This window comes from Pseudoalteromonas sp. MTN2-4 (assembly GCF_042848605.1).
Taxonomy (GTDB): domain Bacteria; phylum Pseudomonadota; class Gammaproteobacteria; order Enterobacterales; family Alteromonadaceae; genus Pseudoalteromonas.
This window is the reverse complement of the sequence record NZ_BTGK01000013.1, coordinates 57672-101353: the sequence shown is the minus strand read 5'-3', so window position 1 is coordinate 101353 and position 43682 is coordinate 57672. Positions and strand designations below refer to the sequence as shown.

The 43682-nt window shown below is 39.3% G+C and carries 42 protein-coding genes (1 of these 42 only partly in view); 19 read left to right on the top strand and 23 right to left on the bottom strand.

Features of this window, described 5'->3' with window-relative positions:
- Positions 1 to 300 precede the first annotated feature (300 nt).
- Positions 301 to 831, bottom strand: a complete 531-nt coding sequence (locus ACGHEH_RS20695) for a TerB family tellurite resistance protein (protein WP_390449369.1) — start codon at positions 829 to 831, stop codon at positions 301 to 303.
- A 76-nt stretch (positions 832 to 907) separates the two neighbouring features.
- On the opposite strand from ACGHEH_RS20695, the gene ACGHEH_RS20690 reads away from it, so the two are divergent.
- Complete coding sequence (locus tag ACGHEH_RS20690; protein ID WP_390449367.1) at positions 908 to 1210, top strand: hypothetical protein; 303 nt, start codon at positions 908 to 910, stop codon at positions 1208 to 1210.
- A gap of 12 nt (positions 1211 to 1222) precedes the next feature.
- Here ACGHEH_RS20690 and ACGHEH_RS20685 read toward each other — a convergent pair whose 3' ends face one another.
- The 6 genes from ACGHEH_RS20685 to ACGHEH_RS20660 form a co-directional block, all read right to left on the bottom strand.
- A complete protein-coding gene (locus tag ACGHEH_RS20685; RefSeq protein WP_390449365.1) occupies positions 1223 to 2566 on the bottom strand; it encodes a sensor histidine kinase in 1344 nt (447 codons plus the stop codon).
- Positions 2567 to 2588: 22 nt separating this feature from the next.
- A complete protein-coding gene (locus ACGHEH_RS20680) occupies positions 2589 to 3920 on the bottom strand; it encodes a sigma-54-dependent transcriptional regulator (RefSeq protein WP_390449362.1) in 1332 nt (443 codons plus the stop codon).
- A 75-nt stretch (positions 3921 to 3995) separates the two neighbouring features.
- On the bottom strand, positions 3996 to 5204 hold the full coding sequence (locus tag ACGHEH_RS20675) for an FtsX-like permease family protein (RefSeq protein ID WP_349287875.1): 1209 nt from the start codon (positions 5202 to 5204) through the stop codon (positions 3996 to 3998).
- 9 nt (positions 5205 to 5213) lie between these two features.
- A complete protein-coding gene (locus ACGHEH_RS20670; RefSeq protein ID WP_138481305.1) occupies positions 5214 to 6527 on the bottom strand; it encodes an ABC transporter permease in 1314 nt (437 codons plus the stop codon).
- A 1-nt stretch (position 6528) separates the two neighbouring features.
- Positions 6529 to 7233 (bottom strand): ABC transporter ATP-binding protein, encoded by a 705-nt coding sequence (locus ACGHEH_RS20665; RefSeq protein WP_058032267.1) that lies wholly within the window; start codon positions 7231 to 7233, stop codon positions 6529 to 6531.
- Between the two features lie 74 nt (positions 7234 to 7307).
- A complete protein-coding gene (locus ACGHEH_RS20660; protein ID WP_390449357.1) occupies positions 7308 to 8564 on the bottom strand; it encodes an efflux RND transporter periplasmic adaptor subunit in 1257 nt (418 codons plus the stop codon).
- 402 nt (positions 8565 to 8966) lie between these two features.
- On the opposite strand from ACGHEH_RS20660, the gene ACGHEH_RS20655 reads away from it, so the two are divergent.
- Both ACGHEH_RS20655 and ACGHEH_RS20650 read left to right on the top strand, forming a co-directional pair.
- Entirely contained in the window at positions 8967 to 9452 is a 486-nt protein-coding gene (locus tag ACGHEH_RS20655; RefSeq protein WP_390449355.1) for a SixA phosphatase family protein, read from the top strand.
- 89 nt (positions 9453 to 9541) lie between these two features.
- Positions 9542 to 10009 (top strand): SRPBCC family protein, encoded by a 468-nt coding sequence (locus ACGHEH_RS20650; RefSeq protein WP_390449353.1) that lies wholly within the window; start codon positions 9542 to 9544, stop codon positions 10007 to 10009.
- Between the two features lies 1 nt (position 10010).
- On the opposite strand, the gene ACGHEH_RS20645 is transcribed toward ACGHEH_RS20650, so the two are convergent.
- Together ACGHEH_RS20645 and ACGHEH_RS20640 are read right to left on the bottom strand one after the other, a co-directional pair.
- Positions 10011 to 11471, bottom strand: coding sequence for a PLP-dependent aminotransferase family protein (locus ACGHEH_RS20645; RefSeq protein WP_390449351.1), 1461 nt, complete (start codon positions 11469 to 11471; stop codon positions 10011 to 10013).
- Positions 11472 to 11557: 86 nt separating this feature from the next.
- Positions 11558 to 12433, bottom strand: a complete 876-nt coding sequence (locus ACGHEH_RS20640; protein WP_390449348.1) for a hypothetical protein — start codon at positions 12431 to 12433, stop codon at positions 11558 to 11560.
- Positions 12434 to 12607: 174 nt separating this feature from the next.
- Here ACGHEH_RS20640 and ACGHEH_RS20635 point away from each other — a divergent pair, with 174 nt between their 5' ends.
- From ACGHEH_RS20635 to ACGHEH_RS20620, 4 genes are all read left to right on the top strand, one after another.
- Positions 12608 to 13207 (top strand): GNAT family N-acetyltransferase, encoded by a 600-nt coding sequence (locus tag ACGHEH_RS20635; protein ID WP_390449346.1) that lies wholly within the window; start codon positions 12608 to 12610, stop codon positions 13205 to 13207.
- A 435-nt stretch (positions 13208 to 13642) separates the two neighbouring features.
- Positions 13643 to 14434 carry a PAS domain-containing protein gene (locus ACGHEH_RS20630; RefSeq protein WP_390449343.1) on the top strand — a complete coding sequence of 264 codons (792 nt, stop codon included), beginning with the start codon at positions 13643 to 13645 and terminating at the stop codon, positions 14432 to 14434.
- Between the two features lie 39 nt (positions 14435 to 14473).
- On the top strand, positions 14474 to 15079 hold the full coding sequence (locus ACGHEH_RS20625) for a methyl-accepting chemotaxis protein (protein WP_390449340.1): 606 nt from the start codon (positions 14474 to 14476) through the stop codon (positions 15077 to 15079).
- 291 nt (positions 15080 to 15370) lie between these two features.
- Entirely contained in the window at positions 15371 to 15829 is a 459-nt protein-coding gene (locus ACGHEH_RS20620; RefSeq protein WP_390449338.1) for a hypothetical protein, read from the top strand.
- Positions 15830 to 15860: 31 nt separating this feature from the next.
- On the opposite strand, the gene ACGHEH_RS20615 is transcribed toward ACGHEH_RS20620, so the two are convergent.
- The 7 genes from ACGHEH_RS20615 to ACGHEH_RS20585 form a co-directional block, all read right to left on the bottom strand.
- On the bottom strand, positions 15861 to 16118 hold the full coding sequence (locus tag ACGHEH_RS20615) for a DUF2999 family protein (protein ID WP_390449335.1): 258 nt from the start codon (positions 16116 to 16118) through the stop codon (positions 15861 to 15863).
- A 56-nt stretch (positions 16119 to 16174) separates the two neighbouring features.
- Positions 16175 to 16894, bottom strand: a complete 720-nt coding sequence (locus ACGHEH_RS20610; protein ID WP_390449332.1) for a substrate-binding periplasmic protein — start codon at positions 16892 to 16894, stop codon at positions 16175 to 16177.
- Positions 16895 to 16921: 27 nt separating this feature from the next.
- Complete coding sequence (locus ACGHEH_RS20605; RefSeq protein WP_390449329.1) at positions 16922 to 17236, bottom strand: hypothetical protein; 315 nt, start codon at positions 17234 to 17236, stop codon at positions 16922 to 16924.
- A 5-nt stretch (positions 17237 to 17241) separates the two neighbouring features.
- Positions 17242 to 17700, bottom strand: a complete 459-nt coding sequence (locus ACGHEH_RS20600) for a nuclear transport factor 2 family protein (RefSeq protein ID WP_390449326.1) — start codon at positions 17698 to 17700, stop codon at positions 17242 to 17244.
- A 65-nt stretch (positions 17701 to 17765) separates the two neighbouring features.
- Positions 17766 to 18506: a ferredoxin--NADP reductase gene (locus ACGHEH_RS20595; protein WP_390449322.1), complete on the bottom strand. Its 741-nt coding sequence runs from the start codon at positions 18504 to 18506 to the stop codon at positions 17766 to 17768.
- Positions 18507 to 18744: 238 nt separating this feature from the next.
- The gene (deoD, locus tag ACGHEH_RS20590; protein ID WP_390449319.1) at positions 18745 to 19446 is read right to left on the bottom strand and encodes a purine-nucleoside phosphorylase; all 702 of its coding nucleotides are present in this window, start codon (positions 19444 to 19446) and stop codon (positions 18745 to 18747) included.
- 13 nt (positions 19447 to 19459) lie between these two features.
- The gene (locus ACGHEH_RS20585) at positions 19460 to 20674 is read right to left on the bottom strand and encodes a phosphopentomutase (protein WP_390449316.1); all 1215 of its coding nucleotides are present in this window, start codon (positions 20672 to 20674) and stop codon (positions 19460 to 19462) included.
- Between the two features lie 295 nt (positions 20675 to 20969).
- Here ACGHEH_RS20585 and udk point away from each other — a divergent pair, with 295 nt between their 5' ends.
- Both udk and ACGHEH_RS20575 read left to right on the top strand, forming a co-directional pair.
- On the top strand, positions 20970 to 21599 hold the full coding sequence (gene udk / locus ACGHEH_RS20580) for a uridine kinase (protein ID WP_058032252.1): 630 nt from the start codon (positions 20970 to 20972) through the stop codon (positions 21597 to 21599).
- A gap of 15 nt (positions 21600 to 21614) precedes the next feature.
- Entirely contained in the window at positions 21615 to 22841 is a 1227-nt protein-coding gene (locus ACGHEH_RS20575) for a NupC/NupG family nucleoside CNT transporter (protein ID WP_138567470.1), read from the top strand.
- Positions 22842 to 23036: 195 nt separating this feature from the next.
- On the opposite strand, the gene ACGHEH_RS20570 is transcribed toward ACGHEH_RS20575, so the two are convergent.
- Positions 23037 to 23456 (bottom strand): NUDIX hydrolase, encoded by a 420-nt coding sequence (locus ACGHEH_RS20570; protein WP_390449313.1) that lies wholly within the window; start codon positions 23454 to 23456, stop codon positions 23037 to 23039.
- A 93-nt stretch (positions 23457 to 23549) separates the two neighbouring features.
- Positions 23550 to 24830: an RsmB/NOP family class I SAM-dependent RNA methyltransferase gene (locus ACGHEH_RS20565; RefSeq protein ID WP_390449310.1), complete on the bottom strand. Its 1281-nt coding sequence runs from the start codon at positions 24828 to 24830 to the stop codon at positions 23550 to 23552.
- Between the two features lie 107 nt (positions 24831 to 24937).
- Between ACGHEH_RS20565 and ACGHEH_RS20560 the strand changes: the two genes are divergently transcribed.
- From ACGHEH_RS20560 to ACGHEH_RS20550, 3 genes are all read left to right on the top strand, one after another.
- Positions 24938 to 26323, top strand: coding sequence for an FG-GAP repeat domain-containing protein (locus tag ACGHEH_RS20560; protein ID WP_390449307.1), 1386 nt, complete (start codon positions 24938 to 24940; stop codon positions 26321 to 26323).
- Between the two features lie 356 nt (positions 26324 to 26679).
- Entirely contained in the window at positions 26680 to 28557 is a 1878-nt protein-coding gene (locus ACGHEH_RS20555) for a hypothetical protein (RefSeq protein WP_390449304.1), read from the top strand.
- A 310-nt stretch (positions 28558 to 28867) separates the two neighbouring features.
- Entirely contained in the window at positions 28868 to 29425 is a 558-nt protein-coding gene (locus ACGHEH_RS20550) for a GNAT family N-acetyltransferase (RefSeq protein WP_349287898.1), read from the top strand.
- Between the two features lie 53 nt (positions 29426 to 29478).
- Here ACGHEH_RS20550 and ACGHEH_RS20545 read toward each other — a convergent pair whose 3' ends face one another.
- Positions 29479 to 30171, bottom strand: coding sequence for an SDR family oxidoreductase (locus tag ACGHEH_RS20545; RefSeq protein ID WP_390449301.1), 693 nt, complete (start codon positions 30169 to 30171; stop codon positions 29479 to 29481).
- 237 nt (positions 30172 to 30408) lie between these two features.
- Positions 30409 to 31977 (bottom strand): DUF3612 domain-containing protein, encoded by a 1569-nt coding sequence (locus ACGHEH_RS20540; RefSeq protein WP_390449298.1) that lies wholly within the window; start codon positions 31975 to 31977, stop codon positions 30409 to 30411.
- Between the two features lie 105 nt (positions 31978 to 32082).
- Here ACGHEH_RS20540 and ACGHEH_RS20535 point away from each other — a divergent pair, with 105 nt between their 5' ends.
- The gene (locus ACGHEH_RS20535) at positions 32083 to 32619 is read left to right on the top strand and encodes a malate synthase (RefSeq protein WP_349287950.1); all 537 of its coding nucleotides are present in this window, start codon (positions 32083 to 32085) and stop codon (positions 32617 to 32619) included.
- 136 nt (positions 32620 to 32755) lie between these two features.
- Here the strand turns inward: ACGHEH_RS20535 and ACGHEH_RS20530 are convergent, their stop codons facing one another.
- From ACGHEH_RS20530 to ACGHEH_RS20520, 3 genes are all read right to left on the bottom strand, one after another.
- On the bottom strand, positions 32756 to 33112 hold the full coding sequence (locus ACGHEH_RS20530) for a hypothetical protein (RefSeq protein WP_390449296.1): 357 nt from the start codon (positions 33110 to 33112) through the stop codon (positions 32756 to 32758).
- A 608-nt stretch (positions 33113 to 33720) separates the two neighbouring features.
- Complete coding sequence (locus ACGHEH_RS20525; RefSeq protein WP_390449294.1) at positions 33721 to 34257, bottom strand: GrpB family protein; 537 nt, start codon at positions 34255 to 34257, stop codon at positions 33721 to 33723.
- A 27-nt stretch (positions 34258 to 34284) separates the two neighbouring features.
- Positions 34285 to 35559: a diguanylate cyclase gene (locus ACGHEH_RS20520; protein WP_390449291.1), complete on the bottom strand. Its 1275-nt coding sequence runs from the start codon at positions 35557 to 35559 to the stop codon at positions 34285 to 34287.
- A 616-nt stretch (positions 35560 to 36175) separates the two neighbouring features.
- On the opposite strand from ACGHEH_RS20520, the gene ACGHEH_RS20515 reads away from it, so the two are divergent.
- The 6 genes from ACGHEH_RS20515 to ACGHEH_RS20490 form a co-directional block, all read left to right on the top strand.
- Positions 36176 to 36772: a hypothetical protein gene (locus ACGHEH_RS20515; RefSeq protein WP_349287904.1), complete on the top strand. Its 597-nt coding sequence runs from the start codon at positions 36176 to 36178 to the stop codon at positions 36770 to 36772.
- A gap of 76 nt (positions 36773 to 36848) precedes the next feature.
- Positions 36849 to 37307, top strand: a complete 459-nt coding sequence (locus ACGHEH_RS20510; protein WP_390449288.1) for a hypothetical protein — start codon at positions 36849 to 36851, stop codon at positions 37305 to 37307.
- 165 nt (positions 37308 to 37472) lie between these two features.
- Complete coding sequence (locus tag ACGHEH_RS20505) at positions 37473 to 38177, top strand: hypothetical protein (RefSeq protein WP_390449286.1); 705 nt, start codon at positions 37473 to 37475, stop codon at positions 38175 to 38177.
- A gap of 9 nt (positions 38178 to 38186) precedes the next feature.
- Positions 38187 to 38930, top strand: coding sequence for a zinc-dependent metalloprotease family protein (locus ACGHEH_RS20500; protein ID WP_349287907.1), 744 nt, complete (start codon positions 38187 to 38189; stop codon positions 38928 to 38930).
- Between the two features lie 268 nt (positions 38931 to 39198).
- Complete coding sequence (locus tag ACGHEH_RS20495) at positions 39199 to 43272, top strand: TOMM system kinase/cyclase fusion protein (protein ID WP_390449283.1); 4074 nt, start codon at positions 39199 to 39201, stop codon at positions 43270 to 43272.
- A 2-nt stretch (positions 43273 to 43274) separates the two neighbouring features.
- Positions 43275 to 43682, top strand: partial view of a phytanoyl-CoA dioxygenase family protein gene (locus ACGHEH_RS20490; RefSeq protein ID WP_390449280.1) — the 5' portion only. Its footprint extends 342 nt past the window's final position; only the first 408 of its 750 coding nucleotides appear in the window; its start codon is at positions 43275 to 43277; its stop codon lies beyond the right edge, outside the window.

The following is a 43682-nucleotide window of genomic DNA, read 5'->3' as shown; positions in this document are numbered from 1 at the left end:
AGGTTTATAACAGCTTATTCTCTCCCAAATTGCCTGAATAAATACCGACAAAACGGGCTATATTACATGTCCCAATATTCACACAAGAAAAGTTCATTGTAAACATGAGTTTAGAATGTCCAATTTTATACAGTTGTGAAAATTGGACAAAACGCGCTGTAATAATGTTATGCGTCAAAAATAAAACTCTGTATATAAAAACAGTGTTTTATTTTGCTCTTTTTGTGAGGTAGTTAAATTGATATGAGTGCATCATGATTGAAGGCTGAGAGTCTAAACAAACTTGCAAAGTAAACTTGATTAGATATCTAAACTCTCTTGCACACGTATTTTAGCTGCCACAAAATCTACATGTGCAACATACATCAAACTCGATATTTTACGAATGATGTGATCTTCATAATCATCTAAATGACCATCTGCAAAAGCAACATGCCATAACAACTCGATCACTTCCATACGTTCTTCGTAGCTTGTTTTCGCATTCACTTCTTTTACAAATTGGTGCAAATCTAGCGCAGCTTCAACCATAGGTCTTACTTTATCTATCAGAACTTTAACCTGGCTTTCATCTAGCTCACACTGTGTTTTTAAAATTTCGGCAATCTTATCGAGTTCCGATTGCTCAATTTTGCTGTCAGCGCGCATGACTTCAACTAACAGAGCTGCAAGCCCTGTATTAAAGTCAATTGAATTCTCAGGCTTGTTGGTTTGCTGTAATTCATTACTGAAATCAGCTAATAATGCTTTAAGCTTTTTAAACACAATTATGTCTCTTCTTGCTCTATATAGTTTGATTATATCTTTGTTCTTCAGATTATATCGACTCATAAACATTTTCTTACAGTATTTAGGTACTCAATAAAATACACTCCTCATACTAATATTAATAAATACATGGATGCATATGAAAACGCTTATCACGACACTACTACTAACACTTTTAATGGGATGCGTTTACGTCCCAGAAAACACACATAGCTATGATGAAAAATGTAATGTCATGCGTAAAAAGAAGGTATTAGCACTAGAAGAAGCAATCCCTATGGCAAATTGCTCAAACGAGGCATGTGCGCTATTAATGGCTAGTTATGGTGTAGTGACTGCGGCGAGCTTTGTGGTATCAGGTAGTATTGTGGTTATTTCTAATACCGTGTATTGGCTCGAAAAGCCCTCTGATTGCAAACCAGAGGAAACAAACATCAACTAAACTAAAATCGAGTTAACTTGGGAAAAGCACCTGAACAACTAAGCCCGTTTTCCCATCACCTCGGTTATGCAAACTTAGTTGACCATGATGGGCTTCTGCGATTTCTCGACAAAGCGCAAGCCCCAAGCCACTTCCACTTGCTTTGGTTGAATAAAAAGGTACAAGGGCATTCGCCATAACCGCTTCACTCATACCTTTGCCTGCATCGCTCACTCTAAGTAATGTAACTTGAGATTTAGCTTCAATTTTTACTTTAATCTGTTCAGCTTCTGAGCCCGATTCGTGTGCATTTTTAAGCAAATTAATAAGAAGCTGCTCTAGCTGAACTCTGTCTGCAAGGCATTCAACGTTTGGGATATCCCCTTCAATACTAAAAGCCCACTCTTGCTTAACACTGTTCAATAAACTCGACCAATCAATTACTTCGAGTTTTGGTTGAGGCAATTTGGCAAACTTGCCGTAACCTTGAACAAACTCGTTCAGGTGATTTATGCGCTCTTGCATGGTCGAAAATACCCGCCCTAGCCTTGGTTCATCGAGGTTTTGCGTCAGTATTTTTCCACTGTGCAGCATAGATGACATAGGACCCAATGAATTATTCAGCTCATGACTGATGATGCGTATCACCTTCTTCCATACTGCCACTTCTTGACGACTCAGTTCACGAGTAAGCTGTTTAAAAATATATAAACGGTGGCTATGGTTATTTAACAAGAACTGTCCGGTTGAAAGGTGCCAAGTCTGGGCTTCGTCATCTTGCTTTAATTGACTATCATTTGAATGAGCGCGCTTTAGATGAAATAGTCCATCTCTGCCTGCTTCCATCGCATTTTGAATTTGCTCACTGCCAAAAGCATAGAGTTCATTGCGAGTTAGACCTTCAAGTTTCTGCTCACTATTAAATAACAGTTTGGCACTGTTATTACTGAAGACCACATGGTTATTGCTGTCTATCAAAACTAGAGCTTGCGGAGAAGACTGCAACACTTTATCTAGCATCAATTCACGCTGATAAATCCATTGTTTCTCTTGTCTAAGCTGCTCGGCGGTTTGGTTATAAGTAAGACACAATCGCCCTAGTTCATCGTATTCACTGTATGCAAGCAAGCTCGAAAACTCACCGTCTTTGAAGTTCAACAAGCCCGTTTCTAACGCTTTAATGCCTGAGTTAATCGGTTGAGTAATTAGACCACTCACAAACCAAGCGAGAACAACGGCCAAACCCAAACTAATCAGGCTGAGTGTACTTGATGCGCCAAGCACAAGTAGTACGGGCACTAACGCCAAGACCACACTTAAAATTGTAGCTAACTGCAATTTATGTCTAGTACTGAGATTGGCTGTGAGTGATTTCATAAAAGTTAACGTTTTAATTTTATTAGTAGTCGATATCGAATTTTTGTAAGCGTCTATATAGCGCTTGTCGTGAGAGTCCAAAATGCCTTGCTACTTTGGCAACAACCCCATGATACTCACGCATTGCCGCCTCTATTTCATCTTTATCAGGTTCTTTATTTGAGTTTGGAAGCGTTACATTTTGTGTTTGGTGTAAACCAAAGTCGGTAAATTCCAGTGCACCATTTGGCTTTAGAACAGCAGCCCGCTTACAGGCGTTTTCAAGCTCTCTGACATTTCCCGGCCAAGCATAGCTCGTCAAAGCCTGCTCAGTGGCTAATCCAAATTCTCGCTCTGGCAAGAAGTGTTTTATAAGTGGAACGATGTCGTCTTTTCGTTCACACAATGGAGGCAGCCTGAGCTCTATGACATTCAGTCGGTAATATAAATCTTCTCGAAACCTGCCAGCTTTTATGTCTTGTAATAAGTCAGCATTAGTCGCCGAAATAACCCGTACACTGACCTTTTGTGTTTGCACTGATCCTAAGCGCTCAAACTCACCCGTTTGCAAAACTCTAAGAAGCTTCATTTGCCCTGACGGAGGTAAATTGCCAATTTCATCTAAAAATAACGTGCCGCCATCAGCAGCTTCAAAACGACCAATACGCTGTTTATTAGCGCCTGTGTAGGCACCCGCTTCTGCGCCAAATAGCTCAGCCTCGATTAACTCACTGGGCAATGCGCCTGCATTAACTTTAATAAATGATTTGTCTGCCAAAGCAGAATTTAGCTGCACAATTTCGGCAATACGCTCTTTACCACTGCCGTTTGGCCCAGTGATCAATACCGACACGTCTGACTTAGCGAGTTGCAATGCCATATCTACTACTCGCTCCATGGCTGTGCTTGCATACACAAGACCAGCTAAATTTGCCTGCTCATGGGCAGAGTGTCGCTCATCTTGTTGGCGGTTAAATGTATCGTTGTCTTGCTTGGCCTTACCCAATTCAATCAGGTTTGCAATGCTGGTCAGTAATTTATTATCATCCCAAGGCTTGGCAATGTAATCAGCAGCGCCCGCTTTCACTAACTCTATGGCGGTTTCAAGCTCTGTCCATGCGGTGATCAGAATAATAGGTAAGTGTGCATTGAGTGCACGCAGTTGATAAAAGAGATTTTTGCCTTCTTCACCCGATGTGGTGTCAGCGGTAAAGTTCATATCTTGAATAGCCAAGGCAATACGTTGATAGCGAACAACTTGCTCGGCTTCGAAAGGGGTATGTGCTGTCACAACATCATAACCATGTATTTCGAGCAATAGCGATAACGCATCGAGTACAGCTTGGTTATCGTCAATGATGAGTATTTTGTCCATGTATTTTCGTTTTATTATTCGTGCTACACCAAAGGCTTGAGTGTAGCACGAACTAATAGATTGAGTATTTAGAAGTTAAATTGTTCTTGTTGCAATACTTGGATCGATATTAGCCGCACGCCGTGCTGGCCCAATCACCGCTAATAAACTGATCACAAAAACTGCAACGGCTGTGATTGCAACATACCAGTTTGATAACGCAGGGACTGAGTAATGTGCCATAAGCTGTTGACCGAGTAACACTGCACCACATACCCCTAGTACTAAACCAGCTACACAAATTAGGCTGTTTTCGACCACAAAGTAACTGATAATCGCTGATTTGCGAGCCCCCAGCGCGCGCCTTGTACCGATTTGCTTTGTGCGCTTATTAATATTAAACAAGGTAAGGCCAAAAATACCCAAGGCTGTAACTAATACTAGTACACTGATTAATATCACTAGCATACGCATCATTAATCGGTCTTCGGCAACATAATCTGCTTTTTTTACATCCAGCCCGGTTAAATCTTGAATAACGCGCTTTGCGTAATTTGAATGCATCGCACTTTCAATTTGCTTCATCACCTCGGCGCGGCGTCCTGGCTCTGTACGAACTAAAAACTGATGAAGCTTACCTGGGCTCACTGTCGGTAGTAATACTGATTTATCTTTACGGTTTTCAAGTTTCAGCCAAGGGCCTTTCATCATGCCGATAATACCGACAATTGTTAAAGGCTGGTCGCCCATATAAATCACTTTGCCTAATCCATCCTCACCGGGATACAGATCGTCCATCAATGCTTTAGTTGCCAACGCCACTTTAGGGAATTTGCTATAGTCTCGATTCAACACAACTTCATCTTCAGTAAAGTTGCGACCAGCAATTAAGTTAACACCTAAGGTGTTTAAACCGTGCTCGTCTGTTTCAAAGTAACTGGCGTTCACCGATTTTGACTTTTCTGGTACGGGTTTTAATCTAAAACCCGTTGACGAACCTCCCCCCGACAGTGGCACAGCACTGATCTGAACAGCATCAACAACACCCGGCATGGCTCTGAGCATCTGCTCATCTAAATCTATCTGTTGGATTAAATCAACGTCAGTGCCAAAGGTCATTACGTTAAACTTAAAAATATTTTCTTCTTCATACCCCGTTGGCTGGTTTAAATAATCGAGTCTATCTTTAATGATAAAAGCTGCATTGCTAACAATGGCTGTTGTAATCGCTATTTGTATTAGCAACAACACTGCCCCCACTTTGGAGCGCAACAAGGCATTGAAAATAGGTTTAATTTCTAACATGTCAGGCTCCTATTGGGTTTTGAGATAAGTAGCTGGTGTGGTGTTACATACTAACCAAGCGGGGTAAAGACCGGCGATAATACACGCTGAAATGGCGATTAACGGCGCGGTCATCAGCATTGAAATGTCCATATTCGCGAGTGCATCGTAATAACTCAGGCTTTGACGTATACCAAATAAACCAACTTGCGCCACAATAATGCCGATAACACCACCAAAAAGTCCCAACATACCAACTTCAACAATGTGCTGGAAAAACACTTGTTTCTTACTTGCGCCAAGTGCTCGTCGCACGCCCACTTCTGGCGCTCGGCGTAAGAATTTCGCCAGTAAAAGACCAAGAATGTTAGCTAAACATACCGCCAAAAACATAAAGCTCAGTGCAACCATAATCTTGTTATCTTCGTTCACCACCTCCCAGTAACTGATCCATTGATTTACATCTCTAAGCTTATATTCGGCTTTTTCACGCGTAAAACGTCCAGCTTTCTTTTCTTCAGCAATATAGTTTTCTAAATACGCTTCAAAAACACGTTTCTCAGAGGCATTGTTTAACTCTACCCAAAACTGTAACCAAAATTTTTCTGATTGCAGCTTGTCGTTAAAGACTTTTACAGGTTCATGTTTCCAACCATTGGTGTTTCCCCAAGTGTCTATTTCATTCGCTTTGATCAATGAGAACGGAATAAAAATATGCTCTGGTTTGTTGAAAGAGCCATTGTTTAGGTCGAAATATTTTATGTGTAACTTCCAGTCTTCGATCACCCCGACAACACGCACACTTAAATCATCAAGATAAAAGGTTTCCCCTACACTATTACTCGTACCGAATAATTTTTTGCTAATGCTTTGAGAGATTACAGCGACTGGAGCTGCACTACTTTCCTGCTCTTTGCTCCACACGCCGCCATTGATGAATGACAGATTAAACATATCAAATGCATCTCTTGACGCCACGCGTGTTTGCTCTAAAAATGGTTTCACTTTATCTGAGTTTAAGTGCACCGAAAAACCGGTTTTCATCAAAGCTGCGCGTTTAAATGGTAAATCCGCGTTTAATAAATTTTCAGTATCACGATAAGTTAACTGGTATGGCATGCTGTCAGGCGACCACCAGCTTTCTCCTTCATCCATACTTTGCAGTTGTACCGCAAACAGTTTGTCACTCTTTTCAGGAATAGGGTCCATCGACATCATGTGGTAAACCGACAAGCTGGTCATTGTAATGCCAATACCAACTCCTATGGCAATTACCATTAACAGGCTTACTAATGGCGTGCGTTTAAAGCTCCGCCAACTTAAATCTATATAATGACTGAACATATTAAGCTCCTACTGCCATATTTGGATTACCCTGATATAGCGTAAAATCAGCAAGTTGGCCGTCTACTACCTGAATATTGCGCGGTGCACGACGAGCTAACTCCGCGTCGTGCGTTACCATGATTATGGTGGCGCCATCTCGGTTGATTTGCTCAAGCAGCTCCATAACTTGACGTGCCATTAAGCTATCTAGATTACCTGTTGGTTCATCGGCCAATAAAAAGCGAGGTTCACCAGCCAGCGCACGTGCAATGGCAACACGCTGTTGTTGACCACCAGAGAGTTGCTGAGGTAAATGCTTAGCACGGCTAGCTAGCCCCACCTGCTCTAAACACTGCTCAATTCGGCGTTTGCGCTCAGCCGCTTTGATCCCACGATAACGTAAAGGCACTTCAACGTTTTCGTACAAGTTTAAATCTGGAATGAGGTTAAAGCCCTGGAAGATAAAACCAATTTTTTGGTTACGTAAGTCCGCACGTTGATTGTCATTCAGTTTGCCAACATCAATGCCATCCAATAAGTATTCGCCACCAGTGAAGGGTTCTAACATGCCCGCAATATTCAAAAAGGTGGTTTTACCTGAACCCGACGGGCCAGTTACAGCAATAAATTCACCTTCTTCAACATTTAAATTAAAGTCACGTAAAGCATGTGTTTGAACCATCTCTGTTTGGTACATCTTGCTGATATTATTCATTTTTAACATTGTTCTTTCCTTTTTAATTCGGTCTATATTCTGTTGATGATGCCTAAATGTGCTTGTTGTTATCTCTGTAATACTTATCTCAACAATACGGCATCGGCATTTTTAAATGTGTCGTAATTTGAAATGATGATTTCATCGCCTTGTGCAAGTCCACTTAACACTTCCACATGGTTAATACTGGTGACACCGGTGTTGATTTCGATGCGTTCTGCACGTTCGCCATTAAGCTTGTAAGCCACGTAGCCACCCGCATTCATAAATGCTCCACGCTTTACCATTAATACATCGCTGCGGTTTTCTAATAAGATACGCCCTGATAAACGCTGGTTTTGACGTATATTGCTAATATCACTTTGGTTAAAGCGCACACGCGTGGTTACTTCACGGTTATTCACCTCTGGCGAAATGGCTGACAACGTACCTTTAACTAGCTCAGTGCCCATTTTCAGCTCTACTTGCATGCCGATCCCTAAATCATTGGCATAGCTCTCTGGTACTTGCAATTCTGCTTCAAAAGCGGACAAATCGACTAAAGTGAGTAAGGCTTGGTTTTTAGTCACCATGGCTCTAGGTTGCACCAGCAAGTTACCAACGATGCCGGATACACTGGCTTTTACATTTAAGTTGCTGACTTTTCTTTGAAGTTCATCAACCACCAGTTGCTGTCTAGCAACTTGGCTTTGCGATGATTGTAACTCAAACGCCAAGGTATCTTTGGCGAGCTCAACCTCTTGCTGCGCATGTTTAAACGTCAGCTTAGCTTTGGCTAAATCATCGACGGCTTTTTCTAAATCAATTTGACTGATCAGGCTTTTCTCTATTGATAATTTTGCTCTTCGGTTTTCACGCTCAGCGGCACTGAGTTCTACTTGCGCCATGTCTAATGTTTTATTAAGTGTTAAAGTCTGGCGCCTTGCTTCTAGCTCACTTCTGGCAAGTTCGCCTTGTAGTCTGGCAAGCTCTGATTCTTGTTGCTTTAAACTGTTATTCAGCTCCGGACTTTCTACCTCTGCGATCACCTGCCCCTTCTCTACACTGTCACCTGCTTTCACTTGCAAGGTGACAAAGCCTTGCTCTGGGCTGTAAGCTTTTGGTGCATTAGCAGCAACTATTTTACCTGTTGTAGCGATATCTCTGACTAGGTCACCTTTAATGACCGTCGCAATTTGTAGCTGGGCTTTATCAACAGACTGGCTGACATTATCGGTATTCATCATGGCGTAACCTGCCCAAGTAACAAGCGACAGTACACCAGCAATCAACAGTACAGGTTTTATTCTTTTGGGCTTATATTGGACCATTTGATCTTGGCCACTGGTATCTCTGATCATACTTATTCCTTATTGATTCAAAAATTGCTCGGTGCAGCTGATAAGCAATGACATCAACAACATCAAAAGGAGTGATACAAAAAAAGCGGTCGTTAAAATCATTGTCTTGCTCCTGAGCCTATTATGTCTAAATAGATACCAAGACTGTGCCAAACTTTAAAAACCAATATTTTCATGAGCTTATAGATTTTCAGGCTCTTGTACGCTTGTCCGCGGACGATAAAAGTGTCCGCATCGGACACTTTTTAGCTAATACCAATTCTTTTAATTAAGCGTTCTATTTTGAGGGTTGGTATAAGTCACTCGTGTAATTTAAAAATGCTTAAGTCATTGAAATGAAGTAATAGACTGTTAATGTAAGAATTAACAACGGTTTCTAAACTGAGATTAAGGAGTATAAAAATGAAGTTCAGTTTATTCGCGGTTATCTCGTTGCTCTTTTCGAGTCAACTTATGGCATCACCAGAGCAAATCTTTTTATTACGCCACAGTGAAAAAGCCAGTGGTAGTGATCCGTCATTAACGGATAAAGGAAAGCTCAGAGCCAATAACATTGCCAAGCAGCTTTTGTCAGCCAAACCAACACAGCTTTTCAGCACTAACTACAATCGAACTCAACAAACCATCACGCCACTGGCAAGGGCGACTTCACTCAAAGTCCAAAGCTATAACCCAAGAGAACTGGTGCAATTTGCAGGAGAGTTAAAGTTATTAAATGGTGTAGCCGTTGTTGTAGGTCACAGCAATACAACACCTCAACTTGTGAAGCTGCTTTCAGGGCATCGAGTGAACATTGAAGAAGATGAATACGATAAACTATATGAACTGCGCCTGCATGGCGATAAGTACCAACTTATTCGTCACAAAACATCAGCTAAAGCAAGGTGATATTCTCGCTTCAAAGATAACTCTTATGTAACGTGAAAAATCGACAATCTAAATCTATGCTTTATAAAAACGATAAAGCATAGAATTTTATGAACGTTCAACAGTCCATTATTATTCCAGCAAAAAAAGAGCAAGTATGGCGCGTCATAAGCGATATACGTCATGCCCACCAGCACATTTCTGCCATAAAAAGCCTAGTGATTATTGAGCAACCTAAAGAGGGGCTTAAAGGCCTAAAATGGCAAGAAACTAGAACCATGTTTGGTAAAGATGCCACAGAGACAATGTGGATCACAGAGTCACAAACTTACTCATTCTATAAGACCAAAGCACAAAATCATGGTTGCGATTATTACTCTGAGATGAAGATTATTGAAGGCACAGATCAATGTGAACTTATTATGGGTTTTACAGGTGTCCCTCAAAGCTTGTTTGCAAAAATTATGGGAAAGCTCATGTCACGATTCATGACAGAACAACTTAAAAAAACCATGCAAGAAGACTTAAAAGACATAAAAAGTGCAGTGTTGGCGATCCATAATCTAAACACTGAGTGAGTTATAATTGTTCTGAAAAGATTTTGTATATACCGGCTTCTGCTTGCTCAACTGTTTGTGAAGCAAACCCTAAGCGAATATGACTAATCTTGCCATCATTTGGTTTTAAAGAACGGACTGAATTAGAGTGATAAAACTCTTCTTCCGATTGAAAATAAATGCCCTTTTCTCTGGCTCTTAATTTTAACGCAACCGCATTTTGATGACAGTTTAGCCAAAATGCCATACCGCCATCAGGCTTGGTAAATGAAAGGTTTAGGCCGTGCGCTTTTAAAGCATTAAGGGTGCTATTCATTGCTTGCCATCGCGCTTTATATGATTTGGTCATACGCTTTAAGTGACGTTCAAACTCTCCTGTCTCCATCCAGTGCGCGACCGCCAGTTGAGTAAAGACGTCATTCTTATGATTAATGAGCTTTTTTAACCCTTTTAAATACGCTAGAACAGGTTTGGCAGCATGTAAATAGCCGAGTCTCGCTCCAGCACACATTATTTTAGAAAAGGTCGATATATAAATCACAATACCCGCGGGATCATCTGCCGCCATTGGCTGAAGAGGCCGACACTGATAGTGAAATTCATGATCATAATCGTCTTCAATGATCAGCACACCATATTGATAGCACAACTGATAAATTTCTAGGCGCCTAGCTATGGGCAATGTCACTGTTGTCGGGTATTGATGTAATGGTGTTAGATATAGTAACTTGATTTTTCTCAGTTTTAGCTGGGTTTCTAAGTCATCAACACATATCCCATGCTCATCTTGTGCAATATCGACTAGTGCTGCACCACAACTTTCGAATGCCTGTCTTGCAGGCGGGTAGCCTAAGGTCTCAATCGCAACAAAGTCACCTTGATTGATAAACCCTTTAGCAACCAAATATAAAGCTTCTTGTGAGCCATTACAGATAAGTAAATCATCAACATTTAGTGCTCTTGCCTGACCAAGGTATCTTAAAATTTGGTGCTTAAGTGAAGGTAATCCTGCGCTATCTGAATAATGCATGTCATGGGCGTTGAATTGCCTCGCGGCCATACTCAAAGATTGTTTAAATTTCTGTTTAGGAAAAGCAGATAAATCAGGCAAGCCTCCGGCAAAAATATAGTCAAAAGCTGAAAGGTCGACTTCACTTGTCTGTTGTAAGGGCATCGAAAAATTATACTCAAATGGTTTTACACTTCTTCGTTTAGTATATTTTTTACTGGCATCAATTGGTAAATGTTCACTTACAACATAGCCACTTCTTTGTATAGAAGTCAGCCACCCTTCAGCCACTAAACCTTGTAAAGCGTTCATCACAGTGTGACGATTTACTTGGTAATAAAAAGAAAGAGCTCTGGCTGACGGAAGCACTGTACCAGGTAACAATGAACCTGACTGAATTGCATTGCGGTATACGTCAATAATTTGCACATATTTGGCTTTGCCATCACTAAAAATAATCTCTAAAGGCTGCATGGCACTGTCGTATTGAAAAATTGAGTTATCATGAAAGCGCACAAAATCAATTTGAATCTCTGCTGACTATCTAAATATCGAATCAACTATAACTTGGCAGGAGTATTAATAATTTGCCAACTACTCACCTTATCATTTACATATCCAGACTGACGATACGCTTTTTCAATTTCACCCCTTTCTTTTAAAATTGATAACCCTTTTTCAAGTGCCTTTATCAAAGGCTGACTTTGAGCGGTGAAACGCGCTACCGGAAAATGACGACTGTCAGGCATAATGACTTTTAAGTTTTTGATCGGTACATAAGTTTGGCCATTATGTTTGAAGCTCAAATCATCAGAATTGTGAAAAGGTCCTAGCATCACATCAGCACGTTTTTTATAGAGCATATCTAACATGGTCGTGTACTTACCTGTGTGATACATGCCATTAAAGTTTAATTGCTTAAGTATTTGCCAGTCATGCTGCCAATTTTGATTTGAAACTGCGATTAACTTAACTAATTCAGCGGGTTGCTTCACTGACAGCACATCAACATTTTCGCTATGCGTATATAGCCCAGCCTCTGCACGACCCGCTTCTAACACGGCGCTACTAATATGCAACTTATGCTCAAACTGTTTAATCTCGTTAAACCAAAGAGGCGTAGCACTTAAATGTATTACCCCCTGTTTCATCAATTTAATTCTGCGTGGCGGGTGATCAACTTGAATATAATTAATTGGTAATTTAAAGCCACCAAGGCGAATTGCTTTAACAAGTAGCGCATGCTCAACTACATCACGAGAAGCCTTTAAGCTGCTGTAGTCGTTTATATCTAAAATATTTCTGCTGTCTAAAAACTCAAAATACAGCTGTTTTATATCATCTTGTATGGCAATAGTGATCGTTGAGTTATCTATTTCTGCTGAGCTGACTCTGTGCCAAAGCAAACAAAAACACAATAATAGTAGGCGGGTCATATCAATCCTTAATCTTCTCAACGCAGTGTCATTAAATCGCAATTCACTTATTAACTCAATAATAAAATACTATTAACACTGGTCTAGTTGATTATTCCATTCTGGTTGTATTTATTAGACCTAAGAACAGCTAACTTGCCTTAAAGAACATAGAGACTGTCAGGAATTGCGAAGATGTTAAAACCCATATCATTAGAGACCGAGAAAGTTAAGCTCACGCCATTAACTGAAAATCATCTAGACGCCCTCTTTAAAGCAGGCAGTCACCCAGATATTTGGCAATGGGTGTTTAACAACTATTGTGAGAGCGAGGAAAAATTAGCTCTGTGGTTTAAAAACACCGCACAATTCATCCAGAATGAACAAATTGTCATGGCAATCATAGATAAAGCCTACGGTACTGTCGTTGGCACAACACGGTTATTTCGACTTGATACACACAATCATAGTGTTGAAATAGGTCATACATTCATTGCTAAGTCAGCACAAAAAACCTATGTAAATACCCATGCAAAATATCTACTACTCAGCCATGCCTTTGAGGATTTAAACTTAGTGAGAGTCACCTTTTGTACACATGAAAATAATAAGGTCTCAAGAAATGCAATTACACGTCTTGGTGCCAGGTTTGAAGGGTTAGCATACAAACAACGAAAACTACCTGACGGTAATTTTAGAAATACTGCTATTTTCAGTATCACTGACGATCAATGGCCAGATATAAAAGCTAAGTTAACGAAACGAATGCAAGCAACTGAAACTGCACAAAACTAAAACAATTTAATTGATTTAACACAATAATAAGGGAGTATTGGGTGTGTTGACCTTTGCTGTGTGTTTTTGCAGCTGTGAGTTGGATGTTTAGGCAAGGCAGAGGCTGCATAGCATAGTTATTCTATGTAAGTCAGCCGATAACGCCGAATAAATATTCAACTCGCGCTGCTCGAAGAGTTCAACCAAAGGCTTCCACTACTTTGTCATTCGTCACTCACATAAATCATTATGCTTCGTAACTCATTTCGCGTATTGAAAGCCTTTGATTTGAACAAAATTCATACCTCAAAGATAAACACACCCAAGATTAATTAACTCCTTCTGATCTTCATCAAATCAGCTCTAAATTAAGTCAGTTATCTAGGTTATTTTGTTTATAAATCAACCTTATTTGACTATATTGCCCGTCTTGCATTAACAGGATGGAATGCCAGTATGAGTTCACGGCACACTCAAGAAATAACACTAACAAAAGAAACCGTTCTACTTTCAACTACAGATCCCAATAGCAGGATCACCTATGCTAATGAGGCTTTTTGTGATGTCTCTGGTTTTAGCACCACAGAAATGTATGGTCAGCCACACAACTTGGTGCGCCACAATGATATGCCTAAAGCAGCTTTTGCAAATATGTGGGACACAATTCAAGATGGTAACTCCTGGATGGGCCCAGTTAAAAACAAAAGCAAAGATGGCCGGTTTTATTGGGTGAATGCCTTTGTGACGCCTATAAAAAATGAGCAGGGTAAAATCATTGAATACCAATCCGTCAGAACCCATTTAGATGACAAAGTTAAAAAGCGTGCTGAACGCGCATACCAAAAAATACAAGCAGGTCAGGTCGCCAACCGCTATTACGATAGCACTAAATGGATAAGTTTTGGTTTGATGACATCATGCGCTATTGCTTTTATGTCATTAGCCCTCACCTTTTCATCTGCCATTTTGACGCTCGCTATTTTGCTGATGTTAACTTCGTACATGCAATTGAGATGGCGTAAACGTTACCTTTATACCCTCAAAGAGGCCAAAGCAGCATATGACAACCCCCTTATGTCATTCTTGTATTCAGGGCATAACGATGCCGTTGGTTCATTATCTTTAGCAATAAAAATGCAGCAAGCCAAGGTCAGAGCAGTTGTTGGACGGGTCAATGATGAATCTCTTAGGGTAAATATTAACGCACAAAAAAATACGCAAAGTGGACAACAAGTCTCAGAGCTATAAAAAAAACAAAATAATGAAGTTCAACAAATGGTGCAATGCATGCAAGACTTTACCGTCACCATCGAAGAGTTGAATACGAATGTAGAACGAGCCTCACGCGCTGCAATGGCTTCAGAGCAACACACTCAAGATGGTAAATCATCGGTAGATAAAGTTATTGATGCCATACATCATTTAGATGAGCATTTAGCTGAAGTTAACCAAGCCGTATCTAGATTGGTTGCTGGAAATGAGAAAATCCATGGCATTTTGAATGTCATCAATTCAATTGCTGAGCAAACTAACTTGCTGGCATTAAATGCCGCGATTGAAGCAGCAAGAGCCGGCGATCATGGAAGAGGTTTTTCTGTTGTCGCTGATGAAGTAAGAGCCTTGGCTCAAAAGACTCAAGTATCAACAGAAGAAATAACCCAGCTAATCCAAGAGTTGAATGATGTCTCACAAAGTGCTGTCAGCTCGATGGACCAAGGAAACCTTTTGTCTAACACCAGTGTGGAGCTTGCAAGTAAGAATGGTGAAAGCCTATCGACCATTCAGTCCCATGTTACCAAACTGGCTGATCTGAACCGTTCATTTGCAGCCGCAATAGAACAGCAATCCGTGGTCATTAAACAAATCAACCTCAATGTTGAGAGTGTTAGTTAACTGGCCGACTTAGGAGGGCAACATGGTCAGCATTCTCATAATTTAAGCCAAGAGCTATTAAGCCAAATCGAGCAGCAAACCAAACTCATCCAGCAATTTTGCTAACATCAAGTTGCGTGACTTAAGTCACGCAGCGCCCACCAACTGAGTGATTTTTGTACTGCATTATTTACAAATCATAAAACGCGAGATCTAAATGTTGACCAAATACTTTATTTAAAGCCTCCTCAGAGCGATCGCTTCACTGTTTTCAGCGTAATGACTTGTACAAACTCAAGCGAGGCCAATACCATGCTGTACTATTTAATTACCAGTCAAAACTACAAAACCTTTAGAAACATTGAAGATAAAGTAAAAGGATTTGCCTACGTTGAGGACATTACTCACCTATGTAACCACGAACCACATCCTTGGCATATCTGGCTAACAAACAAGGTCGCGCAACTCATTAAAGCTGAATCATTATTTGCTCTGCTGGTCGTCATTTCTGTATTTATTGCAGCTTCTGTGACTAACTTTTCTACTGGTCTATTTGTGATTGCAGGAGTAGTTGTTGTGCTATTTAGTATCTGGGTTTGCGGTTTAATTGGCATCGAGCAAGTTTCTCATTATGTATCATGCCAAGATATGCTTAAAGATAAAGAAGATGCACTTACGATGTACATTGAAGCACAAGAAGAGAATAAGGAAAGAATTGAAAACATATTAAACTCTGAAAGAGAGCTTAACTTGTACAAAGTGAACATATGATTTAAGCGGGACGAGTCCCGCTTATGAAAGTTTATTGCTGGTTAGACAGCTTTTCTTTTGCAGCTTCTACTTTTGCAAAATCTAAACCTAATTCTTCTACAGCTTCTTTAATCAGACCTGGGTTTTGCATGACTAGGCCCATTAACTGCTGAAGCTTTTCTTGAGGAATACCTAGTTGTTGCACAACACCCATCGCCATAAGTGGATTTTCTGTTAGCGCTTCAAATAACTGGTTAATTTGCTCATCAGCAATATTGTGTTCTTTAAGTATGGCTATAATTGGATTCATAATTTATTACTCAGAATTAGTTTACAACGCTTTATGTATAGGCAAAATCACTGGTTTCAACTCTCATCGTGAATTTTATTATATTTATCAAGCGCTGCTTGTACACGCTTGACTAAGTCTTTGTCAGTCTTAAGGCTAAATGCCATGCAAGCCCGGCGGTTATCTATTTCTTTTACTTCAATGACTTTTCTGAGCATAGAGTAATCATATCCGAGCTCTTTCATCCTTTCAGAGGCGGTGTATTCAGTTTGAAGAATAAAATCGACTCGACCTGCCACTAACTTTCGAGGGCTTGAGCCGGGATCTGAGGTTAAATCTAAATTTAAACCTGGCTTAAAACCTGCGTCTGTCAGATACCCTTCACTTACGCTACCGCGCACGATTGAAATCAAATAGTCTTTAGCATCTTCGAGAGAATTAAGTTGAATATCATTTCTTTTCTTTAAAGCAAATAAATATTCTTTAACGGGGGCCATCAAAGGGCAAACCCATTGAAATTGACTTTCTCGTTCTGGAGTACGATAAATTGAATATATCATGGTGTTGGCTTGAGTCTTAGCCAAATGCATAGAACGCAACCATGGATAGCTTGTAATTTTATATTCAACACCAGCATCAGACAAAACAGCTCTCACTTTGTCTGTAGAGCGACCTACAAGCTGCCCTTCAGCATTTGTATAGTTATAGGGTAACCACTCTTCAGTCACGACTTGAAGCGTTTCAGATGCATATACCTTAATACTTAATAAAAAGGCTAGATAAAGAAAAAGTTTCATTTATTCCTCAAGGCAAGTAATGGTGACTCACCTATCAAAAAAAGCATCAACTGCGAATGCGATTAACTCATCAACTTGAGATTCAAACTCTTCAAGCGGCTTTTCAATTTTTTGAAAATAGCTATCAATTTGTCCTTGGGTGAGTTTTCGATTTAATAAAGAGTACTCTTTTTCATCGAGTAATTTGTCATACCTTGGCACAAAAGAAAAAATAGCATAACTGGGAGGCGGTATTTTCTTTACTGCAAATTGGCAAAACTCTTCGATGTAATCGATACCATCAGGACCCAAACAACCGGGTTCAACGCGGTAAAGAAGTTGGATCCTCATGTCTTTACTCATTTTATTTACCTAAAAAATACCACCTTTTTAATTTTTCCCTTTTCAATCTGGTAGCTAGTTACAAACTCAGAACGTTTATCAACTACACCTGCTTGCTGAGTACAAATTTCTGAGCTTTCATGATCAATAACAATGCTGCCATGCACAATTCGCTTAAGCGATTTTGCATTTAAGCATTTCATTTTTTTAAACATCAAACCATATCGCTTGATTAAATCTTCTTTACCCGTAAACATGAGTTTTTGTGGGTACATGTAGAACTCTACATCATCAGCATATAAAGCCAAGAATGATTTAATGTTTTGTTGATTATAGGCAACAATTAACTCATCTATTACTTTTTCAGCTGCTTTTTCTTCTGCTGTTTTAATGTTGTTTAGTTCAGCCGCCTTCTCTTCAAAGGCTGGGTTTGCGTTAATAGCAAATGAAAAAAAGAACATAGTGATAAAACTAAAAACTCTCATAAGTACCTAATAAAAATACAGCATAAACTTGTGCACCTTAGCAAATCTCAGTCTTTTTTCATAGCTTACCAGTATTGTTCGACCGATATATGACCAGGTTCAGAACGTCGGTGTCTTTTATAACCTAGCGTTTGGAGAAGTTGCGCTAAGTCTTTTACCATGTCTGGATTTCCACAAATCATAAAATGAGAATCTTCAGGTAAACGTTCATGCTTGAAAAGCTGTGCTATTTCATTGTTTCGAATTAAGTCTGTAATCCTGCCTCTTAGCCCCTTTTCTGGCATTTCTCGGGTAACTAGGGGTAAGTAAATAAATTGTTTAAACAGCTTTTGGTGTGCATGTATAAAGTCTTGGTAGGTTAAATCTGTATTAAACCTGACACTATGTATAAGTACGACTTGTTGATATTTATCCCACACCTTACCGTCAGCCAAAATAGACAAAAAAGGACCAATTCCTGTGCCTGACGCTATCATCCAGAGGATCTCTCGCTTAGGTGACTCTTCAATAGTTAAAAAGCCGTTTGCTTTTGCCTCAACATCAATGCTGCCACCCGCTTCTAGTTCAGCAAGACCTGATGTCAACTTGCCACCTTCAACCTCTGTCAGGTAAAACTCAAGTACAGGATCTTTCGGTGCATTAACATATGAGTAAGCTCTAGCAATTCTTTTATCACCAATTGTCATCGCTAACTTGGTAAACTGGCCTGCTTGAAAAGGGGCCACATCTGCAGCAACCTTGATGGTAAAAAGTGTTGGCGTCCACCAATTTACTTCCGTGATTTTTCCACTGACCCATTGAGACATATAAAAGCTCTGTTTATTTCACACTCTATAACTGTGGCAGATAGCACCGATATGTCAAAAATCTCAGCAGTTCATAAATTTTAGGCAAAAAAAAGCCACACTATTCAGTGCGGCCTTTTGGGGTGTGATTCGCTTTCATTTTGGGCGTGTCTCCAAAAATCAGCGATTACGTTACCAAGGAACTTTTTTGCTCAAAACCTAAGAGCAAATAACAACTTAAAACTCTGTATAAAGATCGTTAGATCGACTCTAAAGCAATCTTAACCATTTCATTAAATGTGCTCTGTCTTTCTTCAGCTGGTGTCGCTTCACCTGTGATCACGTGATCACTAACTGTGAATAATGCCATTGCTTTGGCACCGTATTCAGCGGCAACGCCATACATACCAGCCGTTTCCATATCAACCGCTAATACACCAAGCTTGTCTAACTCTTCATAAAAAGAGCCGTCAGCTTGGTAAAAAGTATCTGTTGTGAATACGTTACCAACTTTTGCTTCAATACCTAGTTTACGCGCTGCGTTAACACCGTTCTCTAATAGACCGAAATCAGCAATAGCCGCAAAGTCATAGCCGCGTACTCGAGCACGGTTTACATTTGAATCTGTACTTGCACCTTGTGCAAAAATAACATCACGGATTTTAGTGTCTTGACTAATGCCACCACATGTACCGATGCGAATAAGGTTCTTAACACCGTAGCTAACAACGAGCTCACGGGCATAAATAGACATTGACGGAATACCCATACCAGAACCCATGATGCTTACAGGTTTACCATTGTATGTGCCTGTAAAACCAAACATGTTACGAACACCTGTAACTTGGCGAGCGTCTTCAAGGAAGTTTTCTGCAATATATTTAGCGCGTAAAGGGTCACCGGGCATTAATACCGTTTCAGCAAAATCACCATTGTTCGCATTGATATGAGGAGTACTCATTCTCTTTTCCTTCTTACGCCTTGATCAGGTCGTCAGCAAAGCTGTCGCCGTAGTCAAGTGTTGATAAATTAAACCACTGGGCAAGGGTTTGACCTATGTCAGCAAAACTTTGTCGTTCGCCGAGTGCGATATTGTCAATCCCCGGTGTATAAGCCAGTACTGGTACATATTCACGTGTATGATCTGTACCTGGTGCTGTTGGATCGCAGCCGTGATCTGCCGTAATAATTAATAAATCATCTTTTTGTAATTTATTAAGTATCGTTGGTAGGAAATCATCGAATTGCTTTAGCGCTTCGGCATAACCTACTGCATTACGTCTGTGACCAAATTTTTCGTCAAAATCCACAAGGTTAGTGAAAATCAAACTGTGATCAGGGGCGCTGTCGATGATTTCAGAGGTTTTCTCTAGTAAATTCATCAAACCTGGCGCTTTATGCTTCTGAGTAATGCCTTGGTGGGCATAAATATCAGAAATTTTACCAATACTGATCACTTCACCACCATCTTGCGACAACTTATCTAATAATGTTGGTGCAGGAGGTAGAACAGAGTAATCTCTACGATTACCTGTGCGAATAAAGTCGGCACTCGAAGTGCCTATAAATGGCCGCGCAATCACTCGCCCTATGTTCATATCATCAAGCAGTGCCCGTGCGATTTCACATACTTGATAAAGCTTGTCAAGGCCGAATGATTGCTCGTGTGCGGCTATTTGGAACACACTATCAACTGAGGTATAACAAATTGGCATGCCCGTTTTTACATGCTCTTCACCCAGTTGTTCTAAAATAACGGTACCTGAACCGTAGCAGTTACCTAAAATTCCTGGAATTTCAGCGCGTTTGCACAGTTCAGCAACAAATTCTTCAGGGAAGCAAGGTTGTGTATTAGGGAAATAGCCCCAATCAAATAACACAGGTACACCCGCCATTTCCCAATGACCAGATGGCGTATCTTTACCACTTGAAAGCTCTTTTGCATAACCCCAAGCTGCCTTTGGCGCTGAGCGTTCTGCCACTTCACACGCTTCTTTACCCGCTGCTTCGCAAGCGTCTACTAAACCAAGTTTAGTTAAGTTAGGTAAAGGGAGAGCTTCTCCTTTACCTTCTTTATATGCAGCTAAAAGGTGCGCAAGGGTATTTGCTCCTAAGTCTCCAAATTGTTCTGCATCTGGAGCGGCACCTACGCCTAAGCTGTCTGCCATAAGGATAATTGCTCTTGCCATAATTTACCTCTTAACTTATGCCAATCTGGAGAATAAATAATTGCCTCCGAATCAGTGTTGGATACTTTAATAGTTGGTTAACAACAGCGTACAGGACATAAGTCCGCTTTTAAAACTAGACGCCAATTGTCACGAAAATGTCATAAAAGTCCTGTTTTTAGCAAGCGGACATAAGTCCTGTCGCAGAAATATCAAAATCGTTAAATTTGCTCCCTAAGCGAAGCAAAAGAGATTATTCGTGTCTTTTTTGCTATTGTGATCTTCCGAGTGAATCAACAGTTGGGTGTGAACTTTAGTGACACGAACAATTATAGCTATTGCTGGTGCATCTGCATCTGGCAAATCTCTTTTTACGCAAACTATTTATAACGAGCTTGTAAATGAGCTAGAAGATGGTTCTATTGCCATCATCGAAGAAGATGCCTATTACAAAGATCAATCGCATTTACCGTTTGAGCATAGAACACAAACAAACTATGACCATCCGGATGCATTTGAACATGAGCTTCTTAAATCGCATTTAGAGCAATTAAGATCTGGTCAGTCTGTAGAAGTACCTAGCTACGACTATGCACAGCATACTCGTAGTAAAGAAACTCGTCAGGTTAACCCTGCGAAAATATTAATTGTTGAAGGCATTTTATTACTCAGCGACCCTGAGTTATGTAAAGAGTTTGATATAAAAGTATTTATTGATACGCCTCTTGATATTTGTTTACTGCGTCGTACGCAGCGAGACATCGAGCAGCGAGGCCGAACACTACAATCTGTTGTGGAGCAGTATCAAGCAACGGTAAGACCCATGTTCTATCAATTTATAGAACCATCTAAACATTCAGCTGATTTAGTGGTTACACGCGGAGGTATGAATCGCGTGGCGATTGATATAATCAAAAGCAAGATAAAATATTTGCTACAAGAATAAAAACGGGAATTTACCATGACAACAATAATGAGCCTAGTGGGCATGATGGCCCTGCTGGGTATTGCATTTGCAGCGTCAACGAATCGCAAAGCTATCAATTTGCGTACTGTTGGGGTGGCGTTTGCACTACAGCTTTTTATAGGTGGTTTTGTACTATTTGTAGAGGCTGGCAGAAACATACTTGACCAATTATCAAGCAAAGTATCAGCAGTAATTGGTTATGCAGGAGACGGTATCGAGTTTTTATTCGGCTCTCTTGCAAAAAGTGACAGTAATATTGGTTTTATTTTTGCGATCCAAGTATTACCGGTCATCGTATTTTTCTCTGCGTTAGTCGCAGTACTTTATCACCTAGGCATAATGACTTGGGTCATTAAAATTCTAGGTGGTGGCTTACAAAAATTGCTTAAAACGTCTCGTCCGGAGTCGCTTTCAGCAACAGCTAATATCTTTGTTGGACAAACGGAAGCACCTTTAATTGTAAAACCGTTTATCCCAAGCATGACGAAATCAGAGTTATTTGCTGTGATGGTAGGTGGCCTCGCAACCGTAGCTGGTTCTGTTATGGCAGGTTACGTTGCTATTGGTGTAGAGCTTAAATATTTAATTGCTGCCAGCTTTATGGCTGCACCAGGTGGTTTCTTAATGGCAAAAATGATAGTGCCAGAGACAGAAACTCCAAAACAAGATTTGTCAGATGTTATTTCTGATGAAGAAAAACCTGTAAACGTAATTGATGCAGCAGCATCAGGTGCGTCAAGCGGTATGCATTTAGCACTTAACGTAGGTGCTATGTTACTTGCATTCGTTGCCTTGATTGCATTATTAAATGGTTTGTTAGGTGGAATTGGTGCTTGGTTTGACCATCCAACTCTAACATTACAAGAGATTTTAGGTTACGTATTCGCACCAGTTGCATGGTTACTTGGTGTACCTTGGAGCGAAGCTGTAACGGCCGGTAGTTTTATCGGACAAAAGCTAGTAGTTAACGAATTCGTTGCTTATCTAGACTTTATGAATTATCGAGAAGGGTTAAGTGCACATACACAAGCAATTGTCACATTTGCGTTATGTGGATTTGCTAACCTTTCATCGATTGCAATCTTACTAGGCGGACTTGGCGGTATGGCGCCGAGTCGAAGAAAGGATATCGCACGCTTAGGGCTCAGGGCGGTTTTAGCAGGGTCAATGGCTAACCTAATGAGCGCCGCAATTGCAGGGTTTTTCCTCTCGCTAGCTTAGAAACTTAACGAGACTTCCCTAAAATTTGCAAAACAATTGGTTGGTTGCTTTAAGGGGTTAAAGTAACCACACTAACTTGAACGATACTTCACCAAAGGGCCTTTATGGCCCTTTTATCGTTTCTGGAGCAAGCTATTCTTTAAGTGAAATTTTTTAATGAAAATATGCCCCGACTCCTCTGTTATCTTACTTAGATTATTTCTTTTCAATTAACGCCTGTAACTTACCCTGCTTTAAAAAATTTTCTAATGACAAGAACAGCGGTTTTGGCAGTTCATCTAAGGCGAACCATTGCCAACCTAGGCACTTATTTGGCTCCATGATTTCAGGCTCTCTTTCTACACCATTTGCCACCACATACAAAGTCACATAATGTTTATTTAATGGATTAAAAACATCGTTAGAAAAACCTAACTGACTTACGTCAGAAACTTTCAAACCAGTCTCTTCTAACGTCTCTCTGATTGCACAAGCCGCTATTTCTTCGCCCATTTCTAGATGACCACCTGGTGTGGCCCACGTATTCGCTCCATGAGAGCCGATACGTTCACCGAGTAGAATTTTACCATCGCGAATAATGACAACTGCGACACCCACTCGAACATGTTCTGACATAATATTTGCCTTAATTTTTATTTTATTAAACACAAAAAAAGCCGCTTAATCGCGGCTCTTTAAAGATAACCTGAGCTCAGGTTAGATAGTTTTTTAAATTTCTTTCTTTGTTAATACAGCGGCATAAAAACCATCGTACTCGGAGTTTATTCCCGGTTGTAAGTTTAATTCTTCTAGTAATTCAAAGTTTGGATTGTTTTCAAGGAATGCCTGCACTTGCTGTTGGTTTTCACTCGGAAAAATAGAGCAAGTCGCATACACAAGCTTTCCGCCGACTTTACACATCTGGCTGTAACGCTGCAGAATTTCGGCTTGCAAATTGATCAGAGTATCAATATTTTCAGGTTGTAAATGCCATTTTGCGTCTGGATTACGGCGCAGAACCCCCGTTCCAGAGCAAGGCACATCTAACAACACGCGATCAAACTTTTCTTTTAAGCGCTTAATGGTTTTACTGTTTTTGATTAAACGCGTTTCTAGCATGTGCACACCCGCACGTTTAGCACGTTTTTTAAGAGCATCTAGCTTATGTTGGTGAATGTCCATCGATAAGATGTAGCCTTTATTTTGCATCAGGTTAGCAAGGTGTAAGCTCTTACCACCCGCGCCAGCACACGCATCAACAACGCGCTGACCCGGTTTTACATCGAGTAATGGTGCGATCTGCTGGGAACCCGCATCTTGCATTTCAAACCAGCCTTTACTGAACGCATCTGATTTAAATAAGTAGCCGTATTCCTCAACTTCTAAACAGTTGTCTTGCTCGTGTACTTTGGTGATTGATTGGCTTTTTTTCAAAGACGTTTGTAACGTTTCAGCGTCAGTCTTCAAGGTATTTACACGTAAGTAAGGTTTCGCAGGTACGTTCAGTGCCTGTGCGATATTAACCCAATCATCACCAAGCTCTTGCTCAGCGCGTTGCCAAAGCCAGTCAGGGTAACTTTGTTGCTCTGCAGGCGAGGCTTCATCAAGGTTTGCTTTTAATATCTCAACATCTAAACCTGCAAACTCAGACCAATTTGGTGACTCTACGCCATTTAACAGCTGATAAGCTTCAAAGTGTAGCCACGGCCAATTCTCATCTGAGGTATCGATATCAAGTGCCGTATTAAGCTGGCGATGATAACGGATCAGTTCATAGCAATGCTGCACATAATAAGCTTTGGTTGCTTGATTCCAAAAAGCTTGGTTGGCAAGACCAGCTTCTATTGCTTTATCAGCGTACTGCTCTGTTTCAAAAACTTGTTTAATACAGCTAATAATGGCTTCAACACATTGGCTATCGTTTAACACTCGCCTAACTCCTAAATTCAATAACGACGCGGATTGTAGCTGATTTTCAGATAAGCGACGAGCACTATCCACATAAAACATGTAGGGTGCTCATTACATTTGCAACAGTTCATTACAAATTCGAACTTGTTTGCTCTGCAATTAAATCTAAGATAGGACCACACCAAGTTCGAGGAAAGGAATTTAAAATGAAACACACGCTTTTATTGATGGCAACTCTAGGCGCATCTTATTCAGCAATGGCAGCAAAAGACATTCCAATAAAAACCAATCGCAGCCTGATTGAAACTAAAAGCCCGATTATGTTTGCCTATCATGATGAAGACGCCAATTTAGCTGAGCTTAATCTTGAAAGCATGGAATTTACCAAGCTCGAACTGCCAAAAGATACTTTTGGTTTTGATTACGGCAAGCTTGCGGGATCATCTAAAATCACCGCTTTTGTGATGAATAAAGAAGGTATTTTTGCTGTCGATAAACAGGGCGCTAAAAAGGTGCTTTCAACCAATGCACTGCTTTCTAAACTAGAATTCGACGAGTTCGAGAAAATCAATTTTATTAGCGACATTAATAATGATGGTCTGAGCGACATTGTTCTGCCTGACTTAACTCACTCAGAGATTTACATTCAAAACCCTGACAGCAGCTTTACTGAGCACACATTCAGCACTGAGCCTAAATTTTCGGGTAATTTTAGCAGTGGTAAATTGCGTCTAGACATTGACTTAACCATGGTGCCTAAAGTATTCGACATAAACCAAGATGGGTTTAATGATTTAGTGTTTCATGATAGAGAAAAAATCGATGTACTTTATGCCGATAAAACAGGCTATGAAAACGCGCTTAAACCATTAAAACTCCCTGTTGAGACGGGCAAACTTGATGACGTTGAAGCGAATCGCCGCATTGCGAAATTACTCGATATCAACAATGACGGTAGACTCGACCTTGTCACGCGTTATGCACCAATTGTTGAAGGCATGGACTCGCTCGATGTTGAACTCACCTTTCAGGTATTCTACGGACAAAAAGATGGTCAATTTTCAGCAACCCCGTTAACTTTGCCTAAGGCGTCTGGCACCAGCCGTTTTGAGTTCGATAATGATTTTAACGGCGATGGTAAAAGTGAATTACAAAAGTTTCATGTCGACTTTGGCCTAGGCACCATCGCTTCTATGGCACTGGGCGGCGGTAGCACTGATGTTGATGTAGAGATCAGTTTTTATGCGCAAAAGCCTGACGGCACTTTTTCTGAAGAACCAGACTCTGAAAAAGAAGTTGAAATGGAAATTGGCATGAGCAGTGATGAAATGGCATTAACTTACTATGCCGGCGATATCAACGGCGATGGCAAGCAAGATGCCGTATTCAAAACTGGCAGTAAAACGCTCAGTGTTTACTATGGTAATGCAAAGACAGTACTAAACAAAAAGCGCGGGAAAATTAAACACAAGCTACCAGAAGATGGCAACGACATTAAGCTAGTCGACATCAATAATGATGGCAAACACGATTTTGTACTAAGATTTCAAGATGATGATGGGAATAGCAAAATAATCACACTGCTCAACTAAAGCAGCATTTAAAAGTGGCATTGTAATAATAGCTTTGCCACTTTCCCTTCCCGATGTAAACATAACTTTATTTTTTTGATAAAAACTATAAAAATATTCAAAACACCATTGATAATAAATAAATTATTAGGCAAAGTGTCTCCGATGTTTATTGTTCCGATCCACTTAATTTAGTGTTCTATTTTTGGCAAAGGGAAATTGTCAGTTACATGCGTATTACTAACTATTTAGTTTTATCTAAAAACCTATCCACGCTAGTCTCAGTTTAACTTCCCCCATCAATTGAATATTCCGGATTGGTATTAACCACATTCTAAAATTTTAGTACTAAAGAATTTTCAAAAAGGTGAATACTTATGGCTTTTGATTATGGCTCAATAGATCTTGGGCTCAAAAACCCCTTCAAATTAGAAGGCAAAGTGACAGCATTAAGAGGGGTAATTCAAACTCTCACAGGTATGACACTGCTATTTTTCGCAGCAGGCCTTGTAAAGGAAGATCAAATTTCGGGCTGGATTTTAATGCTATTTGGCATTGTTAATTTAGCTATTGGACTCAAAACTGCAGCATCAGGTATTTACTCTACTTTAAGATATTTTGTTGGAAGAAATCACCCGACTTCTCTTGCCTATAATTTTAGCAAATCAGAATCATCTACTGCTCACAGCGAAAAAAATGATGTAGCTTATCGAGCAAAAACGTTGGAAGAAATGTTGGTAGGAAGAAAGAACAGCACTTTTGTCGAACCAAAAGGTTTCATCGCAAGACTGCTCCATAGTCTCTTACCTAAACTACTATTCTTACCTTATCCCGTTAGAAATATGACGCAACGAATCTTCAATGCATGGATAAGTACGATTGTCGCTTTAGTGTCATACGCCCTGATCGCCTTCGTTTCTTTAACTGGTTTTGCTGGTGAAGTTGGTGAATTAGCCTTTCCTATTTACAGCTGTTTTTTAATGCTTTTAATTTTTCTTACTTGGCGCTCGGCTGGAAGACCTATTTCTAGAAAAGCAGAAAGTACGATTGAAACCTTAGGCACCGCAAGTTTTACCAAAATTATTGCCCTATCTATTGTTTTACCTTTAGTCATTGGGCTTGTTATGTCATTTTTAATGAACAAAACTGGGTTCTCGAAGCAAGATATTGAGCAATTTTTAAATCAACTTCCTTCTTTTAATTCAGGTCTGTACTTAATTGGTATTGTTGTATTTGCACTGATTGGCACAGCAATTATTGGCTCTATGATTAGCGCCCGTTTAAATAAGGTTGATCCTGTCACTGAAGTATCAGAATTACGAGAAAACTGGCAAGAATCTGTTCACCCGAACGAAATCTTTATCAATCTTGATAATTTAGTCATGGCTAACAGGCGCTACAGAGAGGTTCCTAATAGAGTTTATAAAGAGCTAGACCCTAAACTGCAAGAGCAAGTTGATGGTAAAGGTGCCTTTAATGGTGAAATGATACAAGAAGTACAACCCAAGTTTTCACCTATGAACTTAGGTAAAACATTCGAGCTATCTCGCTTGTTATCTTTATTATTCGGTAATATCTTTTTTATTATCACTCTAATCTTTAGTGTTTTATTAGCCTACCAAACAATTGATTTAGCTAAATTTGTTAGTAGTCAAAACATAAATAGCTTTGAAACAGCTTTCAATTCTGCAAACTTATCCACCTCGTCCCAGATGTTAATAAACATCGCTCAATTATTTTTAATAGGTGCGATATTTAAAGCCTTTGCTCGCCTTATGACTAATTCGGCCCATGTATTTTTTGCAGAAATGCAATTCGAGTCATTACTTGTATATTTCAAATGTGAAGGCACGTTTACCGAATCAAAGATTTCTACAGGTACAGGTATTCATGATTCAACTCGTTCAGAAAATACGCTAGTAAGAAGCAGCATCACACCTTGGATTATTGTTTCACGTATTGTGAGTTCAACATTCGCAGCGACAGGTTTAAAAAATTTAGAGCACCCAAGGCATATACTCGAGATGCACAAAGATGAATCGCAATTAGATGCTATAAAGCATGATATTTTGAGCTTCTTGAAAGATAGAGAGTCTATTGCTTCTATCACCAGTGAAAGAGATCTAGGAAATGCTTCACAGCTTTATCAGTTAAATCAGCAGACGAGAGCAATGAGCGGACAAAGTATTGCACATAAGCAAGATGAGGAAGCAGCCGGTTTTTTAAGAGCCGAACAGCCTGAAAGTGCAAAGTAACGTCTCTTTAATATAGGTTTGTCTGTCACTTTTACGAACAAACGTACAATTCGGGGGTGTCAAAGGCTATTAAGACGAAAATTGATTTTGATAGCCTGTTTCTTGTAATAATGGCAGGCTGTCAATAAATTTAAAACCTAACTTTCAGTAGGTGCGCGGTAAATATGCACACCAAGAAAAATTGCAATAGTTAAAAGCAGGTGTAAATTTGTGTCTGCTTTTTTCATGCAATTGATTCTAATATATACTTGTAGAACGAAAATTATTTCATTATCTTAAACAGTAGAAGAATAATAAATCGGTGATATACGTGCAGTATCTACCTCTCGAACACACGCATTTTCAAGATGTTATCTCACTGGCAAACATCGTTCATGGTGACAACTATATGGACGAGCAGAGCCTAACTAAAATGCATCAACAAGGTATCAAGCATGATATTAATGCCAGCTTTGTTGCAATAAATGAACAAAACGAGCTCGTCGGGTTTAGGCTAAGTTATGCCGCAGACCAATGGGACATTGATAAGTGGTGTAGCCCAAAACTCTGGCCTGTACTCCCTTCACAGATGGCATATTTCAAATGCATCGCAGTTTCTGAAAAAGCTCAAGGCCAAGGCATAGGCCCCAAATTACTTCATGCTTCTATTGTTGCTTTAAGACAGCAAGGTGCTTTGGCAGGTGTTGCGCATTTATGGAAACAAAGCCCAGGTAATGGCGCGGTGAAATATTTCACAAAAGCAGGCGGTGAGCTGATCAAGCTTCATGATAATCGCTGGACCGAGTTATGTGATACACAAGGTTATGTGTGTACAGTTTGTGAGAGCAGTTGTCAGTGCCAAGCGGCAGAAATGGCTTTACTTTTTTAAAGTTTAGTTAAGAAACATTGCGCGGCTTCTAACCGCGCAACTACAGGCTTTTCCTACCAAGGTATTTGATCACCTTTATAGCTATAAAAGCCACCACTTTGCTCGTCAGTTAAAGACTCAATAACTTGCTTTAACCCCAGCGCTGATTCTTCCGCACTTATCAGTGCATTTGGTCCGCCCATTTCTGTTTGAACCCAGCCAGGATGTAGCGCTACAGTTTTAACGCCTTGTGGTAACAAATCGTTTGATAGGCTTTTGACTACTGAGTTTAAAGCCGCTTTCGAACTGCGGTAAATGTATCCGCCGCCTTTGGTATTTTCAGTATGGCTACCAACTCGTGACGATAAAGCTGCGATTACTTTAAGATCACTATTTAAGACTTGAGATACAAACGCTTCTGCCAGTTTAGTTGGCGCAATCACATTGGCTTCAAATACGTCACGCCAAGCACCTACATCGCAATTGCCAAAACCATAACCTTTTGGCCCATAGAGCCCGGCATTATTCAAAAGCACATCAATGTTTGAGTCTGCTAATTTCATGCTCAAAGTTGCCATTTGCTGATAATCTGTAATATCTAGTTCATAGACCTGAAGCTTTTTAAATTCGCTCTTTAACTGATTAAGCGAAGTGGCAGTACTGCTGTTTCGACACGTTGCGATTACTTGCCAATCATCAACTAAAAAGACCTTGGTCAATGCTAGCCCTATGCCACGGTTTGCACCGGTAATAAATACTGTTTTCAATCGAGTTCACCCAATATACCCAAACTTCCTCAATATGCATGATTCAGAGCGCTGCCTTCTGTTCTAGTTCAAGGAAAAGGACGCAGCGAAATGACGCGTCCTTTCCAAGTTCTTTGACAATGAAATAGGACTGAAAGCACGCTCCTTTTGGCGAGTTTGATTGGCTTTCATACTGCGTTATCAATTTTCGATTTAGAACCACTAGACCTTCAAATCGATGCCTTGTCTGACAGCCAATCAATTCTCGCTGAACCTCGTATCTTGAGGTGGTTTGGGTATATATTCAATACTTTGTGTTATTTTGCCATTTTTACATTTGCCATAACACCCCGGCTTTCTTGGGCAGCTGTTACCTCGAATACAAATGACTCTAAGTTCAGACGCTAGCCCCCGCTCTATCCAGTTAATATTTAGAATACGTGCCACACTAAGCAATTGCTGACGGATATTATGCGGCACAACCGTTGAGCCGCCATGTTTAATACAAAGTGCTTGTAGGTTCTCAACGACAGCTTGCGCATCAGTGCCTTGCGCATCAATGGCAGGATTCAAATCAATACCCATACACAGAACATGTTTTGCACCAGCTAAATCCTCAACTAATACAGATTCGCAACAATACAAACGCGTCTTACCATCAACGCTCAAAATTGAAAGCTGGGCACTGCTTTCTCGCGACATTTCTCCAAACTTTCTAAATACCGCCCAGTGCTGACAGGGATCTTCAACCTGACGCATATTACCCCAAGGCAGAGGAATACCATTGCCTCGATAAACCGCTTTCAACTTACCCGGTTTATACGCATCAAAGTAATGCCAATGTGGGTAGGGTGACACCACAGTCATGCGTCGCATCGCCACAGACACCGAAATATCGAGTTGTTTATGTACTGAGATATCGTATCCATAGCTGTCGAGTAATTGCCTAAACGGCGCTTTAGGACACAGTAATGCGCCAGCAAAAAAACTGGCTTCAAAGTCTTGCCAAGCTTGTAGAATATCTTGCGCATTGGGTGTGGTGTGTAATTCGGTTTCTTTTTGCTCAGCCCCACCTATCGATAAAATGCACTTAACCCCGTCTTGATTGTGTAGCACTGCATGTCCAATATGCACCGCTAAATCATATTTTAATCGGCTTTCTTTCGTTTTTAATTTCTCATTTAAAAACACAATATTAGGCGCTCTTAAAAAAGAACTGACTAATCGTGACTTATTAACTTGTTTTACTTCGTTATGGTTTTCTTTTTCATTAAACCATTTAATTTCTAACCCTTTTTCTTGAGCGATACGCATTAAATCGTTGGAGGTTAGATATAAGTTTTTATTGCCTACTTCTTCTGCTGCACGCTCTAAATCAGGAAAATGATTTTGATGATGCTCTTGGTGCGCACGAATTAATAAATGTGCGAATTGACGGCCGCTTATTCCCGTTTGAGACAGCATTTCTGGAATCGCAATTTGTAAAATATCATTACTAAACAGAAAGTTGGGCTCAAGAGCCATACCTGTGATCCCGCCACTTCTGCCTTTATCTGGGGTAATGGTATCTTTTTCAGGCTCACTGTCTAAAAACCACTCAACGGGCTTTTGAAATACTTGGGCGAGATTTTCAAGCATTTCTTGACTCGGCGTGCGCTTGCCGCGCTCTATCATAGAAAGGTAAGAAACAGAGGGCGCAGAATAGGCATCTACTCTCACACATCGACTAGATAAATCTTCTAATGTCAGATGGTTACGCTTCCTTAAATTACGTATTTTGGTCCCTAAAAAGTGAGATTTCCGCATTAATGTTGATGTTTTTTTCACTGCCGTCCCCTGCTTATATTTTATTCACATAGTAAAAATAGCAGATTTTGTAAAATTTACACTGTGAAATTCTTTTTGTGAAATTATAAAAAATATTCACATACACTGAATTCAACAACCAACAAAAACGATTTAACGAATGAGGTTACGATTATGACAGCACTAACTCGCAGTGAAATGACAGATCAAACATGCCAGAAAATGACACTTGCAAAACAATATCTTGATGAGCATTGCCCACTTGATCAGGGTTCACACACGCAAGTGACACATTACTTGGTTTACTACAATCACCTAATGGCGTTTTTCGCAGACGGCAGTCACTGTGGTTTAGAGCAGCCAAAACAATTTGTTGCCCTTTGCGGACACCGTGATGATCCAACAGCTATTTTGCTTAAGAAAAAAGATGGCTTACATATTGAACTGACTTTCAACCGCCGTGGTGATGCAGGTAAAATTGATATGGCGCACATTGATGATATTCAAATGGAAACACAGCTCAGTGCTGTAGATAGTAATAATGACGCAACCCAACTAAAACGCCTTTGGATTAGCTTTTTAACAGGCATCGAGTATTCAATTGTTCGTGAAGGTCAATCTAAAGCCTATACTGCAAAAGATGGCAGCGAGTATGTGCTGTAAAATCAAGTCACAAACAGCATGAAAAACCAGTGAGCACTGTGAAAAAACAGCGGTCGGTGCTCAAATTGTCAAAAACCAATGTTCATATGTTTGAGACTACACCAAATTTTAAAAAACTGTCGTAGATAAAGCCTTTTTACCTGTGTAGAACTTCACTGCTGAAACCATACTTTATCTTTAACCCTTCAAGCGCTGCTAAAAATGCCTCTTGCTCAAATAATCTTTCAATTATGTTAAATTGACTCTCTAAAGAAGTTGGACTTAGTAAAGCTCTGTAATATTGTTCATGAGGTACTTTTGAAAAATAAACTAAATCTCGCCAGTGTGGGTGCAAAATAAAATAATAATTTAATATCGCTCGACTGATCACAGCCAGATCAAGGCGTTGCTTTATCAACATTTCTAGCAACTGTAATTCTGAGCTCGTTGGGGTCAGTTTGGCATTCCCCGCTTTTAAAACAGGTGCAACTCTAAAGTAATGATACCCTCTCACCCCTCCAATATTTTTTCATAAAGAGATTTTTTACCTGCATAATCAAAAAGCTTTTTAACATGAGAAATAAATTCATCCTGATCATGTAATAAAGGCCTGGTCCAGAGAAACTTGGTTTTTTGCTTGTCTTTAAACCATACAGGGTGAACACCTAAGATCATGCCATCTAAGGTATTGTTGGCGATTTCTCTATTGAGTCTTTTAAGAGGTACAAACTGGGTGACAAACTGGTATTTGCTTTGAAAACGATTAAAAAGCTCAACCAGCTCAAAATAAAGCCCTGTTTCTAATTCTAACTGTTAAATATATGGCGGTTTTAAATGATAGATATACACGTAAACTTTTTCAGCAGTATGTATTCTTTTTCCCTCTTCTTTTGTATTCAGTGACAAAGGCATTAATACCAAAAGAAGTAGAATAACTAAAAAGTTCGGCACGATAATTCTATATTTTATTTATCATTTAATTAGTTATAGACGATTTTTGAGTTTCTACAACTGCTAATTAATTATCAACGCTGCAAGAAAACCCACTAAAAATTAGGACCGTAGCGGTTGCGCCACCACAAAAGTTCCTGCGAAAAGTTGAATACACTCTAATAAAACTGATTAAAGTAAGGGTTCTTTTATTGTGTCTTTGTACCAGTTTTTTGCATGCTGTAATTGAGCTTTAATAAAGTCATCTTTTAACGTCATATAAACTTGTATATCGTTATTACAAGCCCGAGCTGCGTCCGTTTTAATCTCAGCATACTGTAAAGCAGCTAGCTTATGCGCTTTTAAATAATCTCTAAAAATACGATGTTCAAACGCATGATCATGGCCTTGTTCAAAAATATGCACATGGTGGGTTCTTTGCAGGCCACCCTTTTGAAAGTAACGTCTTCCAACAATGCCATTCTCCCCCTTGCCAACAAACCCAAGCGCCGTGAATTGCGCAGTGAGATTATCTAAAAAGTCTAAATTTTTCACTTCAACAATTATGTCGATTATGGGTTTAGCACATAAGCCAGGTACTGATGTACTCCCTATGTGTTCAATCAAAATCACTTGACCTTCAAGCAAAGATTTTAGTTGTTGTTTAACCTCTAAAAACATTTCAGGCCAAAGTGGGTTATATTCTACGACCTCAATAATTCTTGCCATTAACTTTAACCTTATTGCTTAAACGTATTAATTAAGAGATATGACACAGTTTCTACCACTATCTTTCGCTTGATAAAGTGCTCTATCGACTCGAGAAAACACATCATCGAAGCTAGTATCCTCGCGATTGAACTCAGTAAGTCCAATACTGACCGTGAGCTGGATTTTTTTAGCGCCGCATAGTAAGGATGACGCAACTTTATTTCTCAAACGTTCAGCAACATAGCCGCCTGCATTGATGTCCGTATAGGGTAACAATATTGCGAACTCTTCCCCGCCAATACGGGCGAAGGTATATTCTTTTCGCAACAGGTCTTGTACAGTTGAAGTAAGATTTTGTAGTACTTCATCGCCTATAGGGTGGCCAAACTGGTCATTAATATTTTTAAAAAAGTCGACATCCAAAGTTAACAAGCTAAAGCACGTATTTTGCCGTTTAAAAATACTAAATGCTTTCTCTGCCTCTTTTAAAAAATAGCGACGGTTGTAAATACCGGTTAAATCATCAGTGTTAGCTAAACGCTTAAACTCTTCTTTTAGCTTGAAAATCTCAGTTACATCAGTTGAGAAACCAATAAGAGAGCGCTTTCCTGCCATGGTCACTGGTACTTTAACGCTTAAATAATGCTGAATTTCTCCATTATCAACCATAACTTCCTCAACACGTTGCACTTGCTGCTCTGTCATGGCTTTAGAATCACTCGCATGAAAGTGCTCCGCGGTGTCTTTAGGCAAAATATCTTGCTCTTTTTGACCAATTATTTGGTCTGAATCTAGACCGAATAAGTTCGCGACTTTGGAGTTCACATATAAATAACGTCGTTCCTCGTCTTTCATGTAAACATATGCTTCTACATTATCTAGAATAACGCTCAATAGTTGTTTTTGTTCTTCAACTTGCTCTCTAAGACGCTTTTCTTCGGTGATATCATGTGCGACACCTACCAAGCCGATGATATTTTTTTGTTTGTCGAATAGTGGGGTTTTAATAATCCGGTAAACTCTTTGTTCTGAAGTATGACGAACAAAGTTTGTTTCTTCAGAGGCAATTTGCTGCTTACCAGACAATACTTTCCTATCATTTTCAATTATTTGCTGAGACATTGAAAGGTCAAAAAACACGCTATCGTCTTTACCAACTATGTCATCTTTTGAACATCCAAATAATGCCTCAACTTTATCATTTGCATATATGTATTTCCCTTGCATGTCTTTTACGAAAATATAAGCGCCTAAGTTGTCACATATATTAGACATTAAAGACATAGGCTCACTTGTGACGATATTTTGTATATTTTCCAAAAAATTATCCCTTATAGATTTAATATTTTTTGAACATTCTTTCGGTAGTGCTTCTAAAGAACAATGCAAACTTAGCACAACTAAAGCAAATAGAAACTGATTTGCGAGTAATCACTTCACTTTTAGGCTTGATTAATCAATTCTAGATATAAATTGTATACAGTATTTTATTTTTGTTTATTAATATGCACTTTCGGCTTTTAATTATCTTCACTCTATTATCTTCTTTTTTCACTCAAGCACTGGATATAAAAGTACACACGCTGCCAGTTCAAAGTGAGCTCAGAGCAAGTGCAATTAGCGGAAAGCTTATTTGGGTCGCCGGTAACAAAATTACTATTTATAAGAGTTTGGACAAAGGTAGGACCTGGATTAATAGTGGATTCAAATCTAATAAAAATTTGATTTCAGAGACATAGAAATCATTAATGACCAAACCGCCATTGTGATGACAGCAGGATATGGTGAAGATTCAGCGTTATTCATCACCAACAATCAAGGGAAGAGCTGGAGGTTACTCTATCAAAACCCTGACTAGAAAGGCTTCTTTAATAGCATCGCCTTAGTTAACAGCAAGCTTGGTTTTCTGATGGGCGACCCTGTTAACGAACACTTTATGCTAAAACACACAAAAGATGGTGGTGAAACATGCCATGCCATTAATATGACACATTTTCCAGAGATTGAAAAAGATGAAATCGCATTTGCCGCTAGTGGTAATACGCTCATTTCTGATCGCCAAAATGAAATCTATTTTGCAACAGGTGGCAACCAAGCTGCGATATATCAGTACAATTATAAAACTAAAACAAGCCATAAAACTCAACTTCCCCTTTATAGCAAAGAGAAGACATCTGGTGCTTATAGTGTCGCGTTCAATAGTAAAAGTGATCTATTTGCACTAGGAGGCGACTATAAACAAAGACAAGGTCTATATGAAAACATTGTTTTAATAAATAAGAATGGTCGACCAGTAAATCAAGCGGTTAACTTTGGAGGTCTCATTACAGCGATGCAATGCGCTCACAACTTTTGTATTGCTGTTGGTAAATCAAATAGCTATATGTCGAAAGATAATGGTTATCAATGGCAACCCTTTAAAAGCACTAGCTTTGAGGGGTTTTATACTTTAGCCCAAAGTGAAGGCACTTTTATTGCCGCAGGTACACAAGGTAAAGTAGCTGTCATAAATCAAGATAACTCATGGTTTTGAACACTGAAATCTTGGGTTTTTGAGCACAAAAGCTTATCTTTAAATTAGGTCTGTATGTTTATTTAGAGGAACTAAAATGCGTACTATCGAAAAAGAACTGTATCAACTTAGTGCTGATGACATATGTGTTTACGCTGTTGTTAAAGGCTCATGGAGCTATGACGAAGCGATCCTGTTCAGCAAAGACTTTTTAGACATTATTAAGACATTTGAAGGAAAGCCTTTCACACATCTGGTCTACTTTGATGGATTCACTTTTTCAGTGCCAGAAATTGAAGAAATCATTCAAAAATTGGTAGATAAATTAGTATCTCAAGGTTTAAGATTTACCGCTCAAGTTATCCCATTTGAGTACTACAACATCACTCAGTTTCAACTTGCAAAAATGACGCAAACTAAAGGCTTATTTGTCAAAAAATCTTTCAACTGTTTAATCGATGCACAAGATTGGTTAGAGTCTCAATCTTTCAATATGCCTCATCAAGATAACCACTTTGAATGCGAAATATTTAAAAGTTTAAAAACAGGGCGATAACAAAAGGTTAAGAAATGTAAACAACATAAAAACTTGTTTATTAATAATTTAAGTCAAACCAAGTCTCTAAAATCACACCAAAATAAAACAATAAATTTACAATTGTATTGATAAAGGTGCAAAAAAAAGTATAAATTGTTCCTCTTTTGAACAGGAGGCGGCAATATGAAACGTATCTTATTTATCTCACTCTGCGCTGTGATCATAATCGCAACATTTTTCTTTACTAAGCATAGTGAAGATGAGCAAAATATTGTCATCGCACAAATCAGCAAACCTGATGTAGTCAACGTAAGTCCCCCTTCTGTACCTGCTAAGAAAGAAACGCACATTGACGATACTAAGCCATTAACGAAAACTGATGTCAGATCAGAGTTTTATGCAATTAATAAACTATCAGAAAAAGCTAAATCAGTGCTTTCTGAAGCGGGTGTGTTGCCATCAGATCTAAATAACGAGGCTTACGTTGAATTTGACCTTCCCTCTCTTCGAGCATTAGAAGCAGGCGACAATTTTGAGCTGATGATCCCCCAGTCGGCAGAAACTTTTATCGCAGAAGTCACATTTATTGATGTCGCAGGAAATGGCGATAAGAGTATTTTTGGTAACGTAACTGGTGCAGATGGTCGCTTTCATACCACGGTTTTAACCGTAGGCAAAGATGCGGTTTATGGTCAACTTACCGCACCAAGTGGAAATTATGTATTTGAAACTAAAGACCAATATGGATGGATAGCTGCAAAACGGGACTTGTATAGAAAACACGTTGAGTTCGAGCATTCTGAGTCTGAACATCACTCAGATGCACAACACACGGAGCATGAAAAAATTGACATTTTTGCTCCTAAATTTAACAAAACTGACAAGTAAGGAAAACAGATGAAAACATCACTTAAAACACTGGTCGCTGCATCTGCAATTGCGTTTTCTGGTTTCGCTTCGGCTGTTACCATTGATATCGGTATTTTATATACAGACCAAGCAGCTGCTAAAACAGCAAACATCAATACTAAAATCAACCAACTGATTGCCTTTTCAAACCAGGTATATCAACAAAATGGTGTAGATATTCAACTTCGTTTAGCTGGTAGCCAAAACCTTGGAAATTATGCCATCACACCTGAATCTGGATGGTTAAATGCCGTAACAAATAGCACATATGTTGCAGATCTTCGCAACACTTGGCGTGCCGATATGGTTGCTGTGCTAGGTACTGGTGAGAGTGCTGGTAATGGTTTAATTTCATGTGGTTTAGCTTGGGTTGGCCAAGGCTCTAACGGTAACTTATATAGCTCAATGAGCGATCGCATGTTCAGCATTACTGCCATTGATTGTGGTGCAACGACATTTGTACATGAACTAGGGCACAATCAAGGCCTTGCTCACTCGCGTAAGCAAGGTGATACATCTGGCGGTGTTTACGTTGATGGTATGGGCCACGGTGTACAAAATAGCTTCGCAAGTATCATGGCTTACCCACACGTGTTTGGTTCAGCAACTCAGTACGATTATTTTGCAAACCCAAATTGGTCTGTAAATGGCGTACCTTATGGTGTTGTAGGTCAGGCATATGGCTGGAAAACAGTCAACGATACTAAGTACAGTATTGCTAACTTTAAGTAATATGATGTAAAAATAAAGAGAGGTGTATTGAGCACCTTTCTTTTAAATTAAGCATGTTAAAACTGTATAAATGCCCTTCATCTTTTATTTCTATTCTAAGAATAAAATCTTTTTTCTAAAGTACCCAAAAAGTTTGTCAATGACTTGGCAATGTCATATTTGCTTGATATGCTGAAAAAGAATGTATAAGCGCTTGTTTTAAGTACATTAATCAGCTTTTAGCAACAATCAGCTCTTCGCTAGAAATAAAAATAAATTGAGTTTTCACATGTCTTTATCGCAATTTTCAGATCAACTCATACATGAGCAATTTTCGTCAGCCCAATACCAACTTTTACATAAAATTGGTGAAGGTGGATTTGGTAAAGTTTTTAAAGCAATACAAGTCAATACTGGTCAGCATGTTGCCATTAAGTTTTTAGCAATAGAACCACATAGTGAAGAGCAACAAAAACAGCGCTATGTAGAGCGGTTTAAAAGAGAAACAGCATTAAGTAGTCAACTACAACACCCAAATATTGTCAGGTTACTCGACAAGGGTCAGATTAACGATAATTTGTTATATGGGGTATTTGAGTATGTTGAAGGGCAATCCCTTAGAGAGCATTTTATTCAAGAAGGTGCACTAAACGCCGTTGATGCCAAAGAAGTCATGCTTCAGGTCCTTGACGCCTTAGTTCACGCTCATCAAAGCGGTATAGTTCATAGGGATATTAAACCTGCCAATATCATGCTCACCAAAACGGGGGCAAAGGCACACGCTAAAATTCTCGATTTTGGTATTGGCACGCTCACTCAAGATAGCCGCCAAGCCGACTTTAATACACTAACTCTAACCCAAGAAACACTAGGCACACCATCTTATAGTGCACCTGAACAATTGCGCGGTAAACCTGCAACAGAAAAAACCGACCTTTACGTTTGGGGTTTAGTTTTCTTAGAGTGTTTAACTGGCCTACCTGCAATAACCGGGTCAAGCATTGCTGCTGTTTACCATAAGCAATTAAGTGATATGCAAGTATCAATACCAAGTAGCTTACTGGGTCACCCCATAGCAGATTTATTGCGACGTGTATTAATTAAAAACGCCACCGATAGAGTAATTACTGGTGACGCGCTTTATCAGGAAGTAGCCCAAGTTAACATGTCTAACCTGGTTGGCGTGTTAGCAGATCTGCGAGTACAACAGCAAGCAGATGATGACACGATGATCATGCGTGATGATGGTCCTGCTGGTGCGTCAATGCAAAATTTTACAGCCCATATTGAGCGTAAACAGATCACAGTTTTAGCAATGCGACTTAGCAGCAAAGTGCTAACAGACAAAGAGCTTGATTTAGATATTGTCGATACTCTATTTAGATCTCAACGTAATCACTGTATAGATATTGCGACGCGCTATGGTGCCACTCATGTTGGTAACTTAGCAGATTCAGTGTTGTTTTATTTTGGTTACCCAATAGCATCTGATAACGACACACGCCTTTGTGCTCGCACAATTTTAGATGCTATCAGTGACATCGCTAAGCGTAACGCACTTAATCAAGAAGCACATGGTGTGCAGGTTAATGTGCATGCAGGTATTCATGCGGGAGTGTTCACAACCTATGCTACCGCTATGCCTGAAGGCCATATTGCAAATACTGCGATGGCGCTAGCAAGAGAAGCCGGTGAAAGACAAATTTTATGTAGTGAAGAGTCAAGGGCCATTCTTGAACCCTATTCAGAGTTTGAATATTCTGGTGAAAAATTACTAAGCAGTAACCTTAGTAAAGAACGTATATTCAGCTTAAAAGGTGAACGCCGAGTAGAAGCCTTTGGCTTTATGCGTGGCACAAGAAATAGCCATGAACTCGTTGGAAGAAGCAATGAACTACAACAGTCTTTATCAATCTTTAATCGCGAAACCACAGAAAGCCGCTTTACCCATATTCATGGTGAAGCCGGTATTGGCAAATCTCGTCTATTACAAGAAATCAGAAGTAATGCGTCTAAGTACCAACACCTTGTTGCACAGTGTTTACCTGAGCATCAAAATAATGCGCTTTACCCTATTCTGAATCTGGTCCGTTATTTGTATAACACAAGTAATTTGACCACAGCACAAGCAATAGAAACCTTTACAGCCATTATAACAGAGCATGACAACACGTTAGATTGTGAACAAGCATTACCTATCTTACTAATCTGGCTAAATATTGAATTAAATGATGAATTAACAGCTTCAACATTGGCACCTGATGCGCAAAAAGGTTATTTGTTTAAAGCTCTTACTGCATTATTAATGAGTCAGAGCTTCACAATCAACGCTAACAAACTATACATCGTCGAAGATATTCACTGGGCAGACATAACAACCATTGAATTTATTCAGCACTTCGCGAAGCAACTCCATAATGGCGACGTACTTATAAGTACTTCACGTCAAAAAGTACCTACCCAATTACAAGATCTCACTTTGCTAGAAGTTGGTTTGAAGAAATTAACTCAGCAAGCAACTGAAGACTTCATCGTAAAACTGTTTGATGATCAAGCCGTATCACAAAACGTCCTTGATGTGCTTGTAAACCGAACTGATGGTATACCCCTGTTTATCGAAGAACTCATCGGTATGTTAAAGCAAAGAGAATTAGTCAGTGTCATCGATGGCGAGATTAATTTCATAAGCCCCGAAAAGTTAGATCAAGTGCCTACCAGCCTGCGTGAGTCACTTCAGCAAAAACTCGACAGCCTAGTTCATGCAAAAGAAACCGCTCAACTGGCTGCCACCATTGGTCGTGAGTTTGAATATGAACTGCTAGTTGCCGCTTCATCATTAAGTGAAAACCAAATTCAAAATGACTTAAATGAACTGGTAGCAAAAGACTTAATTGTTCATCAACGCAGTGTGGACCATGATAGCTATATCTTTAAGCACGCATTGGTCAGGGATGCGGCTTATGACAGTATGGTCAGTGAAGACAGAATTACAACGCACCTCAACATAGCAAAAACAATCCAAAGTGCTCCTAAAATTTCACAGCAAGAGAGAGCCTTAGCTTCTGGCAGGCACTTTGTGCTGGCTAATGTACCTATTAAAGCATTAGAGTCTTACAACTTAGTTTTAAAGTTTTACGTAAGCAACTCTTTAAACTATAAAACAGAAGAAATCTACTCAATAGTAAAAAGTATTTTAAAACAGTTTTCAGAAGACGTTACAAATAACCCAGCTTACCTTGAGTCACTAACATATATTCTCACTGCTTATATGTCTCTATACGGCTATGCTGGTTTAGAAACAATTGAAGTGGCTTCAAAGTTACAGCTTGCATTGGATAATGTAGAAGTCAGTTCAAAGCAAGAGCAACAAATTTCAAATGCTCTAGAACAAGTCAGATGGGCACAATTTTTAGCTTATCATTACGGTTCACAAAGAGAGCAAGCTAGGAATTTAGGAGAAACTATCCTTGCAGAGTGCAAAGAGGATTTACCTAAAAAATGCTGCACTTTAGTGCATCTTGCTCAAGCATACGTGTTTGATGGCGATTATATAAAATCCAAAAATGCTTATGACTTTGTAATTCAAAACTCGACTAATTTCCCAAACATTGAAGAGATTGTAACTAAATTCGGCTCAGAACCTTACTCACAAGGTCTTACAATGAGTTCTATTGTTGAATTAATGATGGGAAATATAAAGCAATCATTAGTCAGAGCCGAGCTAGGTTTAACTATTTCTCTGTATTCTAAACATGATATTTCAATTACTTTTGCTTACATATTTATTGCACTTCACTATTTCTGTATTAACGACAGAGAAAATGTCATTAAAACATATCAAAACTACATTAAGTCGCTTGAAAATGAAGTATGGGCAAAAGCATTCTTAGACATTCTTTATGATTGGGCAAACGAGACTTATGACACAGCTTTGAAAATTAGAGAGTCAATGTTACAAAGTGGGCAGTCTTTTGCTTTGGGTGTTTATGAAACATCAATCGCAGATACGTTAATAAAAAGAGGTGAAATAGAAAAAGCTCAAAACTTAATGAAAGAGTCAATTAATAGAGTAGAAAGCTTAGAAGAATACTATGCATTGCCACTTTTAAAGCGCTACTACGCTAAAGCGCTCGCATTGTCTGGCTCTGATAATAAACTCGCTAAAAACATTTTTAATCAGGCTATTAATGAAGCAAATCAACAAGGTGCAAAATTTAAAGAACTCACTTGTTTAGTTGAACTGTTAAGCTTTTATCCTACTGAAGAAAGTAATACACGCCTCGAAGAGTTATGCTTTGAACTGAAAGAAGAAAAAGAAAATTATTATTTTTTAAAAGCAAAGCAATTATTGGTGGAGTGTTAAAGTTGCAGATAGAAAGAAATCTGATTAAGAAATTCCAAGAGGACGGTTTTGTTGTTATTAAGGAAGCATTAAGTGCAAAAACACTAAATACGCTTCAAAGCGAGTGCTCAAAACTTACCGATTATTACATTGAAAAATATCAAAATATAGTAACTAAACATGGGCCACTAAGAGACGATCACAGTTTCAAACTGCTTGATTATTTTGAAGAAAACGCAAATTTTTGCCCAAGAGCAAACCGAAAAAATATTGACTTAAATATTATTAGAGAACTTTTCTATAACAAACAATTTTATAATTTAGCGCAATTATTATTAAACACAGACGAAGAGCTTACTCTTTTTCAAGAGTACTCAATAAGATCTGTTGTGCCACAATCATTCAATAAAAATATTACTGGGTGGCATCAA

Excerpts from the sequence above, each read along its gene's own strand:
- ACGHEH_RS20695 (WP_390449369.1), bottom strand. The coding sequence starts at position 831 with ATGAGTCGATATAATCTGAAGAACAAAGATATAATCAAACTATATAGA.
- ACGHEH_RS20690 (WP_390449367.1), top strand. The coding sequence starts at position 908 with ATGAAAACGCTTATCACGACACTACTACTAACACTTTTAATGGGATGC.
- ACGHEH_RS20685 (WP_390449365.1), bottom strand. The coding sequence starts at position 2,566 with ATGAAATCACTCACAGCCAATCTCAGTACTAGACATAAATTGCAGTTA.
- ACGHEH_RS20680 (WP_390449362.1), bottom strand. The coding sequence starts at position 3,920 with ATGGACAAAATACTCATCATTGACGATAACCAAGCTGTACTCGATGCG.
- ACGHEH_RS20675 (WP_349287875.1), bottom strand. The coding sequence starts at position 5,204 with ATGTTAGAAATTAAACCTATTTTCAATGCCTTGTTGCGCTCCAAAGTG.
- ACGHEH_RS20670 (WP_138481305.1), bottom strand. The coding sequence starts at position 6,527 with ATGTTCAGTCATTATATAGATTTAAGTTGGCGGAGCTTTAAACGCACG.
- ACGHEH_RS20665 (WP_058032267.1), bottom strand. The coding sequence starts at position 7,233 with ATGTTAAAAATGAATAATATCAGCAAGATGTACCAAACAGAGATGGTT.
- ACGHEH_RS20660 (WP_390449357.1), bottom strand. The coding sequence starts at position 8,564 with ATGATCAGAGATACCAGTGGCCAAGATCAAATGGTCCAATATAAGCCC.
- ACGHEH_RS20655 (WP_390449355.1), top strand. The coding sequence starts at position 8,967 with ATGAAGTTCAGTTTATTCGCGGTTATCTCGTTGCTCTTTTCGAGTCAA.
- ACGHEH_RS20650 (WP_390449353.1), top strand. The coding sequence starts at position 9,542 with ATGAACGTTCAACAGTCCATTATTATTCCAGCAAAAAAAGAGCAAGTA.
- ACGHEH_RS20645 (WP_390449351.1), bottom strand. The coding sequence starts at position 11,471 with ATGCAGCCTTTAGAGATTATTTTTAGTGATGGCAAAGCCAAATATGTG.
- ACGHEH_RS20640 (WP_390449348.1), bottom strand. The coding sequence starts at position 12,433 with ATGACCCGCCTACTATTATTGTGTTTTTGTTTGCTTTGGCACAGAGTC.
- ACGHEH_RS20635 (WP_390449346.1), top strand. The coding sequence starts at position 12,608 with ATGTTAAAACCCATATCATTAGAGACCGAGAAAGTTAAGCTCACGCCA.
- ACGHEH_RS20630 (WP_390449343.1), top strand. The coding sequence starts at position 13,643 with ATGAGTTCACGGCACACTCAAGAAATAACACTAACAAAAGAAACCGTT.
- ACGHEH_RS20625 (WP_390449340.1), top strand. The coding sequence starts at position 14,474 with ATGCAAGACTTTACCGTCACCATCGAAGAGTTGAATACGAATGTAGAA.
- ACGHEH_RS20620 (WP_390449338.1), top strand. The coding sequence starts at position 15,371 with ATGCTGTACTATTTAATTACCAGTCAAAACTACAAAACCTTTAGAAAC.
- ACGHEH_RS20615 (WP_390449335.1), bottom strand. The coding sequence starts at position 16,118 with ATGAATCCAATTATAGCCATACTTAAAGAACACAATATTGCTGATGAG.
- ACGHEH_RS20610 (WP_390449332.1), bottom strand. The coding sequence starts at position 16,894 with ATGAAACTTTTTCTTTATCTAGCCTTTTTATTAAGTATTAAGGTATAT.
- ACGHEH_RS20605 (WP_390449329.1), bottom strand. The coding sequence starts at position 17,236 with ATGAGTAAAGACATGAGGATCCAACTTCTTTACCGCGTTGAACCCGGT.
- ACGHEH_RS20600 (WP_390449326.1), bottom strand. The coding sequence starts at position 17,700 with ATGAGAGTTTTTAGTTTTATCACTATGTTCTTTTTTTCATTTGCTATT.
- ACGHEH_RS20595 (WP_390449322.1), bottom strand. The coding sequence starts at position 18,506 with ATGTCTCAATGGGTCAGTGGAAAAATCACGGAAGTAAATTGGTGGACG.
- deoD (WP_390449319.1), bottom strand. The coding sequence starts at position 19,446 with ATGAGTACTCCTCATATCAATGCGAACAATGGTGATTTTGCTGAAACG.
- ACGHEH_RS20585 (WP_390449316.1), bottom strand. The coding sequence starts at position 20,674 with ATGGCAAGAGCAATTATCCTTATGGCAGACAGCTTAGGCGTAGGTGCC.
- ACGHEH_RS20575 (WP_138567470.1), top strand. The coding sequence starts at position 21,615 with ATGACAACAATAATGAGCCTAGTGGGCATGATGGCCCTGCTGGGTATT.
- ACGHEH_RS20570 (WP_390449313.1), bottom strand. The coding sequence starts at position 23,456 with ATGTCAGAACATGTTCGAGTGGGTGTCGCAGTTGTCATTATTCGCGAT.
- ACGHEH_RS20565 (WP_390449310.1), bottom strand. The coding sequence starts at position 24,830 with ATGTTTTATGTGGATAGTGCTCGTCGCTTATCTGAAAATCAGCTACAA.
- ACGHEH_RS20560 (WP_390449307.1), top strand. The coding sequence starts at position 24,938 with ATGAAACACACGCTTTTATTGATGGCAACTCTAGGCGCATCTTATTCA.
- ACGHEH_RS20555 (WP_390449304.1), top strand. The coding sequence starts at position 26,680 with ATGGCTTTTGATTATGGCTCAATAGATCTTGGGCTCAAAAACCCCTTC.
- ACGHEH_RS20525 (WP_390449294.1), bottom strand. The coding sequence starts at position 34,257 with ATGGCAAGAATTATTGAGGTCGTAGAATATAACCCACTTTGGCCTGAA.
- ACGHEH_RS20515 (WP_349287904.1), top strand. The coding sequence starts at position 36,176 with ATGCTAAAACACACAAAAGATGGTGGTGAAACATGCCATGCCATTAAT.
- ACGHEH_RS20510 (WP_390449288.1), top strand. The coding sequence starts at position 36,849 with ATGCGTACTATCGAAAAAGAACTGTATCAACTTAGTGCTGATGACATA.
- ACGHEH_RS20505 (WP_390449286.1), top strand. The coding sequence starts at position 37,473 with ATGAAACGTATCTTATTTATCTCACTCTGCGCTGTGATCATAATCGCA.
- ACGHEH_RS20500 (WP_349287907.1), top strand. The coding sequence starts at position 38,187 with ATGAAAACATCACTTAAAACACTGGTCGCTGCATCTGCAATTGCGTTT.
- ACGHEH_RS20495 (WP_390449283.1), top strand. The coding sequence starts at position 39,199 with ATGTCTTTATCGCAATTTTCAGATCAACTCATACATGAGCAATTTTCG.